At 39.2% G+C, this 57,671-nt stretch carries 49 protein-coding genes (2 of these 49 running past the window's edge); 46 read left to right on the top strand and 3 right to left on the bottom strand.

All coding sequences use genetic code 11. The features are described 5' to 3' along the window. Both cydD and VEIS1202513_RS06800 read left to right on the top strand, forming a co-directional pair. Positions 1 to 3,410, top strand: partial view of a thiol reductant ABC exporter subunit CydD gene (gene cydD / locus VEIS1202513_RS06805; protein WP_213467148.1) — the 3' portion only. The gene continues 178 nt to the left of window position 1, outside the view; only the last 3,410 of its 3,588 coding nucleotides appear in the window; its start codon lies off the left edge, out of view; the stop codon is at positions 3,408 to 3,410. Between the two features lie 209 nt (positions 3,411 to 3,619). Continuing rightward, complete coding sequence (locus tag VEIS1202513_RS06800; RefSeq protein ID WP_024066368.1) at positions 3,620 to 4,786, top strand: hypothetical protein; 1,167 nt, start codon at positions 3,620 to 3,622, stop codon at positions 4,784 to 4,786. Between the two features lie 143 nt (positions 4,787 to 4,929). Here the strand turns inward: VEIS1202513_RS06800 and VEIS1202513_RS06795 are convergent, their stop codons facing one another. Both VEIS1202513_RS06795 and VEIS1202513_RS06790 read right to left on the bottom strand, forming a co-directional pair. Further along, on the bottom strand, positions 4,930 to 5,514 hold the full coding sequence (locus VEIS1202513_RS06795) for a DUF805 domain-containing protein (RefSeq protein ID WP_060924987.1): 585 nt from the start codon (positions 5,512 to 5,514) through the stop codon (positions 4,930 to 4,932). A gap of 21 nt (positions 5,515 to 5,535) precedes the next feature. Next, positions 5,536 to 6,369 (bottom strand): pyridoxamine kinase, encoded by an 834-nt coding sequence (locus tag VEIS1202513_RS06790; protein ID WP_213467147.1) that lies wholly within the window; start codon positions 6,367 to 6,369, stop codon positions 5,536 to 5,538. A 135-nt stretch (positions 6,370 to 6,504) separates the two neighbouring features. On the opposite strand from VEIS1202513_RS06790, the gene VEIS1202513_RS06785 reads away from it, so the two are divergent. The 22 genes from VEIS1202513_RS06785 (at position 6,505) to ftsH (ending at position 26,662) form a co-directional block, all read left to right on the top strand. After that, positions 6,505 to 7,437: an ABC transporter permease gene (locus VEIS1202513_RS06785; RefSeq protein WP_060924985.1), complete on the top strand. Its 933-nt coding sequence runs from the start codon at positions 6,505 to 6,507 to the stop codon at positions 7,435 to 7,437. Beyond that, on the top strand, positions 7,430 to 8,329 hold the full coding sequence (locus tag VEIS1202513_RS06780) for an ABC transporter permease (RefSeq protein WP_024066371.1): 900 nt from the start codon (positions 7,430 to 7,432) through the stop codon (positions 8,327 to 8,329). The genes VEIS1202513_RS06785 and VEIS1202513_RS06780 overlap by 8 nt, the downstream gene beginning before the upstream one ends. Continuing rightward, the gene (locus VEIS1202513_RS06775; RefSeq protein WP_213467146.1) at positions 8,329 to 9,309 is read left to right on the top strand and encodes an ABC transporter ATP-binding protein; all 981 of its coding nucleotides are present in this window, start codon (positions 8,329 to 8,331) and stop codon (positions 9,307 to 9,309) included. Before VEIS1202513_RS06780 ends, VEIS1202513_RS06775 begins: the two co-directional genes overlap by 1 nt. Then, entirely contained in the window at positions 9,309 to 10,256 is a 948-nt protein-coding gene (locus VEIS1202513_RS06770; RefSeq protein WP_213467145.1) for an ABC transporter ATP-binding protein, read from the top strand. Before VEIS1202513_RS06775 ends, VEIS1202513_RS06770 begins: the two co-directional genes overlap by 1 nt. Before the next feature lie 12 nt (positions 10,257 to 10,268). Next, the gene (locus VEIS1202513_RS06765) at positions 10,269 to 11,087 is read left to right on the top strand and encodes a serine hydrolase (RefSeq protein WP_213467144.1); all 819 of its coding nucleotides are present in this window, start codon (positions 10,269 to 10,271) and stop codon (positions 11,085 to 11,087) included. Continuing rightward, a complete protein-coding gene (locus VEIS1202513_RS06760) occupies positions 11,084 to 12,685 on the top strand; it encodes a peptide ABC transporter substrate-binding protein (RefSeq protein WP_213467143.1) in 1,602 nt (533 codons plus the stop codon). The genes VEIS1202513_RS06765 and VEIS1202513_RS06760 overlap by 4 nt, the downstream gene beginning before the upstream one ends. A 56-nt stretch (positions 12,686 to 12,741) precedes the next feature. Further along, a complete protein-coding gene (locus VEIS1202513_RS06755; protein WP_213467142.1) occupies positions 12,742 to 13,680 on the top strand; it encodes a S66 peptidase family protein in 939 nt (312 codons plus the stop codon). A 63-nt stretch (positions 13,681 to 13,743) separates the two neighbouring features. Next, a complete protein-coding gene (locus VEIS1202513_RS06750) occupies positions 13,744 to 14,883 on the top strand; it encodes an amidohydrolase (RefSeq protein ID WP_213467140.1) in 1,140 nt (379 codons plus the stop codon). Between the two features lie 111 nt (positions 14,884 to 14,994). Continuing rightward, positions 14,995 to 16,551: an ABC-F family ATP-binding cassette domain-containing protein gene (locus tag VEIS1202513_RS06745; RefSeq protein ID WP_213467138.1), complete on the top strand. Its 1,557-nt coding sequence runs from the start codon at positions 14,995 to 14,997 to the stop codon at positions 16,549 to 16,551. 8 nt (positions 16,552 to 16,559) lie between these two features. Then, positions 16,560 to 17,129 carry a GTP cyclohydrolase I gene (folE, locus tag VEIS1202513_RS06740; protein WP_213467136.1) on the top strand — a complete coding sequence of 190 codons (570 nt, stop codon included), beginning with the start codon at positions 16,560 to 16,562 and terminating at the stop codon, positions 17,127 to 17,129. After that, positions 17,122 to 17,958, top strand: coding sequence for a dihydropteroate synthase (folP, locus tag VEIS1202513_RS06735; RefSeq protein ID WP_213467133.1), 837 nt, complete (start codon positions 17,122 to 17,124; stop codon positions 17,956 to 17,958). The genes folE and folP overlap by 8 nt, the downstream gene beginning before the upstream one ends. Beyond that, entirely contained in the window at positions 17,958 to 18,320 is a 363-nt protein-coding gene (gene folB, locus VEIS1202513_RS06730) for a dihydroneopterin aldolase (protein ID WP_213467131.1), read from the top strand. The genes folP and folB overlap by 1 nt, the downstream gene beginning before the upstream one ends. Next, positions 18,320 to 18,793, top strand: coding sequence for a 2-amino-4-hydroxy-6-hydroxymethyldihydropteridine diphosphokinase (gene folK, locus VEIS1202513_RS06725; RefSeq protein WP_105086150.1), 474 nt, complete (start codon positions 18,320 to 18,322; stop codon positions 18,791 to 18,793). The genes folB and folK overlap by 1 nt, the downstream gene beginning before the upstream one ends. A 123-nt stretch (positions 18,794 to 18,916) precedes the next feature. Then, positions 18,917 to 19,723 carry a hypothetical protein gene (locus tag VEIS1202513_RS06720; protein WP_005387227.1) on the top strand — a complete coding sequence of 269 codons (807 nt, stop codon included), beginning with the start codon at positions 18,917 to 18,919 and terminating at the stop codon, positions 19,721 to 19,723. Between the two features lie 10 nt (positions 19,724 to 19,733). Beyond that, on the top strand, positions 19,734 to 19,970 hold the full coding sequence (locus VEIS1202513_RS06715; protein ID WP_005387228.1) for a GlsB/YeaQ/YmgE family stress response membrane protein: 237 nt from the start codon (positions 19,734 to 19,736) through the stop codon (positions 19,968 to 19,970). 232 nt (positions 19,971 to 20,202) lie between these two features. Then, the gene (locus tag VEIS1202513_RS06710) at positions 20,203 to 21,150 is read left to right on the top strand and encodes an L-lactate dehydrogenase (protein WP_213467129.1); all 948 of its coding nucleotides are present in this window, start codon (positions 20,203 to 20,205) and stop codon (positions 21,148 to 21,150) included. Positions 21,151 to 21,314: 164 nt separating this feature from the next. Beyond that, on the top strand, positions 21,315 to 21,647 hold the full coding sequence (locus tag VEIS1202513_RS06705) for an FtsB family cell division protein (RefSeq protein WP_105086152.1): 333 nt from the start codon (positions 21,315 to 21,317) through the stop codon (positions 21,645 to 21,647). Positions 21,648 to 21,716: 69 nt separating this feature from the next. Continuing rightward, positions 21,717 to 22,118, top strand: a complete 402-nt coding sequence (locus tag VEIS1202513_RS06700) for a S1 RNA-binding domain-containing protein (protein ID WP_105086153.1) — start codon at positions 21,717 to 21,719, stop codon at positions 22,116 to 22,118. A gap of 94 nt (positions 22,119 to 22,212) precedes the next feature. Next, the gene (locus tag VEIS1202513_RS06695) at positions 22,213 to 23,109 is read left to right on the top strand and encodes a Ppx/GppA phosphatase family protein (RefSeq protein WP_213467127.1); all 897 of its coding nucleotides are present in this window, start codon (positions 22,213 to 22,215) and stop codon (positions 23,107 to 23,109) included. Continuing rightward, entirely contained in the window at positions 23,078 to 24,076 is a 999-nt protein-coding gene (gene tilS, locus VEIS1202513_RS06690) for a tRNA lysidine(34) synthetase TilS (protein WP_105094748.1), read from the top strand. Before VEIS1202513_RS06695 ends, tilS begins: the two co-directional genes overlap by 32 nt. A 23-nt stretch (positions 24,077 to 24,099) precedes the next feature. Further along, positions 24,100 to 24,645 (top strand): hypoxanthine phosphoribosyltransferase, encoded by a 546-nt coding sequence (gene hpt / locus VEIS1202513_RS06685; RefSeq protein ID WP_105086156.1) that lies wholly within the window; start codon positions 24,100 to 24,102, stop codon positions 24,643 to 24,645. An 88-nt stretch (positions 24,646 to 24,733) separates the two neighbouring features. Beyond that, positions 24,734 to 26,662: an ATP-dependent zinc metalloprotease FtsH gene (gene ftsH, locus VEIS1202513_RS06680; protein ID WP_213467125.1), complete on the top strand. Its 1,929-nt coding sequence runs from the start codon at positions 24,734 to 24,736 to the stop codon at positions 26,660 to 26,662. A gap of 145 nt (positions 26,663 to 26,807) precedes the next feature. Here ftsH and VEIS1202513_RS06675 read toward each other — a convergent pair whose 3' ends face one another. Beyond that, on the bottom strand, positions 26,808 to 28,151 hold the full coding sequence (locus VEIS1202513_RS06675) for a threonine/serine exporter family protein (RefSeq protein ID WP_213467123.1): 1,344 nt from the start codon (positions 28,149 to 28,151) through the stop codon (positions 26,808 to 26,810). A 171-nt stretch (positions 28,152 to 28,322) separates the two neighbouring features. Between VEIS1202513_RS06675 and VEIS1202513_RS06670 the strand changes: the two genes are divergently transcribed. The 22 genes from VEIS1202513_RS06670 to VEIS1202513_RS06565 all read left to right on the top strand — a co-directional run. Further along, positions 28,323 to 29,297 carry a biotin--[acetyl-CoA-carboxylase] ligase gene (locus VEIS1202513_RS06670; RefSeq protein ID WP_213467121.1) on the top strand — a complete coding sequence of 325 codons (975 nt, stop codon included), beginning with the start codon at positions 28,323 to 28,325 and terminating at the stop codon, positions 29,295 to 29,297. A 9-nt stretch (positions 29,298 to 29,306) separates the two neighbouring features. Continuing rightward, positions 29,307 to 30,074, top strand: coding sequence for a type III pantothenate kinase (locus tag VEIS1202513_RS06665; RefSeq protein WP_213467119.1), 768 nt, complete (start codon positions 29,307 to 29,309; stop codon positions 30,072 to 30,074). An 88-nt stretch (positions 30,075 to 30,162) separates the two neighbouring features. Then, positions 30,163 to 31,149, top strand: a complete 987-nt coding sequence (gene dusB, locus VEIS1202513_RS06660; RefSeq protein ID WP_213467117.1) for a tRNA dihydrouridine synthase DusB — start codon at positions 30,163 to 30,165, stop codon at positions 31,147 to 31,149. 126 nt (positions 31,150 to 31,275) lie between these two features. Continuing rightward, positions 31,276 to 31,749 carry a transcription elongation factor GreA gene (greA, locus tag VEIS1202513_RS06655; protein WP_105090289.1) on the top strand — a complete coding sequence of 158 codons (474 nt, stop codon included), beginning with the start codon at positions 31,276 to 31,278 and terminating at the stop codon, positions 31,747 to 31,749. 29 nt (positions 31,750 to 31,778) lie between these two features. After that, positions 31,779 to 33,302 carry a lysine--tRNA ligase gene (gene lysS, locus VEIS1202513_RS06650; protein WP_105086163.1) on the top strand — a complete coding sequence of 508 codons (1,524 nt, stop codon included), beginning with the start codon at positions 31,779 to 31,781 and terminating at the stop codon, positions 33,300 to 33,302. A 168-nt stretch (positions 33,303 to 33,470) separates the two neighbouring features. Next, positions 33,471 to 35,639 carry an ornithine decarboxylase gene (speC, locus tag VEIS1202513_RS06645; protein ID WP_213467115.1) on the top strand — a complete coding sequence of 723 codons (2,169 nt, stop codon included), beginning with the start codon at positions 33,471 to 33,473 and terminating at the stop codon, positions 35,637 to 35,639. 62 nt (positions 35,640 to 35,701) lie between these two features. Continuing rightward, a complete protein-coding gene (guaD, locus tag VEIS1202513_RS06640) occupies positions 35,702 to 36,982 on the top strand; it encodes a guanine deaminase (RefSeq protein ID WP_213467113.1) in 1,281 nt (426 codons plus the stop codon). 166 nt (positions 36,983 to 37,148) lie between these two features. After that, positions 37,149 to 38,102, top strand: a complete 954-nt coding sequence (locus tag VEIS1202513_RS06635) for a cation diffusion facilitator family transporter (protein WP_213467111.1) — start codon at positions 37,149 to 37,151, stop codon at positions 38,100 to 38,102. A 124-nt stretch (positions 38,103 to 38,226) separates the two neighbouring features. Then, complete coding sequence (serS, locus tag VEIS1202513_RS06630; RefSeq protein WP_213467109.1) at positions 38,227 to 39,507, top strand: serine--tRNA ligase; 1,281 nt, start codon at positions 38,227 to 38,229, stop codon at positions 39,505 to 39,507. 13 nt (positions 39,508 to 39,520) lie between these two features. Next, positions 39,521 to 40,165 (top strand): fructose-6-phosphate aldolase, encoded by a 645-nt coding sequence (fsa, locus tag VEIS1202513_RS06625; RefSeq protein ID WP_213467107.1) that lies wholly within the window; start codon positions 39,521 to 39,523, stop codon positions 40,163 to 40,165. 66 nt (positions 40,166 to 40,231) lie between these two features. Next, positions 40,232 to 41,194, top strand: a complete 963-nt coding sequence (glpX, locus tag VEIS1202513_RS06620) for a class II fructose-bisphosphatase (protein ID WP_005387249.1) — start codon at positions 40,232 to 40,234, stop codon at positions 41,192 to 41,194. 219 nt (positions 41,195 to 41,413) lie between these two features. Beyond that, positions 41,414 to 42,679 carry a UDP-N-acetylglucosamine 1-carboxyvinyltransferase gene (gene murA / locus VEIS1202513_RS06615; RefSeq protein WP_105086170.1) on the top strand — a complete coding sequence of 422 codons (1,266 nt, stop codon included), beginning with the start codon at positions 41,414 to 41,416 and terminating at the stop codon, positions 42,677 to 42,679. Next, positions 42,660 to 44,045: a rod shape-determining protein gene (locus VEIS1202513_RS06610; RefSeq protein WP_213467105.1), complete on the top strand. Its 1,386-nt coding sequence runs from the start codon at positions 42,660 to 42,662 to the stop codon at positions 44,043 to 44,045. Before murA ends, VEIS1202513_RS06610 begins: the two co-directional genes overlap by 20 nt. Positions 44,046 to 44,260: 215 nt before the next feature. Then, entirely contained in the window at positions 44,261 to 45,604 is a 1,344-nt protein-coding gene (locus VEIS1202513_RS06605; RefSeq protein WP_213467104.1) for a phosphodiester glycosidase family protein, read from the top strand. An 88-nt stretch (positions 45,605 to 45,692) separates the two neighbouring features. Beyond that, positions 45,693 to 45,977 (top strand): biotin/lipoyl-containing protein, encoded by a 285-nt coding sequence (locus VEIS1202513_RS06600; RefSeq protein ID WP_005387253.1) that lies wholly within the window; start codon positions 45,693 to 45,695, stop codon positions 45,975 to 45,977. Positions 45,978 to 45,989: 12 nt separating this feature from the next. Further along, positions 45,990 to 47,972, top strand: coding sequence for a SpoIVB peptidase S55 domain-containing protein (locus VEIS1202513_RS06595; RefSeq protein ID WP_213467103.1), 1,983 nt, complete (start codon positions 45,990 to 45,992; stop codon positions 47,970 to 47,972). Positions 47,973 to 48,003: 31 nt separating this feature from the next. Beyond that, positions 48,004 to 48,765 carry an MlaE family ABC transporter permease gene (locus tag VEIS1202513_RS06590; protein ID WP_119206302.1) on the top strand — a complete coding sequence of 254 codons (762 nt, stop codon included), beginning with the start codon at positions 48,004 to 48,006 and terminating at the stop codon, positions 48,763 to 48,765. A 20-nt stretch (positions 48,766 to 48,785) separates the two neighbouring features. Further along, complete coding sequence (locus VEIS1202513_RS06585) at positions 48,786 to 49,544, top strand: ABC transporter ATP-binding protein (protein ID WP_024066737.1); 759 nt, start codon at positions 48,786 to 48,788, stop codon at positions 49,542 to 49,544. Continuing rightward, on the top strand, positions 49,544 to 50,803 hold the full coding sequence (locus tag VEIS1202513_RS06580) for an MlaD family protein (RefSeq protein WP_213467102.1): 1,260 nt from the start codon (positions 49,544 to 49,546) through the stop codon (positions 50,801 to 50,803). The genes VEIS1202513_RS06585 and VEIS1202513_RS06580 overlap by 1 nt, the downstream gene beginning before the upstream one ends. A gap of 42 nt (positions 50,804 to 50,845) precedes the next feature. Continuing rightward, positions 50,846 to 52,306: a TolC family protein gene (locus tag VEIS1202513_RS06575; protein WP_213467101.1), complete on the top strand. Its 1,461-nt coding sequence runs from the start codon at positions 50,846 to 50,848 to the stop codon at positions 52,304 to 52,306. A 254-nt stretch (positions 52,307 to 52,560) separates the two neighbouring features. Then, on the top strand, positions 52,561 to 56,847 hold the full coding sequence (locus VEIS1202513_RS06570) for a translocation/assembly module TamB domain-containing protein (RefSeq protein WP_213467100.1): 4,287 nt from the start codon (positions 52,561 to 52,563) through the stop codon (positions 56,845 to 56,847). 177 nt (positions 56,848 to 57,024) lie between these two features. Next, positions 57,025 to 57,671: the beginning of a BamA/OMP85 family outer membrane protein gene (locus VEIS1202513_RS06565; RefSeq protein ID WP_156719789.1), read on the top strand. It continues 1,525 nt past the right edge of the window; only the first 647 of its 2,172 coding nucleotides appear in the window; its start codon is at positions 57,025 to 57,027; its stop codon lies off the right edge, out of view.

Below are 57,671 nucleotides of genomic sequence, written 5' to 3'. Positions count from 1 at the left end.
TTTATTTAGGTATTGCTATTGTTGTAAGATTGCTTGCACATTACGTACAAGAATCCGTAGCAAATCGATTAGGTAGTGCGGTAAAAGCAACCTTTAGAGAACGGGCCTTAGAGCATATGTTTAAACTTGGTGTGCAACATAAGGAACGCCATGGCGATGTGATACATATGCTTACTGATGGATTAGAGCAAGTAGATGCTTATGTAGCTCGTTATATTCCTCAAATTCTATATGCTATTATGATTCCTCTTATTATGGGGATTGCTATTGTAGATACATTACCTATTATTGGTATCATTCTAATTATCACCGTACCATTAATTCCATTCTTTATGATCTTAATTGGTAAGCAAGCGGATCGTCTTAATAAAGAACAGTGGGAGCGTATGAGCTTCTTATCTGGTCATTTTCTTGATGTATTGCAAGGTATTACAACATTAAAACTTTTTGGACGTGCAAAGGATCAAATTAAGGTTATTGCTCGTTTATCTGAGGAGTTTAAAGACTCTACATTACGAGTATTGCGTGTGGCGTTTTTATCTGCTCTAGTTCTTGAGCTCGTAAGTACTATTAGTACAGCATTGATTGCGGTATACCTGGGCTTAACATTATTGGATGGTGAAATCTCATTCTTTTCAGCTTTCTTTATTTTGCTATTAGCGCCAGAGTTCTATACGCCATTTAGACAATTGGGGGCTGCCTTTCATACGGGTATGGCAGGTAAGACCTCGATTTTAAAATACGAAGAGTTTATGAATCGCCAGCCATCGTTGCCTATAGGTGGTCAATCTCAACTTAAAGGTAAGGTACAAGCAATTGAAATTAAGGACTTAACTTTTACCTATGAAGATAGTGAAAATGGTGTACAACATATTTCATTAGAGGCTAAACGTAATTCTCCGATCATGCTTGTTGGTGAAAGTGGGGCAGGGAAATCTACAATTGCCCATATTATTGGGGGATTTTTAACTGCTCCTAAAGGCAGTGTTACTATAGATGGTCTTGATCTATGTGACATCGATATTGAGTGGTGGCGCCAACAAATTACCTATGTATCTCAACATCCACATATTATGAAAGGAACTTTGCGTGACGTATTATCCTTTGGGATGAATGTAAGTGATGAAGAGATTATAGAAGCTTGTAAAGAGGTACAGCTACTAGATGTGATCAATAGACAACAAGATGGACTAGATACTGTTATTGGTGAAGGTGGCTTGGGTCTGAGTGGTGGCGAACGTCAACGGGTTGCCTTAGTACGTGCATTTTTACGAAAGGGCCAAGTGTTAATTCTCGATGAGGTGACGGCACATCTTGATGTAAAAACAGAAGCTATTATAAGTAGTGCTATCAAACGTTTGATGGATAATAAAATCGTCATTATCATTGGTCATCGTCTACAAACGATGCATTGGGCATCTACACTATACGTTTTGAAACATGGACGTATTATTCAACAAGGTTCTTATGTGAAGCTTCTCGCAGTAGATGGTTATTTTAAGGACCTTGTTACCTCTGGTTTAGGTGAATTTTCTTCAACTATTGAAGAACAATTAAAAACAGAAAAGTCATTTAGCTTAGAACATAGAGAAGAAATTGATAATTTAATTCGGGTAGATAATCAAGATGCTTACGTATTGGGGAAAGATACAATACAGACTCCTGAGGTTTCAACTTCTAAGCTGGGCATACAAGGATGGAAATTATTATTTACTGTGCTGAGCCCTGCAAAGTGGTCGTTAGTATTAGCTTTGATTTTTACATTCTTAACGGTATTTATGAATGTGGGCTTATTAACTGTATCTGCGTGGTTATTGGCATCAGCTGCATTGCAACCGGGACTTACTTATTTGAGCCTTGCTATTGTGGGCGTCCGCTTCTTTGGTGTTAGTCGTGCTGTATGTCGTTATTTTGAACGGTATACATCTCATCGTATGGCGTTCCAAGGTCTGTATGGTTTGCGTATATGGTTTTATGCTCATTTAGAACCATTGGCGCCGGCTATTCTTAAACGTTTTGGTGCAGGGGATATGCTAGGCCGCATTATGGGAGATATAGAGGTACTACAATTTTTCTACTTGCGTACGTTGATTCCGCCTGCAGCAGCCATTGCTTTAACTATTTTAGTTGCCTATGGTGTATCTACGATTGATAATAGTTTGGTTGCGCCTATAGTTTTAGCAGCCCTTGTATTAGGTCTAGTTTTACCTTTAGGTGTATATGCTCATAACAAACAATCGTTGACGGCGATTGGACCTCAACAAGGGGAATATAAATCCCTATTAAGTGATACCATGGATAGCTTGGAGGATGTCATTAGCTACGGCAATGAACAGTTAGTATACGATCGTATTCAACATATGATGAGTACTATAGATGCTAATAAAGGTATTATTGAGCGAGGCATGAACTTAGGCAATACGCTGTTCCTAGGTGGAGTTCAAATTACAGTTGTCATTGTAGCCATATTGGCAGCCAATGCGTTGACCGGAGCTTGGGCCAGTGTTATGGTAGCAGTTGCTGCTATTGGTACACAAGCTTGGTTTGAGGCCTTACAACCTATGATCGCTGCCGTTCATCATGGTGCTGAAAGTAAAGTGGCTACGAGTCGTCTCACAGCACTTGCAGATGAGCCAATTTCAGTAGTAGAACCAAACGCACCAAAACCATTTAATGCTAATCGAGAGATTACTTTTTCTGATGTATCCTTTGGTTATGATCCGCATCGTCGTATTTATGAACATCTTAGATTAGACATTAAACAAGGTCAATCGATTGCTATTGTTGGCGCTAGTGGATCTGGTAAGACTACATTGTTTAATATGCTTGAGCGATTATATGACTACAGTGGCTCAATCTATGTTGGTGATGTAGAGTTAAAGGATATTTCTATCGATACATGGCGTAATGCTTTAGGCACGATAACGCAAGATACATATATTTTCCATGCGTCCTTTGCAGATAATATTCGACTGGCAAGACCGGATGCCTCAGAAGCTGATTTAGAGTATGCTATTGATCGTGCTTCGTTGCGCTCTGTAGTGGAACGCTTGCCAGATGGTATTCATACGATTGTTGGTAGTGGTGGTCATGGTCTAAGTGGTGGCGAACGACAACGGGTTGCTTTAGCTCGACTATTCTTGCGAAAACCTCAAGTTGTTTTGTTAGATGAACCATTAGAAGGTTTAGACCAAGTAACGAGGAAGGCTCTGCATCGTGATTTGATGGAATATGTACAGGATAAAACATGCTTATATATTACACATCAGTTAGAAGGATTAGAGCATATGGACCGTATCTTATTTATGGATAAAGGTCAAATTATAGAAGATGGAACTTACGAAGAATTAATTGCCCTTCGTGGTCATTTCTATGAATATTGTTATCTATCCATGGCAAGTATTCAATAAAAATAAATATCAGTTAAACTATCTATTATAAATACTAAATTATAATAGCATGAATGTTAAACTACAGTAATAAAGCTCCTTTTACTATGTAAAAGGGGCTTTATGTATACCTATATTTAATAGTATATGTAGTAGTCTTTTATCGATAAATCATGCAATATATGGTATAATTTGTATATCAAAAGCTGTTTTTTACCCTTGGAGGGATTATGACTAAAATCTTCACCAAATTACGAGCATTGGTGGATGAAGCATTATCTGATAGTGATACGACGGTGAAAAAGGTAAGCCCTGTTCAACAAGTACCTTTAGAACAAGATTTATTTGATCATCGTTTGTTATCTATAGAAGAAGACGTGGTTAATCGCATGTTGCGTGCTGCTCTTCGGAATCATAAGTTCTTTTATTCTATAACTTTTGAGTTTGAACCAAATAATCAAATATTCCTATCCATTATTACTAAATGGGGGAATGTGATTACCGCTGAATTTACTTTAGAAGACTTATGGTTTGATGATTACTCATCATCCTTTGCAATTCGGCTCGATACAGAGAATTTAGATACGGGTGGATTTATTTTAAATTCCATCTTACACTTACTAGGTAACTGGTTCCTTAGTCTTTTTGGCATCTTTTTTAATCCTATTGCATTAGGCGAAAAGGGATCTACCGTACGCTTTGAAAAAAAAGGTATTATTCGCTTTGATTTAATACCCAATACGCAACTTAAAAAGTTTATACCTTTGCCAGAACGCTCCATAGGGAGTGTAGGCCCTGTACTTTTAGCTAATCCTCAAACTAGTCAATCGGTATTGCAAATAGATTATTATGCATTTCATGATCCAGTAGATACATTTACGGTGCCAGATGTTCCAATTCGTACTAGTTGGCTTCGATCCATTGATATTGCGGCAGTGCTCTTGATGCCGATCGGTGTATGGCTTACCTTTATCTTTGCGCATCATTACTTACCAACTGAAACACTAGAGTTTTCATTCTCTACATATTTCTTAATATCTTTGGGGATTTTTATTCTTTCTTTACTACTAATGAATACACCACGATATTTATATATGTATTTTGACTCTAGAAAACAGTGGCAAAGTGCGTTTGTTCATAACAATATCAAGATTCAAATGCGCAAGCTCCATCGGCGCATCTTCATGCAGCAAGCTACCTTGACCTCTGATAGCGGCGAGTGTAATGCCGCTGAAGGTCAAGAACGTATTAAACGTTTATTGTTGCAAATCCGGGATAAGCGCTTCCTAGAAAATAGACTTAAGATTTCTGATGATGATAGAGCGCGCAAACAAAAGGTTAAGTTTATCATTGCTTATATCCTTTGCACTATAATAGAGTTGATATTATTGACTTAAGTTTGTAAAGAATCAGGTTGAAACTCTCTTAAATTATTTATGGTATAGTTATTAAGGTAATAAAGAACTATATATAATAAGACATGTGATAAATAAAAAACGTATCTCTTTATGAAGAGATACGTTTTTTATTTATTAATTTGTTATCGTTTTTTACGTCGTTTACGCACCGTTTTGCGGATTTCTTTTTCCCTATGTGATATGGACGGTTGCATTGACTCATAAGTTGGTCGATTTACAGGCATAAATGGTGGGTTACCATATTGATTCGGTTCTGGCTGACCAGGCAATACCCAAAATAGGAAGCCTATGAGCCATACGAAAAGTTCAAGCAAGTAATTGAATGGCGATACAGCAGAATAGGTATTGATGAAAATGATGATTACCGACCATAGAATCCCTGCCCAAGCATTAAAGCCGATATCATGAATACGACGGCCAAATAAGATGCAGGATAATGGGAATAAGGATGCTAATAAAATCCATATAACAACCCTTGTAAACCAATAGGCAGGTAAAGAAACAACAAAGTCCAAGAATACATCATCAATGTAGTGAACGATGTGGAATAAAATCATTAAAACAATGAAGCATATGATAAATTGTAGTCGATTTAACCGTCCCGTTAGATTAAAAATCGATAATCCCATACGTCGGCCTTGGAATGCAATGAGCAAACCGACAGTACATATGAGTAGTGTTCGTAATACAACATAGAGTAAATCCATAAGTTCCCCTTTATTTATAGCTTATAGTTGAGTTAATTCTGGCAAGACTAGCTCAAAGGCTACACCTTGCTTCATTGATTTTACAGTATCCACTGTGGCTTGAATCGCCTTGGTAGTAAAATTCATTGCTAACTCTGCTGCATCATACGGTGAGTATCCCCTCATTACTGCACCAGATAATACAGCAGTAAAGATATCCCCAGTTCCTGTAGCTTTCACAGGGATAAGAGGAATATCATAAGTTTTTAAATAATCAGTTGGTCCATCATAGACCGCGATAACCGCATGTGTTTCAGATGGTACGCTGGTCATGATAACCATGTCAGGACCCATTTGATGTAATCTCTTGCAACGATCGCGTAATTCATCATCGCTAATAGGATCTGTAGAGAATGGAATATCTAATAAGAAACAAGCTTCCGTGTAATTAGGCTTTACAATGTGAGCTTTGGAAACAAGTTTGCGCATAGCTACTACCATATCAGGTGTATAAATCGAGTAGAGGCGACCATCATCGGCCATAGCAGGATCGACGATAATCATTTGGCCCTTATTACCGAAGCGATCGATGGCTTCTTCCACGAGATGAATTTGTTCTGGGGATGCTAAAAAACCACTTACAATGGCGTGAAAGTCGATTTCGTTTTTATCCCAGCAGTCCATAAAATCTCTCATATGTGCCGATAAATCTACAAACTCGTAGTGTGGATATTCTAAATGATTACTCAATACAGCTGTTGCCAATGGAACCGCTTGGCAACGCATAGCGCTGATGATTGGAATCATAACGGTTAGGGCACAACGGCCGATGGAGCTCATGTCTTGAATTGTTAAGACTCTAGGTACTTCTGTCATAGACACCTCCAAAATATTATATATTTTATTGTACGTTATGTAGGGCGTTCTGTAAATGTAATGATGTAATTCATGAAATTAACTTCATAATGTAGTATAATAAAACAGATAGACTTTTTATGGAGGATAGTGACAATGACAAGGTATGTGTTTCGACGTCTAGGTGGCGCAATCATAATCTTATGGGTCATCATTACCGTAACATTTGCATTAATGCATGCAATTCCGGGGGGACCTTTTACAACTGAGAAGAAATTACCACCTCAGGTGAAAGCAAGTATTGAAGCAAAGTATCATCTTGATGATCCTGTGTGGAAGCAGTATGGTGATTATTTAGGTGGTGTTATTACTGGTGATCTAGGACCATCATACAAGTATGAAGGCCGTAGTGTAAACGATATTATCAGCGATGCATTCCCGATTTCTGCTCAACTCGGCTTATTATCATTAATGGTGGCTGTAGTAGGTGGCATTGCAGCCGGTGCTATTAGTGCTATGCGCCCTAATGGTATCGTTGATTATGCGGTAACCATATTATCTACAATTGGTATTTCTGTGCCTACCTTTATTATTGGTGCCGTTCTTGTATATGTGGTGGGCTTTGAGCTGGGCTGGTTCCCAGTGGCCTTATGGCGTGGTCCATCTTATATGGTGCTACCAGTATTAACGTTAGCTGCACAACCGATGGCATTCATTGCACGTTTAACACGCAGTGGGTTGCTTGATGTGTACCAACAAGAATACATCCGTACAGCTCGCGCCAAAGGCTTGAGTTCTTGGACTATTTTGACACGTCATGCGTTAGGGAATGCTATTTTGCCAGTTATTACCTATTTGGGCCCATTGGCTGCCAGCCTTTTGACAGGTAGCTTTATCGTAGAAACGATTTTTGCTATTCCAGGCCTTGGACAGTATTTCGTAACATCTATTTATAACCGCGACTATACGGTTATCCTTGGCATTACGATTTTCTATAGTGCTCTTGTAGTATTTCTTAATATCTTGGTGGATATGATTTATCCATTAATTGATCCACGTGTTACGACAGAGGAGGGGACAGATGAATAAGGAAGATTTTTTACCTATTGAGCGAACCCCTCAAGAAGAAATTACAAGCTTTATAAAACGTCCTAGTAAATGGGCGAGATTTAAGGTAAATCGCTTGGCCGTAGTAGGGGCAACCATCATTTTGGTGATGATTGTGTTGGCTATTTTAGGACCCCTAATTTCGCCGTATACCTATGCGGACCAATCCTTGATTGATGCGAACCAAAGCCCAAGCTTTAGTCATTGGTTTGGTACCGATACATTAGGTCGCGACATTTACACTCGCGTTATGTACGGTGCTCGTATTTCCTTAACCATCGGTTTTGTAGCGGCATTTATCAATCTTGTTATCGGCGTTACCTATGGCGGTATTGCAGGTTACCTTGGTGGTAAGGTTGACCGCATCATGATGGGGCTGGTAGATGTATTGTACGGTATTCCACTTTTACTGTATGTAATTTTGTTGATGGTTGTACTTGGCCCTGGCTTAACATCTATTTTCGTAGCATTGGGCATTGCGTACTGGCTGAATATGGCCCGTATCGTACGTAGCCAAATTTTAAAAGTTAAAAACGAAGAATATATCATTGCTGCTGAAGCGATGGGCATTCCGAAATATCGCATTTTATTGCGTCATATTTTGCCAAACTGTGTGGGACCAATCATCATTACTTTGACATTGGCCATCCCAGAGGCTATTTTTACAGAAGCATTCCTTAGTTTTATCGGCTTAGGTGTAAATGCACCTATGGCGAGCTGGGGTGTACTCGCTTCTGAAGGGATTAGTAGCATGCGCTCTTATCCGTTCCAATTGATTTTTCCTGCTGTTGCTATTAGTGTTACCATGCTTGGTTTCGCATTCCTTGGCGATGGCTTACGTAATGTGTTAGACCCTAAGGAAGGAGATAGATAATGAATAACGCAATTGTTGATGTGCGCAATGTGTCCATTACCATCGATACCTTCCAAGGCCCTTTACGGGTTATTCGCAATCAAGATATCTCCTTACAACCAGGTGAGATTTTAGGTATTGTTGGTGAATCCGGCTGTGGTAAATCTGTGCTAGTTAATTCCTTAATGGGATTACTACCATATGGTAAAACAAAAATCAAAGCCGATACATTTATGATTGATGGCAATGATTGCCTTGAATTTACTGAAGATGACTGGAATGAACTCCGTGGTACTACTGTTGCTATGGTATTCCAAGATCCTATGACATCTTTGAATCCAATCATGACGATTGGGGAGCAAATGTATGAGGTTATCCATCGTACCAATGCATATGGTGAGGATTATGACGAACGAGCTATCGCCATCGACTTGTTAAAGAAGATGGGCCTTTCTACACCGGAAAGACGATTGTCTCAATATCCTCATGAGTTAAGTGGTGGTATGCGTCAACGCGTTTGTATCGCCATGGCTGTGGCGGGGCGTCCAAAGATTTTAATTTGCGATGAACCGACAACGGCTCTTGATATTACAACAGAGGCTCAAATCTTACGCCTTATGCAAACATTAGCTGTAGAGGCTGGTATTGGCATTATCTTTATTTCTCATAACTTACGCGTTATCGCTCAAATTTGCGACCGTGTTATGGTTATGTATGCTGGTAAATGTGTTGAATCTGCTACAGTGGAGGGCATCTTTAATGAACCTCGTCATCCGTACACATTAGGATTATTGCTCGCTCTGCCACAAGGTAAATGGCATGGTGAGTTAAAAGCCGTTGAAGGTCAACCGCCAGATTTGTTTGATTTGCCGCGAGGTTGTGCATTTAATCCACGGTGCAAGTGGGCTATGCGTATCTGTGGTAATCGGATTCCTATGATTACAAATGTTGGTGAGAATCATCAATTTACATGTTGGTTAGCTAAGTTGGAGGGACTTTAATGAGTTACGTATGGGAAACTGACAATCTCGTTAAAGAGTTCACTCTGTCAGGAGGCTTATTTAAGCCAAAACACACGGTACATGCTGTACAAGGCGTGAGCCTATATCAATCACCAGGGGAAACCCTTGGTATCGTAGGTGAGTCTGGATGTGGTAAATCCACATTTGGCTACACTTTGATGGGCTTACATCAGGCTACATCAGGTTCTATTTATATGAACGGTCGTCAGATTGATCCGTATGTGGAACGAAAAGCTGTTCATCCGGTGATGCAAATGGTATTCCAAAACCCTTATGCATCTCTTAATCCACGTCTTACAGTTAATGCGATTCTAGAGGAACCATTGGAGCTAGATCCAAAATATACACCTCGCGATCGTGTTATTCGTGTAAAAGAAGTACTTGATCAAGTTGGTTTGAACATGTCCTTTGGTGAGCGTTATGCTCATGAATTGTCAGGTGGCCAACGTCAACGTATCGGTATTGCACGGGCTCTCATTATGCAGCCACAGTGTATCATCTGTGATGAACCGATTTCAGCACTAGATGTATCCATTCAAGTACAAATTATGACCTTGCTTGAGAGATTACAAGAACAACATGGTATTTCGTACCTCTTTATTTCTCATGATTTAAATATGGTGCGCTACATCAGTCATCGCATGGTAGTTATGTATTTAGGGGCTGTTATGGAAGAAGGTCCAGCATTGGATTTATATGAATTCCCACAACATCCGTATACTCGTGCTTTGACGGCCTTAAACGGTCCTGTTATACCGCATGCTCCAATTGGAGCACCGCTTAAAGGGGACCCACCAAATCCACTAAATCCACCAAAAGGTTGTTTGTTTAGTGGTCGATGCCCAGAGGCAGAAGGTCGTTGCTTTACTGAACGTCCGCCTCTTCGTGATTGGGCAGATCGCCGCATCGCATGCTGGCACATATAATGGGAGAATAGTATGGAAAAGTTACTTGTTGGCAAGTCCTTAGAACATCAACTCGATACAGTCATAAAAGAATTAGCACCAAAGGGGAATATATCCTATGTAGTACTTCAATTTGACGATGAAGAGGAGCCGACTATTATTGCTTCTAAAGGGGAAGATACGGTACACTCTAGTGCAAGTTTGATTAAGGTACTCATTATGGAGTATGTATTCCATTTAGCTCGTACAGAGCAGTTGGATCTTAATGATACTGTTCCTCTATCTAGAACACCGCGTGTTGAAGGCGGTGGTGCATTACAAGAACTAGTAGCAAAGCATAGCTTTACGTATCTTGAGTTATGTCGTCTTATGATGGTTCTTAGCGATAATATGGCGACAAATTTACTCATTACTGTTCTAGGCATGGAGAATATCAATGCTCGTGCAGAACAGATTGGTGTAGATGAAATAGAACTCAATCGTATGATGATGGACTTTGACGCTCTAGCAGAAGGCCGGGATAACCATTTGACTGCATTGTCTTTAGCTCGCCTTTATAAACACATTTTTGAATGTCGCGATAGAGATGCTTATGGCCGAGAAATGTGGAATATTTTAGGTCGCCAACAATTCCGTGATATCTTGCCATTTTATTGGGGTGAAGATACCCGCTTTCACCATAAAACAGGATCCCTTGATCGTGTAGAGCACGATGGGGGCGTATTAGAAACATTTAGAGGTCATTTCTGCTTTATCCTCTTGATGAGCGATATCGATAATGACCGAGGTAAAGAGTTAGGCGCTCGAGTAGGGCGTATCATGAAAGAATTTGTAGAGGAAGCATTGCCATGATGGATAAACGAAATTTGTTAAAACTCATGGTCCTTGCTCTTGGGGTGAGTGTGCTCTTATTTGTATTTGGTTATCCTCGCGGGGAACAACCAATTGATGAGCATACCATTCGATATGTTATTGAGCAGGAACCATCCACATTGGATCCAGCAAAGTCTACTACCTCTCCGGAGCATACAGTTCAACTTCAATTATTTGACGGTTTAGTTCGTTTAAATGATGAAAGTGAACCAGAGGCAGCACTTGCTAAAAGCTGGGATATTTCTGATGATGGTCGCGAGTATACCTTCCATTTACGACCTGATTTGAAATGGTCTAATGGAGAGCCTTTGACGGCTCATGACTTTGAATACGCGTGGAAACGCGTATTAGACCCTGAAGTCCATGCGGACAATGCATATATGTTATATGTATTAAAAAATGGCGAAGCCTTTAATAATGGTGATGCTACAGCTGATGATGTTGGCGTTAAGGCCACTGATGATAATACATTAGTAGTTACTTTAGAGAATCCAACAGCATATTTCTTAAAATTACTAGCTTCTCATAGCTATTATCCAGTGAGCCAAAAAGCTGTAGAGGCTCATGAAAACTGGGCTGCTAATGCAGATACATTTGTATCTAATGGTCCATACCGCTTACTATCCTGGAAGCATAATGGAGAAATGGATTTCATTAAGAATCCTGACTATTGGGATGCAGATTCTGTGAAAACAGAGAAAATGAATTGGCCTATTAGTGAATCTCAAAGTACACGCCTTACATTGGTTGAAGGTGGCGAAGCAGATATGACGGTTGAGCCTCCTGTAGCGGACCAAAAACGCTTAGAAGAGGCAGGTCTATTACATATTGGACCTATGCTTGGTAACTATTATTACGTATTCAATGTGAAAGCAGAACCTTTCACAGATCCTGAGGTGCGTAAAGCTTTCTCCATGGTTATCAATCGTGCTAACATCGTTAACAATATTGTTCGCGGTGGTAAAGAGGCGGCCTATGCCTTTGTTCCTTACGGCATGCTTGAAAGTAATGGACGTGAAGATTTCCGTGAAGCGGGTAGCTATCTTGTTTATGAAGATGTAGAACAAGCTAAAGAAATCTTGAAAAACGCTGGCTATGATAAAAATCATCCATTGCCTCCAATTACGATTTTGTATAATACAAGTGAATTACATAAAGCGATTGCCGAAGCTGTACAAGATGCTTGGGTCAATGCATTTGGTGCAGATGTGCGCTTACAAAATCAAGAGACAAAGGTATTCTTAGCCGACCGCGAAGCTGGTAAATATCAAGTTGCTCGTGCTTCTTGGGTTGCGGATTACAGTGATCCACAAAACTTCTTAGAAGTATTTTCTGCTGAAGACAATGATAGTCAGTACCATAGTGATGATTATAACGAGTTAATCGCTCGTATTCGTACAACACCAAATGGGGCTGAACGGGATGCGTTGATGCATAAAGCAGAACAGATAATTTTTGATGAATCCCTAGTAATGCCATTGTATTTCACAACACAACCATATGTAACAAATGGAAGTATTCAAAATTATTTCTGGACTACATTGGGCCTTGTTGACTTTAAAAAAGCATACAAATAAGATACACTTAAGACGTACACTATGTGTACGTCTTTTGTTGTATTTTATGAGGACATATGAACTGGATTGAACCAAAGCGCTTAGCACCGGGCATGATTATAGGTATTATGGCACCTGCCAGTGCAAGCGATGAAGATTTACATAGAATAGAAGAAATTTGTAACCTAAGGGGCTATAAAGTACTCTTTGGTGAAAGTGCACATCGCAAAGGCTTGTATGGCGGTACACCAGAGGAGCAAGCCCGAGAGTTTCAATATATGATGACCACCGCACCTTGTGAGGCTGTACTGGCTTTGCGCGGTGGTTACGGAACAATGCGTTATCTAGATTTATTAGATTATACAGCAATCCGTAAGCATCGAAAGGCTTTTATTGGGTATAGTGATTGTACAGCACTTCACATGGCGATCAATCGATATAGCCGACTCATTACCTATCACGGGCCGATGGGCGTAGATTTTAAGCCTGAACGCAAAGCAGATATTGATGCTTTATTTAATACTTTAGAAGGTAAATTACAAGTCATAGAACCCTTACCTGAACCGCCTCGTGGTGCTATTGGTACTGAGCTAGGCGAAGGTATTTTACGGGGCGGCAATATGACGATGTTATCTATGTTGTCGGGAACACCGTATTTTTTAGAGGATGCATCTTGGGAGGATACATTACTATTCATTGAAGATGTAGGAGAGGCACCTTATAAGCTAGATCGCATGTTGCAACAATTTCGCCTCAGTGGTTTATTGAGTCGTATTAAAGGTTTAGTGATTGGTACTTTTACAGATTGTGAAGGCGATGATGATGAGCGTGATTACGATTTAGGCTATGAAGCGTTACGCTACATGGAGGAAAATAGAGACCCTAAATTGTTGGAGCCTTTTGTATGTTATGTCCCAACAGGTCATGGAACTCCGCATCAAACATTACCACTAGGAGCGATGATTAACTTTAGGTATATATCAAATACCATAATTGTTCATCCCTATACGAAATAGACACATTCTTCTTAGTTAGAATAAATAATCAATAGTATAAATTAGAAATTAAAAAGGGAAGTTATGACATTACAAGAACGAGAGGCTCGTGCCTGTGCCATCATAGATAGTATGACAGAGGAATTGCGCGATATCTCCTCATATTTACACGATAACCCAGAATTGGGCTTAAACGAGCATAAAGCAGTTAAGGTAATTAACCAATTCTTAGAAAATCATAATTTTATATCTCAAGTGGGATTAACAGATTATCCTGAGTTACAAACGGCGTTACGGGGTGACTATAACGATACTGCACAGCATAAAATAGCCTTTTTAGGTGAATATGATGCACTACCAGAACTCGGTCATGGTTGCGGCCATAATCTCATTGCTATGATGAGTTTAGGTGCTGCTGTTGCCTTCAGTCAAAGTGCACCGGAAACGTGGGGAACGACCTTCTTTGGTTGTCCTGCGGAGGAAACTATTGGTGGTAAAGTATACATGGCTGAGGCTGGTTTATTTAAGGGCTATGAGGCGGCGCTCATCATTCACCCAGGCGGTGAAAATGAGGTGGGGGGCACATCATTAGCGACGCATCCCCTAGAGATTACCTTCCATGGACGGTCTTGTCATATAGCATCATTAACTGACTCTGGTATTAATGCCTTAGACTGTGCTGTAGATTTATATCAAAAAATAAAAGAGTTAAAGAAAACATTCCCTAAAGGGGCTATTGTAGGGACCATTTTTACCGAAGCTGGTACAGCACCAAATGTAGTAACTCCTAAGGCTACGATTCGTATGACTGTTCGCGGTAGTACGGTGGACGATTTAGAAGGTATTATTTTGCCGGCTATCAAAGAGGCTGCTAAAGAGATCGGAGTATCTTATGGCGCCCGTGTTGAGATGCATCATTATGAGCCTCTCTTTAAGGATATGCGTCAAGATAAACAGCTATTAGATCTCTTTAACGATGTGATGACTGAATTTGGTGAAACGCCCCGTATATTGCCTGATGATGAGGCTGATGGTAGTACAGATGTAGGAAATGTATCTTATGAAGTACCAACAGCACAGCCTACTTTGCAAATTGGGTTAGGTTTAGAGGCTCATACACCAGAGTTCACTTGTGCAGCAGGTTCTGACTATGGATTGGAGCAAGCGATTAAGGGCGCTAAGATTATGGCTGTGGTAGCCTTGCGTTATGCAGTAGGTAAGTGATGTTCAATTTTTGACATATAGAGGTCAAAAAGGTACAATAGATATAATATTTAAGTAAGTATGAAACAAGCCGTCTTCAACAAGACGGCTTTTATTCCGGTGGAGATAGATATGAGTGTTTTAACCGTTTCAAATGTAACCCATGGTTTTGGAGCGCGACAAATTTTAGATGATGCATCATTCCGCTTGTTGAAAGGTGAACATGTAGGGTTAATTGGTGCTAATGGTGAAGGCAAGTCTACATTCCTAAATATCATTACAGGTAAAATACCTCCTGATGAAGGTAAAATTGAATGGTCCAACCAAGTAACTGTAGGTTATTTGGATCAACATGCGGTCCTTGAAAAGGGCATGACCATTCGCGACGTATTGCAACGAGCTTTTGATGATTTGTTTGTAATGGAGCAAAACATTAACGATGCGTACAATCGCATGGGTGATGTGTCTGAAGATGAAATGAATAAGCTTCTCGAGCAAGTAGGGGAGTGGCAAGAAATTCTAGAGCAGCGTGGCTTCTATGAAATTGATGCGGTTATTGAGCGTACAGCTGCAGGTTTGGGCCTTATGGATATTGGGCTTGACCGAGATGTTACGGAGCTCAGCGGTGGCCAGCGTACAAAGGTTTTACTTACAAAACTTTTACTAGAAAAACCAACGATTTTGCTCTTGGACGAACCGACAAATTATCTTGATGTAGAGCATATCCAATGGTTGCAAAATTATTTACAAAACTACGAAAATGCGTTCATCTTGATTTCTCATGATATGGAGTTTTTAAATTCCGTAGTCAACGTTATTTATCATATTGAGCAAGCAGTTTTAACGCGTTATACTGGCGACTATCATCAGTTCCAAGCGGCTTATGAAGTGAAAAAAGCGCAAGCGGCTAAGGCTTATGAGCGTCAACAACAAGAGATTGAGCGTATGGAGGACTTTATTCAACGTAATAAAGCTCGTGTAGCGACGCGTGGTATGGCAAACTCTAGGGCAAAACGCTTAGAGAAGATGGAAATTTTGGAAAAACCAAAAGAGTATATCAAGCCTACCTTTGGCTTTAAAGAAGGTCGTACGCCAAGCCGCTTCATTGTAGAGGCTTTTGGCTTACAATTAGGTTATGATGAACCGTTAACTAGACCAGTAGACTTTCAAATTGAAAGAAATAAAAAAATCGCCATTCGCGGCGTCAATGGTTTAGGTAAAACAACGTTGTTAAAAACTATTCTAGGTTTATTAAAACCTGTAAGTGGTGAGTTGGTAAAAGGTGAGTTTTTACAAGTTGGCTATTTTGCTCAAGAAGATTCACCATCCAACTCTGAAACAGCGCTAGATTATATTTGGAATGAATATCCGGCTATGACCAATGCAGAGGTGCGTGCAGCCCTTGCTCGTTGTGGCCTTACGAATGAACATATTACATCTCAAATGCGTGTATTATCTGGTGGTGAGAATGCTAAGGTTCGCCTATGCAAACTCATGCAGAATAAGTACAATGTGTTGGTTTTAGACGAACCGACTAACCATTTAGACGTATATGCGAAGGAAGAATTGAGCCGTGCATTACGTGATTTCAAAGGTACTATTGTACTAGTAAGTCACGAACCTGAATTCTATCAAGGGTGGGTTACGGATATTTGGAATATTGAGGATTGGACGACAAAAATCGTTTAGGAGGACCGATGAATCAACGTGCAAAGGACGGGATAAAGCAATTCTTAGAGGCTTTATCTGTTGATACAGAGGCACCAGAGTTAGAGAAGACACCAAGTCGTGTAACAGAATTATATAGTGAATTATTCAGTGGCGTAGGATTAGATACAAAATCTGCATGGGGAGAAACCTTTAGCACAGACTATAAAGGCCTTGTGGCAGTTACAGGAATTCCATTTTATTCCATGTGCGAGCACCATTTATTACCTTTCTTTGGTACTGTAGATATTGTGTACCAACCTAAGGATGGGTGTGTTGCAGGGCTTAGCAAGTTCCAAGATATCGTTAATATTCTTAGCCGTAGACCGCAATTACAAGAGCGGTTGGCATCTGAATTAGCAGATGCTATTATGAATGATTTATCCGCTCATGGCGTATTTGTACGCATTACATCGACTCAGTTGTGTATGCTCATCAAAGGTACCATGCAGCAAGATTCAAAGGTTATTACATTAGAAAGCCGAGGCGTGTTAGCCGAAAAAGGCACATTAAGAGACGAAGCGTTAGCAATGTTAGGTGGAGGACAGGTAAATGTTTAAACGTAGAAATTATACATGGAATGATGGCAAAAGTTTATCTTTGTGCGATCGTACCCTTATTATGGGCATACTCAATGGTACACCTGACTCCTTCTCTGATGGCGGTTTATTTAACACGCCAGAGACGGCAGCAGCACATGTAACGCAAATGATTGAAGATGGTGCTGATATCATTGATTTAGGCGTAGAATCTACGCGCCCTGGTTGCACACCATTGACAGCAGATGAAGAAATTGAACGCTTAGCCCAATTGATAGACCCTGTACTACATGCATCTACAGTACCTGTATCTATCGATACCTATCATGCTAAAACTGCTGATTATGCACTTTCAAAGGGCGCTCATATTTTAAATGATATTTGGGGCTTACACTATGATCCTGATATGGCAGCAATAGCCGCAAAATACAAGGTACCTGTAATCATCATGCACAATAGTAATGATACAAACTATGGTGACATCATTGAAGATATGAAGGCATACTTCTTCTTTGCTGTAGATAAAGCCTTAAAGGTTGGTGTAACACCACAACAAATTTGGCTTGATCCAGGTATCGGATTTTTTGGTAAAACAGAAGAACAAAATATTGAAGTTATGCAACGTTTAGGCGAATTAACGGCTTATGAATACCCTATTTTACTTGCGCCTAGCCGTAAGGGTTTTATCGGTTCTATGTTGGGCGGTTTACCTCCAGAAGAACGCGATGAAGGCACGGTAGCGGCTTGTATTACGGGTGTATTCCAAGGTGTTGATATGGTGCGTGTTCATAATGTGAAAATGCACAAACGCGCCTTGGCCGTAGCAGATGGCCTATTACGAGGTGAATAATGGATAAAATCGTTTTAAAAAACATGGCATTTTATGGATACCATGGCAATTTGACATCTGAACAAGAGCAAGGACAGCGCTTTTTTGTAGATGTTGAAATTACTACGGATCTTACAAAGGCCGTTCAAAGTGACCAGTTAGAGGATTCTATCAATTATGTAGAAGTATATGAGCTTGTAGAATCTGTTATGACTGGAGAAAAACATAATTTATTAGAGCGTTTAGGTGCACTTATTGCCGACTCTTTATACCAACATTATCAAGGTATCGTTGGCTTATCTGTAACGGTGCGCAAACCATCTGTACCTATTGCTGGTATCCTAGATTATGTTGAGGTTGTCACTACAAGAGGTCAAATTTGATGTATACCTATTACATCAGTGTAGGTTCAAATATAGGTGATAAAAGAGGCTATATTAATTCCGCTTTTCACCTATTACAAGGGCATGAGGCCGTTTCAGAGGTTATTAGTTCTTCTTTGATAGAAACGGAACCTTGGGGATATACAGATCAGGCGTCATTTATTAATGGCATGTGGTCTTGTAAAAGTACTTTGAATCCTCATGAAATGTTAAGTGTCCTTCAGTCCTTAGAACAAGAGGCTGGTCGTGAACGACTCATTCACTGGGGACCACGTACATTAGATTTAGATATTATTTTGGCTTTTGATGAAGCCGGTTCTATGATTTCCATTTGTGCTGAAACTCTAACTATACCGCATCCTTATTTTTGGGATAGAACCTTTGTCTTAGAACCTTTACATGAGTTGTTACCAACTTTTACCTATAAGGGTATCTCAATTAGCGAGCGACTAGCTACATTAAGTTTGGCATAGAAGTCCACAAAGATATTAAAAAAATTTACAGTTATACCTAGAATTGGGATTATATTAATAGGGACTTACTGTAATGGCAATATATTATTACGTTTTATGCCTGGGGATTCATAGGGAGTATAAATGAATATAAAACGTATCGGTTTATGCATACTAGCATTAATTGTAGTGGGGCTCTCCTATTGGCTTGCAGTAGGTGGCAATTACGACAGTAAAACAGTACGCATAGACCCAGAAGAGCATACATTAGTAAATTCTAGTGATGCCATCATTTCAAAACGAATATTAGCGATGAAGTCTATCGACTCACAAGTGTACTTTCTAGGTTATGAAGGGTATGGTATTTATAATTTAGCTGATAATACACTTCGGTTGATGCCTATTACCTTTCGTGGCCAACATATTGAGCCACCGAAGACCGAGAATTACCAACGTGGTTTACGAGAGATTACTATGGTAAAAACTTTCTCTGATTTTAGTGGGCCAGAACAATCCGTACTCAAGGATTTGTTGGAATCTACAGATAGAGGAGCTCATTATTATGGGGACTTTTACCATTCAGGTTATGAGTCATCCCTCATTGACATGAAGGATCAATATTTTATAACGAATACGGTACGAGCTTTAAAGCGTATAAATCATACATTGTATGTATATGATGCGTCAGGGTTTATTATCATTGATTTAGATAGTCGTCGTATTCAAGGGTTCTTTAATAATCGTCTAGGTGGAGAAGGACCCAAAGGAGTACCTGATAGCTTGCGTGGCCATTATGGTTCAGATTTCACGATGATATATGCATTGTCCAAGTTAGATCCAAAGGATTTAGAGATTTTATGGTCAATGCGAAAACAATATTTAGAAAAGTCACCACAAGTGATGGAGAATAAGGATTTATTCCCGCTTAATCTTGATGAGATGACTTTATAGGAGGTATATTATGCTTTGGTCAATTATTGTAGGCGGATTCATTGGTTTTGTAGCTGGTCGTATTACTAAAAAGGCGCAAAGCATGGGGATTATTCTTCGTGTTATTGCTGGTTTGGTAGGGGCTTCTGTAGGTCAAGCTTTGCTTGGTACTTGGGGCCCAAGTCTTGCAGGCATGGCATTAATTCCGTCCATCGTTGGTGCAGTTATAGTGATTGCTGTAGTAAGCTTCTTTACTGGACGAGACTAACTATATAATAGAAGGACTATTATAGGATTTCCTATAATAGTCTTTTTTTATCACTATAAATCTATTTTCTTATATACCTATGAGAAAATAGGTATATAATAGTTTATGTATTTTACAAGCAATATGCTTTAATATAACTTAAAATTGTCGATTCATATACTGGTAATCGCTGGTTTAAGTGGAATTGAATTAGAAGATGTATATCTTTTAGTACGAATCGTAGGAGGCCCTTATGAAGTTACGTAAAGTAGGTATTATTGGCACTGGACATGTAGGTTCTCATGTAGCATTTTCTCTTGCTCTACAAGGTGAAGTAGATGAACTATATATGATGGATATTGACGAGAAAAAAGCTAAAGCACAGGCAATGGATATAAATGATGCTGTTAGCTATATTCCTCATAAAGTAACAGCTACTGCAGGTCCTATTGAAGATTGTGGGGATTGTGATATTCTCGTATTTAGCGCTGGTCCTTTACCAAATTTATATCAAGATCGTTTAGAAAGTCTTGGTGATACAGTAGAGGTTTTAAAGGATGTTATTCCGCGAATTAAAAAGTCCGGCTTTGATGGTTTTATTATCTCTATTTCTAATCCTGCTGATGTTGTTGCTACTTATTTATGTAAACATTTAAATTGGAACCCAAAACGTATTATTTCCAGTGGGACAGCTTTAGATTCAGCGCGATTACAAAAAGAATTGGCGCGCATTTTTAATATTAGTAACCGTACAATTACAGTGTATTGTTTAGGTGAACATGGCGGTAGTGCTATGGTGCCATGGTCTCATGTTTATGTACAAGGAAAACCGTTAGTACAATTACAACAAGAATTGCCTCATAGATTCCCTACACTTGATCATACTCAAGTGCTAGATGATGTAAAAATTGGTGGTTACCATGTATTGGCTGGTAAAGGCTCCACAGAGTTTGGCATTGCTAGTGCAACAACAGAATTAATTCGTGCTGTATTTCATGACGAAAAGAAAGTGTTGCCATGTTCTTGTTATCTAGATGGCCAATATGGTGAAGAAGGAATCTTTGCATCGACTCCAGCAGTTATTGGCAAAGATGGTATCGAAGATGTATTTGAATTGAAGCTTGCTGAAGATGAATTAGCTTTATTTAAAAAGTCTTGTGCAGTAATTCGTGAATATGCTCATAAAGCAGAGTCTTTATAAGGCCATAGTGGCTGTTACTAATAAATCTATCTCTGATAAGACCTTTTTAACTATATGATAGATATAAGATAAACTATAGATAAATTTATTTAGTCCCTAACGAGGTTCTGTGATATAATTAAAAAATGACAGTATACAGATGATGAATATTTTTGGGGGATATTATGACTCAAGACACTATGGAAGTACAACGTCCAAAAAAGCCTCGCAGACGGGTTAGACCTAATCGCAAAGCGCAGGATCAACGTATTATCCTCATGTGGATCAAGCGAATTGGTATAGGGATTATGGTGCTGCTATTATTAGGGCAAGCCTATCGCTTGGTGGCTGTATATCAAGAAAAACAACATATTGAGCAACAATTGCAAGAATTAAAACAGCGAAATGAAGAATTAGAACAGGAAAAGGCTAAGTTGCAAGATCCAAAGACCATTGAGGGGGTGGCTCGTGAGGAGCTCGGCCTTGTAAAACCTGGTGAAGTGCCTTATGTAAAATAGGTTTGACTGTAGTAATTTAGATTCGCATTAGTTTGTAGTTTGAGGTTTCCGCATTAATTAGGAGGTTGCATGGCAATCGAAGTTGGTAACATTATTGATGGTACCGTATCTGGTATTACAAAATTCGGCGTTTTTGTTGATTTAGGAGAGAAGAAAACAGGTCTAGTTCATATTTCTGAAGTAGCTCATGGGTATGTCGAAGATATTAATACCGTATTAAAGGTTGAAGATCCAGTAAAGGTTAAGGTTTTATCTATTGAAGGTAATAAAATCGGCCTTTCTATTCGTCAAACACAACCTAAAGAGACAGCAAGTGAAGAGCGACGTCCTCGTCGTGTTCAATCTAAACAAAGCACAGAGGCTTTTGAAGCAAAGATGAAATCATTCTTGCGCGATAGCAATGAACGCTTACACGATTTAAAACGCAATACAGAAGGTAAACGCGGAGGCCGAGGCGGTCGTCGAGATTAATAGTGAGAGATGGCATTGAGCCATCTCTTTACTTATGTATAGGTCTTAACAGTATAATAGTGTTAGAGGCATACTAATTATGTAAGGAGCAATTATGAAGTTAGCTATTATTGATATTGGATCAAATTCAGTACGCTTATTATTGGCTACTTATGAAAATAATATATGGCACTATGAGCCAAAACAGTTGTGGACTACTCGTTTAGGCCAACGTAATTCAGATGGTACATTGCGCACTGAATCGATGGAAGCATCCTATCAAGCTTTCACGGATATAAAAAAACTTGCAGATCAATATGGTGCGGACTACTGCTTTGGCTTCGCGACAAGTGCCGTTCGAGAAGCACCAAATGGCATTGAATTTATGGGATGTATCAATACATATTGTCCTATGGAATGGCGCATTTTATCAGGTGATGAAGAGGCAATTTATGGATTTAATGGTGCATTAGGAGATCAGTTGAATGATGGTCGTCACTATACAACTATCGATATCGGTGGCGGTAGTACAGAGCTAGCATTAGGCAATAAGGACGGCGTTTACTGGAGTCGATCTTATCCTGTAGGGGCTGTACGCCTTCAATCTATGTCTGATGAAGGTCCTCAACGAGTATGGGAAGAAACTCGATTCCTTTGGGATCCCATGATGATTCAAGGTGAATTTGGTGAATTCATTGGTATCGGTGGTACGCTAACGACGCTAGCGGCCATTGATTTAGGCCTTGAAAACTATGATGGTTCAAAGGTACAAGGTCATAAATTAAGTCGTGAAACAGTAGAGGGCATCATTCTAAACTTACGTTACATGAGTCGCGATGAGCGATTACACGTAAAAGGTTTACCTGCAGGACGTGCCGATATCATCGTAGCTGGTGCAGAAATTTTAACGTCCTTTATGGATGCTTATGAGGTTCCTCATGTATTTGTGAGCGACCAAGATGGTATGGAGGCGATGGCTCGTGAATGTGAAAGAACTTATTCGAACCATTAATCACACCTTAAAATCACATAATCTATTTCCTGAAAATAGTCGAATTCTAGTAGCTTGCTCTGGTGGCCCCGATTCAATGGCTCTATTGTATTTGTTACAAGATATTGCTACGCATCGTCATACAACGTACAAAATAGGTGTAGCCATTGTGGATCACTGTATTCGCCCTGAAAGTAAGGAGGAGGTCTTGTGGCTCCAACATCAAGTGGAAGAATTAGGTCTGCCATTTTATTCCGCTACCTTTGATGTACCGCGCCTAAGTAAGGAACATAAAAAGTCTGAAGAAACTATAGGCCGCCAAGTACGTTATCAATGGTTAAATGAAATTGCCCAGTCTGAAGGGTATGATTATATTTCAGTAGCTCACCACAAAGACGATCAAGCAGAATCGATTTTGGCACATATCATTAGGGGTTCTGGTCTAAATGGTTTAACTGGCATGTCTGTAGTACAATCTGAATATGCTATTCCTGTAGTTAGACCGCTGTTAGACGTAACAAAAGAAGACTTACTAGCCTATATAGGGACAAAACATATTTCGTATTGTGTAGATTCTACGAATGAGGATGTACGATACCAACGAAATAGGATTCGTCATCGCATTATACCTGAATTGGAAGCCGTTAACCCTGCTGTGGTAGATGCCATAGTTCGACTAGGAAGTTCTGTAAATGAAGATGTAATGGTTATCTCTGATTTAACGTCTAGAACCTTTGATAAATTAGTGTCGATTGGTGATGACGAGGTGAGAATCTCTCGCCGTGCCTTGAGACAGGAGCCACTGGCAATACAGCGGAGATTATGGCAGCGTTTAGTAAGTACCATTGACTCTGATCTAACGCTTACATCAGCTCATCAAGAGCAATTACTGGACATTGTTAACACAGGGGAAAAGAAAACTTTCACTATAAAAAGTATAAAAGTAATCGCTCAATGTGATACAATAAAGGTATATTGCAAACATTAATATGAATCGTGGAGGTCATATAGATGCATCAAGACGCAAAAGAGATTTTATATACAGCAGAACAATTACAGGCTCGTGTAGCCGAGTTAGGTAAAGCAATTAGCGAAGACTATAAAAATGAATCTGTAGTGCTCGTAGGGGTGTTAAAGGGAGCCATCGTTTTCTTTACAGACTTAGCTCGCGCTATTGATGATAGCGTAGATGTAAGTTTTGATTTTATTTCTTGCTCTAGCTATGGTAGTGGCACAACTAGTACAGGGGTAGTTCGAATTCTAAAAGATTTGGATCGCTCTGTAGAGGGGAAGCATGTGCTCGTTGTGGAAGATATCGTAGATACAGGCACAACATTGCATTACTTATTAGAAAATTTACATGCTCGTGGTGCTAAAAGCGTACGCCTTGCAGCATTGTTGAATAAACCAGATCGCCGTAAGATGGACGTAGACGTTGACTATGTGGGCTTTATTATTCCTGATTATTTTGTTATCGGTTATGGTTTAGACTACGCAGAAAAATATCGTCACTTACCATATATCGGTATTTTAAAGGAAGAAATGTATCAAAATTAAAAATATGATATAATATATGAGTGCATCTCTTAATGAGATGTACTCAATTCGTTTATACAAGTAAATTATTATTGAAAGGGGTAATCTTTTGGGTCGATTTACAAAAAATATCGTCCTTTACTTACTTATCATTGCCGCTTTCGTTATCGCCATTGACGCTTTCTCTGGTCAAAGTGCGAATAAATCTGAACTAAGTTACACAGGATTTATTCAACAAGTACAACAGAAAAAGGTTGAGTCCGTAACGATTACCAATGATCATGGTATTAAAGGTAAACTAAAAAATGGAACAGAGTTCAATTCTTATGCGCCAAGTGATGAAACATTAATTAAAACATTACAAGATAATGGCGTAGAAATTACAGCAGCTCCACCTGAGCAACCAGCTTGGTGGATGAGCCTGTTAGGTTCTGCTATTCCTATCATCATCTTGGTGGTGTTGTTCTTCTTTATTATGCAACAAACTCAAGGTGGCGGTGGCCGAGTGATGAACTTTGGTAAAAGCCGTGCTAAATTGATGGGTGAAGGTAACGTAAAGGTTAGCTTTAAAGATGTAGCAGGTGCTGAAGAAGCAAAACAAGAATTAGAAGAAGTAGTAGAATTCTTGAAGGATCCAGGTAAATTTACAACAATCGGTGCTAAAATTCCGAAAGGTGTATTGCTCGCAGGACCTCCAGGTACAGGTAAAACTTTGCTTGCTAAAGCCGTTGCTGGTGAAGCAGGGGTACCATTCTTTACGATTTCTGGTTCTGACTTCGTAGAAATGTTCGTAGGTGTTGGTGCTTCTCGTGTGCGTGATCTTTTCACACAAGCGAAAAAGAATGCGCCATGTATCATCTTTATCGACGAAATTGATGCGGTAGGTCGCCAACGTGGCGCAGGTCTTGGTGGTGGTCACGATGAACGTGAACAAACATTGAACCAATTACTCGTTGAAATGGATGGTTTCGGTGCCAACGAAGGTATTATTACTATCGCTGCCACAAACCGTCCAGATATTCTTGACCCAGCGCTGTTGCGTCCAGGTCGTTTTGACCGTCAAGTTATCGTAGGTCGTCCAGACTTACGCGGTCGTGAAGCAATCTTAAAAGTTCACGCTCGTAACAAGCCATTAGCTGACGATGTAGACTTGAAAACAATTGCTAAGAAAACTCCAGGCTTTACTGGTGCTGACTTGAACAACTTGTTAAATGAAGCGGCTTTATTGGCAGCTCGCCTTAACAAAAAAGTTATCACTATGGCTGAAGTTGAAGAAGCTAGTGAAAAGGTTAGCATGGGTCCTGAACGTCGCAGTCATATTGTGAGCGAGAAAGACCGCAAGTTAACAGCGTACCATGAATCTGGTCATGCCATCGTGGCACATTTGTTGCCTCATGCAGATCCTGTTCATAAGGTAACAATCATTCCTCGTGGCGCAGCAGGTGGTTACACCATGATGCTTCCTACAGAGGAACAAAACTACAAAACAAAATCTCAATTATTAGCGGATATTCGCGTAGCCCTTGGTGGTCGAATTGCAGAGGCTTTGATTTTAGATGAAATCAGCACAGGTGCTTCTGGGGACCTTCAAAGTGTAACGAATACAGCACGCGCTATGGTAACGCGTTGGGGCATGAGTGATGAGCTTGGTCCTATCGTATTTGGTGAACAACAAGAACAAGTATTCTTGGGTAAAAACCTTGGCCATGAACGCAACTACAGTGAAGAAATTGCTGCAAAAATCGACTCTGAAATTCATCGTATTGTAGAAGAAGCGTACAAAGATGTAACAAAACTTCTCAGTGAAAATGAAAAATTCTTACATGATATGGCAAATGCTTTATTAGAGGAAGAAACCATCGATGCAAAAGCGGTAGATAATCTTTACAAATATGGTACAACGAAAGCCCCTGAAGTTGAGGAGCCTAAAGAAGCTCTAGAAGCGGCAGGTATTGTAGTACCAGAGGTGGTTGAAGCTAAAGAAAACACTGCTACAGTGGATGTTCCTAGTGAAACACCTTCTAATGAAATCAAATAATGAGATATCTAAATAAAAGAGCTGGCCTCGTTGAGGGCCAGCTCTTTTTATATATGCTCTTTTGATTATAATTACCTATTACTAGCTATAGTACTTAGTATTCTATCTATATTGTGAAGCTCGTAATGTAGTTGGTGAGGATTAGCTATTGGCCATCGTTAATGTGACGTGTTGCCAAGTACTGTTGAATTCTACGCTCTTTTCGGGCTTTTAAATATTTTTGAGCCAGTACATTTGGAATTGCTACACCAACCGCAATACTAATAATAGTGAGGATGCCTGTTACACCGTTTTGGACCATATGAAGTAAGCCAGACTCTGATAGTGCGTTGATATGAAGTATATCAAAGAGGAATCTGTAATATAAAATACCAGGCATTAAGGCTATGGCAGATGGGACGATGATAATTGTGCTAGATGTTCTCAGCCAAGTAGAAACTTTTACATAGATCACGCTCATTACAGCAGCGCCTACAAAGGTAGCACCTGGTATGGAGAAGCCAAATTCAACAGCTAATAAATTGCGGATAAATACGCATAATACACCACCAATACCAATGGATACTAGTAACCGTACAGGAGCGTTAAATAGTACTGCAAAGGATGCGGCTGCTGTAAAAGCCCCTATAATTTGCTCAATGGATAATACATGAGGCTTAATATCTACAAAGCTAAAGGCCGGCATAGGGCTAAAGTATAATGCCATGGCCATGCCTAAGGTCATGCTACCAACGATAAGGATTGTTCTAATAGCTCTTGTAATTCCCGATAAAATATGGTTGTTGATGGTATCGATAACGGAGTTTATAAGCGGTACACCAGGTATCATAAATAAGGTACAACAAACAAGAACGTAAACTAACGAATCTTGTTCAATATGTGAATAGAAACCATAGGCAGAAACCATGGCGGCAAAGCCGCCAATTGCAATGCCTACATATTCATTGCAACCAAAGCGTACCGATAAGGTACGACCAAAATAACCGATTAGAGAACAAATAACAGTTACAATAAAAGCTATCATATCGCCACTATACAAAAAGGCAAGGCCTGCTGATCCGAGGGCACAAGCAATACCCTTTATCCAATCAGGATATACTGGAATAGTGGAATCTAATTTTGAAATTAACTGTTCATAAGTTGTAAGTGAATAATGTCGTTCAAAGGCTCGCCAAGTTAGTTTAGATACGGCATTGATCATGGCCATATTGGGTACATGGACAGGTGTTTTTCTAAATACGGTAATAGATCGTTCTTTATGCAGTAAATTGACCATAATCGTAGTATAGGAAATATGTATATTTAAATAATCATGAGGAATACCCATAAATGTGGCGGCTTTAAGCATTTCTTCAATAATTCGATTTGTATCGGCACCACATTCCATGAGTAGTTTGCCTATGTTTAATAGGACGTCGAGCTTTCTATGAATATGAATAAACGGGTTCTCAAGAACCTCATTTTTTTCTTCTAATGTAAATTGTTGCATATATCTCCCTAGATAATGATAGACCATACTATTGTTATCTTTTGCATAAGGTATAACTTAATACTACATGTATTATACCATTAATTCTTTTAAATAACCCTTGCATTTTACAGGGTACACTTGTACAATCGAATTGTAAACCTAGGTTGACAAAGAAAGGGGCTCTAAACTATGCGTGATGAAGTATTAGAATTCTTGAGACAAAACCAAGGTGGTTTCGTATCGGGACAGGATATGTCGGAAGCGTGTCATGTTTCGCGTACAGCTATTTGGAAGCATATCAAGGCATTACGTCAAAAAGGCTACAAAATAGAATCTTATACCAAGAGGGGGTATCGATTATTGGAGGAACCTGATTTGTTGAGTTCATTAGCAATGAAGCAAATCTTAAAAACAGATGTATTTGGAAAACGGTATGTCTATATGGACACTACCGAATCTACTAACCTAGAAGCTCGTCGCTTAGCACAACAAGGTGCAGAAGAAGGTACTGTTGTTGTAACAGAGGAACAGGCTGCTGGCCGAGGTCGTTTATCGCGGGGCTGGTATTCTCCATTTGGGAAAGGTTTATGGTTTAGTCTCATTTTGCGCCCTGACTTTGCACCTGTAGAAGCACCGAAATGTACATTGATGGCAGCCGTAGCCTTAACAAAAGCGTTCCATAAAATGGGACTCACCGATGCAGGCATTAAATGGCCCAATGATATTCTTGTGAATGGTCGTAAATTAGTTGGCATCTTGACCGAAATGTCTGGCTCTATGGAGGAAATTTCCTATATTGTTATGGGCATAGGTGTCAATGTAAAGACTAAACAAGAAGAGCTCCCGGAAGAATTGAAGTTGATCGCTACATCCTTAACTATGGAAGGCATTGATATTGAACGGACGGAAGCTTTTAAAATTATATTAGAATCCTTAGAACATCAATATTATGAAGTCCTCGATAGTGGTTTTGAGGAAACTCTCAATGAATGGCGTCAATTATCGGTAACGCTTGGTGAGGAAATTGAAGTAAGAGCACCAGGAAATACCTATGAAGGGGTAGCTACAGATATTGATGAAGATGGTAACTTATTAGTAAGAATCCCTGATGGGACAGTTAAACGTATTGTGGCAGGGGACGTATCAATTCGTCCGCGCAAATAGGAGGCATTCATGTTATTAGTAATTGATGTGGGGAACACCAATATTGTTCTCGGTGTATACGACAAGACGGAGCTTGTAGGTCACTGGCGTATTTCCACGGATCGTGTGCGGACCACCGATGAATATGGCATGTTGATGATGAACCTATTCTTCCATGACCGTAAGGTTGATGTGAAGGATATTAAAGATATCATCATTTCCTCAGTTGTGCCACCATTGATGCCTACATTAGAGCGCGTATGTTTACGTTATTTCAATGTAAATCCTCTTATTGTTGGGCCTGGCACTAAGACTGGTATCGCCATTAAGTATGATAATCCTCGTGAAGTAGGTGCTGACCGTATCGTAAATGCTGTAGCAGCACATGAGCGTTATAAAGGTGATTTAATCATTATCGACTTTGGTACGGCTACTACCTATTGTGCTGTTAAAGGTAATGGCGATTATATGGGTGGTGTTATCTCACCAGGTGTTACCATTTCTGCAGAGGCTCTATTCCAACGGGCTGCTAAATTACCACGTATTGATGTAAGAGATCCAGGTCAAGTCATTTGCCGGAATACCGTATCCTCTATGCAGGCTGGTATGTTCTATGGTTATGTAGGTCAAGTGGAAGGCCTTGTATCTCGTATGAAAGCTGAAATGGGTGATCCTGTAACTGTCGTAGCTACAGGCGGTTTAGCACAACTCATTAGCAGTGCTACGGACTGCATTGACCATGTAGAACCTATGCTTACATTAGAAGGTTTACGCCTTATTTACGAAAGAAATAAATAATGCTACTATAATATAGTTACGAATATGTAACAAAGTAGTGTACATTCGGGTACAGCTTATGCTGTACCCTTTTTATTAGGGGATATATATGAATAATAAACAATGGCAAATTGGAGCTGTCAAAATTGACGGACAAGCCATATTAGCGCCAATGGCAGGGGTAAGCGATATTGCTTATCGCTTACTTGCTAAAGAGCATGGGGCCGCCTTGGTTTGTACCGAAATGGTCAGCGCCATGGGCATTAAATATAAAAATGAACGCACCCATGAATTGTTGCGTATTGAAGAGGTAGAACGCCCTGTATCTATGCAAATCTTTGGTTCCAATCCAGAAGCAATTGCATTAGGCGCAAAGGTAGTAGCTGATGCAGGTGCCGATATTGTAGACATCAATATGGGCTGTCCTGTTAAAAAAGTTGTTTCCTCCGGTGATGGCTCTGCACTTATGAAGAATCCTGACTTAGCCGCACGCGTAGCAGAGGCTGCGGTTAAGGCTGTGGATGTGCCTGTAACCGTGAAAATGCGTATAGGTTGGGATAGTGATTCCATCAATGTTGTGGACTTTGCTAAGCGCATCGAATCTACAGGTGTGGCGGCTATTGCAGTACATGGCCGTACTAAGGAGCAAATGTACAGTGGACATGCTGATTGGTCTTATATTAAGGCTGTAAAAGAGGCCGTGTCTGTACCAGTTATGGGTAATGGGGATATAGTGGAACCAGAGGATGCAAAGTGCATGCTCGATGAAACAGGATGTGATGCGGTGATGGTAGGCCGTGGTGCACAGGGAAATCCATGGATCTTTAATCGTATTCATCACTATTTAGCGACTGGTGAAGTATTGGCGGCGCCGAGCGATATTGAACGTCTCGACATGTTATTAAAGCATTTTGATCTCTTATGTCAATATAAGGGTGAAAGTATGGCCGTTAAGGAAATACGAACTCATGCAGGCTGGTATATGAAGGGCCTCCCTGAATCAGCATACTGGCGCAATCGTGTGAATACAATTCATACTGTAACAAGCTTTCACAATGAGCTAGAATCATACCGTAAAATATTGTCTGAAATGTAGTCAGATTGACAAATGTACAGTATTTTTATATAATGGTTGAGATAATTTAGAAATAAAAGATAAGGTGTCATCTTATTATGGCACTTTTTTCTTATTTAATTTATATGTAGAAAGAGTGGGGTACCCATGGCAGACGTAAAAGAAACATTACTTACCGCCGACGGTTTAAAGAAATTAGAAGAAGAATTAACGTATTATAAATCTGTACGTCGTATTGAAGTGTCTGAACGTATTAAGACTGCTATTGAATATGGCGATATTAGTGAAAACTCTGAATATGATGATGCAAAAAATGAACAAGCTTTCATCGAAGGTCATATTGTAGAGCTTGAAAATAAAATTAACACTGCGAAAATCATCGACGAATCCGTAAAAGGTGATGTTGTATCCGTAGGTAGTAAAGTAACGGTACTAGATACAATGTACAATGATGAATTAGAATATGTTATCGTTGGTTCCTCTGAAGCGGATCCATTCAACAATCGTATCTCTAACGAATCTCCTGTAGGTAAAGCTATTTTGGGCAAACGTAAAGGTGATGAAGTAGAAGTTTCCACACCAGATGGTCCTGTTACATTCAAAGTGTTAGCAATCCAATAATTTACATTTACTGACGAAGAGGCGATAACATGAGTGAAGAAATTAAAAATGTACAAGAAGAGCTGAATGAGCAAATGCAAATTCGCCGCGACAAATTGGCTGAATACGAAGCGGATGGCATCTATCCATTTGGTCAACGTTTTGTTGTAAAAGATAATGCAAAAGAAATTAAAGATGACTTCTTCTTGAAATATGATGGTCAACCTGTAGTTATTGCAGGGCGCTTGATGACAATCCGTTCCCATGGTAAAACAGCATTTGCCAATATTCGTGATAAATCTGGGGATATTCAAGTATATTTCCGTAAAGATGTATTGGGCGAAGATGCTTATAAATACGTAAAAATGCTTGATATCGGTGATATCATTGGTGTAGAAGGTCATGTATTTAAAACTCATACAGGTGAAGTTACAATTAAAGTTAACAAATTAACTTTGTTATCTAAATCTTTACGTCCATTGCCAGAAAAATGGCATGGTTTAAAGGATACAGAACTTCGTTACCGTCAACGTTATGTTGATTTGATTGTAAATCCTGAAGTGCGTGATACATTTGTAAAACGTTCCCAAATCGTTGCTAAAATTCGCGAATACATGATGCGTGATGGTTTCATGGAAGTAGAAACACCAATGATGCATGCTATTCCTGGTGGTGCTGCAGCTCGTCCATTCATCACTCACCACAATGCGCTTGATATCGATATTTACATGCGTATTGCACCAGAATTATACCTTAAACGCTTGATCGTTGGTGGTATGGACCGCGTATTCGAAATGAACCGTTGCTTCCGTAACGAAGGTATCGACAACCGTCATAATCCAGAATTCACTACTATCGAATCTTACCAAGCTTATGGCGATGTTGAGGATGCTATTCGCTTAACAGAAAATCTTGTGTCCTACTGTGCTCAAGAGGTTCTAGGTACACAAGAAATCACATACCAAGGTACAGAAATCAATTTGACTCCACCTTGGAATCGTATCACAATGGCTGAAGGTGTAAAAAAATACACTGGTGAAGACTTTGATGCAGTTACTACTGTAGAAGAAGCTCGTGCTATTGCAGATCGTTTAAATGTAGAATATACAGAAAATGATGGTATTGGTAAAATCTTAAATCTTTGCTTCGAAGATTATGTAGAAGAAAACTTGATTCAACCAACTATCGTATATGGTCATCCAAAAGAAATTTCTCCACTTGCGAAAGCAAGTCGTGAAAATCCATTGGCTACAGAACGTTTTGAAGCGTTCATTTATGGTCGTGAATTGGCAAATGGCTTCTCCGAGTTAAATGACCCAATCGACCAAAAACAACGTTTCTTGGATCAATTGAAAGAACGCGAAGCTGGCGATGATGAAGCTCACCGTATGGATGAAGACTTCGTTACAGCTCTTGAATACGGTTTACCTCCAACAGCAGGTTTAGGTGTTGGTATTGACCGTCTCGTTATGTTCTTAACAGACTCTGCATCCATCCGCGATGTATTGTTGTTCCCATTGATGAAACCAGAAGCTCCTAAGCATATTGAAGCTGAAGAAGAAGCAGCTGAATAATCTAAAACCAAAAGGTTCCCTATTCTTTGAGTAGGGAGCTTTTTTATTCGTCATATGATACGAATATTATGTTTTATGATTATTGTATTCTATGAATATTATATTTATTCTACATGTGCTGTTGAAGTATATGTTGACTATGATATTTAGTTACGAAAGGAGAAGACTGTGAAACATTTAAAGGTTGCTTTATCTGATTCCGTGCAATCCAAAATTAAATCCATAGCAGGACGCACATGTGTTGGCGTTTTTGAAACAGATTTTACAGATGTAGGTGCCGTTGTTATCGATGATGGTGAGCTAGATCTTGTGAATAATAATCAAATTAGCTCCTTTGGTATACCTGTTATTGTCTTAAGACTTGATGCATCTAAAGATATATCTCTTTATAGAAATCGTATCACGTCCATTATAGAGCTCTTATCTATGAGTATCGACGACTGTACATCAGAGATAGAGAAAGTTGTAGCAAACTATGAAGCATCTATTTTACCACCATTTTTCAGGGCTTTATCTGATTATGTAGGGGATGAAAATTCACAGTTTGACTGTCCGGGCCATCAAGGAGGCGAATTCTTCTATAAACATCCTACTGGTCGTGCCTTTTACAATTTCTTTGGAGAAAATATATTTAGAGCAGACCTTTGCAATGCAGATGTAAAATTAGGGGACCTCTTAATTCATGAAGGCTATGCGCATGATGCTCAAGCACATGCAGCTAAGGTCTACAATGCAGATAAAACCTATTTTGTTTTGAATGGTACATCTTCTGCAAATAAGGTAGTGCTGAATGCTCTTTTAACACCAGGGGATATTATTTTATATGATCGTAATAATCATAAATCTATCTGCCATGGTGGCCTAGTTATGTCTGGTGCTACGCCTATATATCTTGAAACAGCACGCAATCCCTTTGGCTCCATTGGCGGTATTTTAGATCATTGCTTTGATGAAAGTTATATACGTCAATTAGTGGCTGAAAAATCACCTGAAAAAGCAAATGCAAAACGTCCTATTCGATTAGCAGTTATTCAACTAGGAACCTATGATGGTACGATTTATAATGCTCGGCAAGTAGTAGATAAAATAGGCCATCTTTGCGACTACATTTTCTTTGATTCTGCTTGGGTTGGGTATGAACAGTTTATTCCTATGATGAAAGACTGTAGTCCATTGTTGTTAGAATTGGATCCAAATGACCCTGGCATTTTAGTTACTCAATCAGTACATAAGCAACAAGCTGGCTTTTCACAAACATCCCAAATTCATAAAAAAGACAGCCATATAAAGGGACAAGAACGCTATGTGGATCATAAACGTTTTAATAACTCTTTTATGATGCATGCATCTACATCTCCGTTTTATCCATTATTTGCATCGCTTGATGTAAATGCGAAAATTCATGAAGGCGAGTTGGGACAAACATTATGGCGTGAATGTGTTGAGGTAGCTATTGATGCACGTAAAGCCGTATTGAAACAATGTAAATATTTACGCCCCTTAGTACCTCCAATTGTTCATGGTAAACTATGGGAAGAGGGAAATACCCAGGAGATGGCTTGTGATGTAAAATATTTTGCTTTTGAGCCAGAAGGCAAGTGGCATTCTTTTAACGGCTATGGTGAAGGACAGTATTTCATTGATCCATGTAAATTTCAACTGATTACACCTGGAATCGATGTAGAAACTGGAGAATATGAAGAGTTTGGCATCCCTGCGAATATTCTCGCTAATTATTTACGAGAAAATCGAATTATTCCTGAAAAATGTGATTTAAATACAATCTTATTCCTCATGACACCAGCAGAATCTAAGCATAAGATGGATGCGCTAGTGGCGGAGCTCGTTCGGTTTGAAGAACTCATAGATCGCGATGTACCGATGGAAGAGGTATTGCCATCGATTTACTATAGTCATATAGACAAATATAAAGGCTACCACATTCGTCAGTTATGCCAAGAAATGCATGACTTTTATAAGTCTAGAAATATAAGTCTTTTGCAACAGCGATTATTCTTGGGTGAATACTTCCCTGACTTTGTAATGAATCCACAAGAAGCTAACTTTGAGTTCCAACGTAACAAAGGAGAATTAGTACCGCTAAGCGAAGCAGAAGGACGTATTGCCCTTGAAGGGGCTCTTCCGTACCCACCAGGTGTATTGTGTGTGCAACCAGGAGAACGTTGGTCGAAGACAGCTTGCGACTATTTCTTGGCTTTAGAGGAAGGTATTAATCTGTTGCCGGGCTTTGCGCCAGAAATACAAGGTGTATACATTACTGAACAATCAAATGGCTATAAACAAGCCTATGGCTATGTATTGAAAAAAGAATATTAAAGAAAATCTAGCGTGTTATTCGAGCATAGTGCTTTAGGGCTCTCATCACGCGAGGAGGTTATATGAATTCGACACTTATTTTAAAAGGAAATATCTTATATACATCGCGGCCTTCAGAATTTATATCTATTCCACATGGATATATCATTGCCGTTGATGACGTGGTCGTATATTGTGGGGAAAGTATTCCACCAGCTTATGCAGCGTGTGAGGTCACTGATTATGGTGATAATCTCATCATTCCAGGCTTTGTAGACACACATGCTCACGCTCCGCAGTATTGTAATCGTGGTCTTGGCATGGACAAAGAATTGCTGCCTTGGTTAGAAACCTATACATTTCCTGAAGAGGCAAAGTTTAGTGATCCAGATTATGCACGGTTAGTATATGGCGCCTTTGTACAGGATTTATGGCGCAATGGGACTACTAGAAGTATACTATTTGGTACCATCCATAAAGAAAGCACATTAGTATTGATGGAGCTTTTACAAAAAGCTGGATTATCAGCCTATGTAGGTAAGGTAAATATGGACCGTAATAGTCCAGAATTCTTGATTGAGAAAACACAACAGTCCTTGATTGATACAAAAGAATGGCTGGATGCTTCATTGCAGTTTGGTCCATTGGTTAAACCAATTATTACACCTCGTTTTGTACCATCCTGTACAAGTGAATTAATGAGTGGACTAGGGAAATTAGCAGAAGAATATAATGTACCAATTCAATCTCACTTGTCCGAAAATCACGGTGAAATTGATTGGGTTGCATCATTACATCCAGAGTCACCAAATTATACAGATGTGTACTATGAACACCGCTTAATGGGACAGGTACCTACAGTGATGGCTCACTGCATTCATTTAAGCGATGTAGAAATAGATCGTATGGCAGAAACTCAAACTATGGTATCTCACTGTCCATATTCTAATGTAAACCTATCAAGTGGTATTGCACCGATTCGTAAGCTAATGAAACGGAATATACCGATTGGTTTGGGCTCCGATATCTCTGGTGGTCATATTGTATCGATGGCGAAGGTTCTTACGGAAGCTATTGGATTGTCAAAAATGAAATGGGTAGAAGTTGATCAAACATATGCGCCTCTCACATTAAGTGAAGCTTTCTATATGGCTACAAAGGGCGGCGGCAAGTTCTTTGGTAAGGTTGGTAGCTTTGAAAAAGGTTGTGACTTAGATGCCCTTATCATTGACGATACATCAATATTTGACCCTAATGAACGCACCTTAGAGGAACGGCTTGAACGTTGGTTATATGTTGGTGATGATCGACATATTGTTGAGCGCTATGTAGCTGGCCATATAGTACCTAATCCTCAAGGTTAATATGTGATATGTAATAGCATGGGAATATAAAATAAAATTAAATACTATTTATAACAGGTAGTTTGTATATAAGGCAAACTACCTGTTTTGATTTGGCCTCATATTGCGCATCAATACCCTTGGTGTATAATAAAAAGACATACAAATTAAGAAAGTGGGGGACTTAATGGATATATTAGGGGCAAGACGCTCTATAGAACAGAAGTTACTTATGCAATCCGTTGGCCTGATGGCTCTTGTGGCGGTAAGCGGTACTATAATGGGGATTGTCACGGGTTCTAGTGCGGTCTTATTAGATGGTGTATTTTCCTTTGTCGATGTTGTTATTAAAATCATGATGTTAATGACAGCCAAATTAATAGCCCGTGAAACGAGTAAGCGCTTTCAGTTTGGATATTGGCAGTTTGAACCTTTAGTATTGGCCGTAGAAGGATTTTTTATATTACTAATTGTAATCTATGCCTTATCTAGTGGTATTACAGATCTTATATCGGGTGGTCGTCATGTAGATTTTGGACCCGCTATTTACTATGCTATCTTCTTTACAGTGGCGGACACAATATATTACTTATATGTGCGTCGCATTAATAAGAGTCTGCAGTCAAACTTAATTAAATTTGATAATGTAAGTTGGTATGTTGATGCTTTGTTAGAAGCAGCTATCTTAATCAGTTTCGTCGTGGCCATCATGTTAGAAGGAACTGAATATGCTGATTGGGCAGCTTATATTGACCCGATTGTTCTCATTGTATTAGCGGTGCAAATGATACCGTCTGCGTTCCGCATTATCATCCCATCTGTAAAACAAGTGTTGGGGTGGGCACCAACTTCATTACATAATGAAGTGCAGGAGATTATGGACCGCTTTATGGAAAAGTACAATTTCAAAGATTATGTTTCTAGTGTGCAAGTATATGGCAACACTCGAATTATTGAAATTGATATTTTAGTTCCTAAGAACTTCCCATATCAGACAATTGCTGAAATCGATGCAATTCGCAATGAAATTGACCAAGAAATCGGAGGGAACCCAACGGAGAAATGGGTAACCATTTCTTTCACAGGAACCCGAAAATGGATGGCAAAAGATTATTTACTAGAAGACGATGATGATGAATAGTATAAAAATTAATTAGAAATCTAGTAGGTAGCTTATAATTTAATGATAAATACACCAATATATGGTATACTTAAACGTATTGAATATATTGTTCGTAGCATAGTTGGAAGATGAGGTTCATAGTATGTTAGACTTAAAATTTGTCCGTGAAAATATTGATTTAGTGCAACAAAACTTAGATAATCGTCACACGAAAGGCGATATAGAAACCTTTGTATCCGCTTATGATGAACGCCGTCAGTTGATTGGTAAAGTTGAGGAGTTAAAAGCTCTTCGTAACTCTGTAACTGAAGAAATTAGCCAATTAAAACGCAATAAAGAAAATGCGGATGATAAAATCGCAGAAATGAAAAAAGTAGGCGATGATATTGCTGAGCTTGATAATCGTATTCGCGATGTAGAAGCAAAATTACGTGATGCGGCATTGATGTTGCCAAACATGTGTGATGCATCTGTTCCTGTTGGTGCTGATGAAGATGAAAATGTAGAACAACGCAAATGGGGCGAGCCACGTCAATTCGACTTTGATATACAAGCTCATTGGGATTTAGGTGAAAATCTCGACATTCTTGATTTCAATCGCGCTGGTAAAATGAGCGGTGCTCGTTTCACTGTATATAAAGGTTTGGGTGCTCGTTTAGAACGTGCTCTCATTAACTTCATGGTTGATCTTCATGTAGATAAACAAGGCTACACTGAAATGATGACTCCATACATGGTAACGCGTGAAACTTTGACAGGTACTGGTCAATTACCTAAATTTGCTGAAGATATGTACCATGTAGAAGATACTGAATATTTCTTGATTCCTACCGCAGAGGTTACATTGACTAACTATCACAGTGGCGAAATTTTGAGCGAAGAGGAATTGCCAAAATATTATACTGCATTTACTGCATGCTTCCGTGCTGAAGCAGGTTCTGCAGGTCGTGATACTCGTGGTCTTATCCGTCAACATCAATTCAACAAAGTTGAAATGGTTAAATTAGCTAAACCTGAAGATTCTTACAAAGAATTAGAAACATTGACTGATAATGCAGAAGAAGTATTGCGCTTATTGGAGTTGCCATTCCGTGTAATTACACTTTGTACAGGTGATATTGGCTTTGGTTCTGCTAAAACATATGATGTAGAGGTATGGATGCCAGCTCAAGGCAAGTATAGAGAGATTTCTTCTTGCTCTAATATGACTGATTTCCAAGCTCGTCGTGCAAACATTAAATTCCGTCGTGGTCCTAAAGGTAAACCAGAATTCGTTCATACATTAAATGGCTCTGGTCTTGCTGTAGGTCGTACAGTAGCAGCTATCTTGGAAAACTATCAACAAGCTGATGGCTCTGTTGTGATTCCTAAAGTACTTGTACCTTACATGGGCGGCGTAGAAGTAATTAAGGCTGGAAAATAAGAGGGGGCATTCTATGAAGTTCTTTATTGATACAGCAGAATTTGATGAGATTAAAGAGGCGTATGCTTTTGGTTTTATCGATGGTGTTACTACTAATCCATCCCTTATCGTGAAAGCTAAACGCGATTTAAAACAAGTTATTTCTGAAATTGCTAATTTGGTAGAGGGCCCTGTGAGTGCAGAGGTTATTGCTTCTGATGCAGAAGGTATGATCAGGGAAGCTCATGAGCTTGTAAAATTAGGCTCTAATGTAGTTATTAAAGTGCCTATGACTCCAGAAGGTCTTAAAGCTGTTGCAGTTCTAAGCAAAGAAGGCATTAAAACTAATGTAACCTTAATCTTCTCTGCCAACCAAGCCTTATTAGCAGCTCGTGCAGGTGCTACCTATGTGAGCCCATTTGTTGGCCGTATTGATGATATCAGTATGGATGGTCTTACATTGATTCAAGATATTGCAGATATATTTGCTATTCATGGCATTGAAACTGAAATTATTGCGGCTAGTGTGAGAACACCATTGCATATCATTCAATGTGCAAAAGCTGGTGCTCATATTGCAACTGTGCCATTTAAAGTGCTTATGCAAGCTATGAAACATCCACTAACAGATGCAGGGCTTGAAAAATTTATGGCAGATTGGAAACAAGCTAATCAATAAGTTAAGTATTCGGCTCGATGTAAGGGTCATATTACAATACACACAGGACTTATAAGGAGGCCTATTATGGATCGTACATTATCTTTGGAATTTGCTCGTGTCGTTGAAGCGGCTGCTTTGCGCAGTGGTCGTTTACTTGGTCGCGGTCAAAAGGATGCAGCGGATGGTCTTGCTGTAGACGCAATGCGTCAAGCATTTGACTCTGTTCGTATTTCTGGTACAGTAGTTATTGGCGAAGGCGAAATCGATGAAGCACCTATGCTTTACATTGGTGAACATGTAGGTGCGGGTGGCCCAGAAGTAGACATCGCAGTTGACCCTATTGAAGGCACAAACTTGATTGCAAAAGGCCAAAATGGTGCGATTGCAGTTATGGCTATTGCTGAAAAAGGTGGCTTGTTACATGCGCCAGATATGTACATGGAAAAACTTTGTGTTGGTCCTCGTGGTGCAGGTGCTATCGATATTACAAAATCTTTAACAGAAAATATTAAAAATGTAGCTGCAAAAATGAATCGCAATGTTGATGAAATTACACTTGTAATGCTTGATCGTGAGCGTCATCATGGTTTGATGAAAGAAGCGCGTGATCTTGGCGCACGTATTATGTTAATTTCTGATGGCGATGTTAACCCAGCTATGGAATGTTGTATCGAAGGTTCTGGTGTGCACATGGTTGTTGGTACTGGTGGTGCACCAGAAGGCGTATTGGCTGCAGCAGCTTTAAAATGCGTAGGTGGCGATATGCAAGCGCGCTTGAAACCAGAAACAGAAGAAGAAATTCGTCGTTGTCATGAAATGGGTATTACCGATGTAAATCAAGTACTTACATTGGATGATTTAGTTCGTACAGATGATGTTATCTTTGCGGCTACTGCTATTACTCGCGGTAACTTATTGAATGCTATTCAATACTTCCCTGGTGGTGCGCGTACACATACTATCGTAATGCGTTCTAAAACAGGTACTGTTCGTTTCTTAGATACAGTGCATATGGATGAGAAACTAAAATCCTTAAAAGCAAAATAAAAATAATTAAGCCCCTCATTTGATATGTACCCCCTTTACCGGTTGTCCAGCAAAGGGGTACATATCAAAAATGAGGGGCTTTTTTTCTCAGTATTTTCTCACAGTCTCTTGATGAGATATATCGAAAAATAGTATAATAACATTTAGTATATGACGTTATAAATACAACGTCTTGTAGTTCATACAAGATGATCGATATAAAGTGTAGGAGGAATTCTGTTGGAAAAGCTAATCATTCAAGGTGGCAACCGGTTGGAAGGCCGTGTACGTGTTAGTAGTGCTAAAAATGCGGTACTCCCTATTATTGCCGGTACTTTACTAGCATCAACACCTAGTAAATTACTTGAAATTCCAAATTTGGAAGATGTAGGTACAATTTGCCAAGTTATCGAGTCTTTGGGGGTTAAAATTACTCGTAATAAAGCAGATGATGAAATTATTTTCGATGCGTCTACATTGACTGCTACGGAAGCTCCTTATGAGCTTGTACGCAAAATGCGTGCATCTTTCCTCGTAATGGGGCCACTTTTAGCGCGCAAAGGGGAGGCTAAAATCTCCATGCCAGGTGGTTGTGCGATTGGTGCACGTCCTATCGATCTTCACCTAAAAGCGTTCGAAGCACTAGGTGCTAAAATTGAAATTACTGAAGATTATGTATATGCTCATGCTCCAGAAGGCCTTAAAGGCACTCAAATTTACTTGGATTTCCCAAGTGTAGGGGCTACAGAAAACGTAATTATGGCCGCTTCTATGGCGGAAGGTAAAACTGTTATCGAAAATGCTGCGGAAGAACCTGAAATCGTTGATTTAGCGACATTCTTAAATGCAATGGGCGCTAATATCCGCGGTGCTGGTACTAATGTAATTCGCATTGAAGGTGTGCCTCAATTACATGGTGCAATTCATACGGTTATTCCTGACCGTATCGAAGCTGGTACATACTTGATTGCAGCTGCTATGGCTGGTGGTGACGTATTTGTAGAAAATGCATTGCCTGAACATTTGAAACCAGTAGTAGCTAAATTAAAAGAAGCTGGCGTTACTGTAGAGGAAGAAATTGATGGCATTCGCGTTATCAGCACTGGTAAAGGTATCAAAGCTGTTGATATCAAAACGTTACCATACCCAGGCTTCCCAACAGATATGCAAGCTCAATTTATGGCGCTTACTACAATCGCTGAAGGCACAAGTACAGTAACAGAAACTGTATTTGAAAACCGCTTTATGCATGTTGCTGAACTTCGCAAAATGGGTGCTCATATCGATATCGACAATCGTCAAGCGATTGTAGAAGGTATGCCACGCTTACATGGTGCTGTAGTTAATGCTACAGACTTGCGTGCAGGTGCGGCTCTTGTTTGTGCTGCATTGACTGCAGAAGGTAGAACAGAAGTTGGTCGTTTACATCATATCGATCGTGGTTATGATGATTTCGTAGGTAAATTGCAAAGGTTAGGTGCTGATATTGTTCGGGTTGACGAATAAAAGTACAGAGCCAAAACAGAATAAAAAGAAACGAAGCCGGCGCTCAAAAGGGCCGGCTTTATACAACGAGCAACAAAACTTAGGTGCTGCAAAGGTTGAAAATGCTAAAACTAGTTCTAATCGTAAACCATTACGAAGGACGAAACGCAAGTCTACGAAGCTTTCAGAGGGCGTAGCTAAGCAAGCTAGCCATTTGGCTTCCAATATGCGCGAAGCGATGGTTAAAGTCACCAAAATGCGCCGTGTTGAGCGTCGTAATCGTGAAACTGTTGCCATAGCAAAAACTACACCTGCTATGACATTAAAGCGTTTAGTTCGTCCTGAACAAGTAGGCGATTTAATGGGACGATTGAATCGTTCATTGAATTTTGACTTAGGTATAGATTTGGGAACTGCCAATATTCTTATCTTTGCTAAAGGAAAAGGGCTAGTCTTAGATGAGCCTGCCTATATTGCGCGTGATGATAAAACCGGCGATATTCTCGCGTTAGGTGAAGCTGCACGTTCTATGGTTGGGCGTACACCTAAAGGCATATCTGTTATTCGTCCTGTTCAAGCGGGTGTTATCGCAGATTACGATATGACCGAATTTATGTTAAAATACTTTATTCGTTCCGTTGTGCCTGCTTCTAGATTGATGAAAACGCGTATTATTGTATGTGTGCCATCTGGAATTACGCCTGTTGAAAAACGTGCTATTTTAGAGGCTTTACTTAGAACAGGCGCTAAAAAGACTGTTCTTATAGAGGAACCATTAGCAGCTGCTATGGGTACAGGTCTCAATGATGCTGACCAAGTTGGAGCTATGGTTGTCGATGTAGGTGGCGGTACTACTGATATTGCCGTTCTTTGTGATACTGGCGTTGTTGTGAGTGAATCCCTTCGCATTGGAGGAGATTCCTTCAATGAATCTGTTATTCGCTATATACGTCGTAAAAAGCGACTTGTTATTGGACCTTTAACAGCAGAAAAGATAAAGATTTCTGTTGGTACCGTAGATCGACGTGCTAAAGAACGAACTATAGAGGTTAGAGGGCGTGATGCCAGCTCTGGACTACCTAAGATGGTTGCTGTTAATTCCTTAGAAATTCAACGTGCCTTAGAGGCGCAAGTGATGAATATTCTAGAAGGCATTAAATCGATTTTAGAAAAAACACCTCCAGAACTTGTAGCAGCCATTAATGATCATGGTATCATTTTGACAGGTGGCGGTGCTCTCATCGATGGTTTAGATCGTGTTATTACACGTTCTGTTGGTATTGCATCTTATTTGGTAGAGTCTCCGCGATATGCTGTTATTAAAGGGGTTGCAAAAGCTCTTGATGAAATGTCACAATTGCGTGATACATTGGATGAATTACAATAAAATATTTCATTGAAATAATGTAAAATTTGAGGAAGTTACTATTTATAGATAGACCATTGAAAAATGGAACGACGGTAGATAGTAACTTCTTTTTTTGTGCATCCTTTTTGTAATTTTCATCTATATGATGTATACTATAGTAAAAGTATATTGTATAAAGTTGATGTATGAATATAAATCTATTAATATGGGTTGTCGCTATAGAGGAATTGTAAATGAAACGATATTTATATATGACTTTTGCTGTGTTAGGCTTTCTAGGCAGTACAATACCTTATGCGGAAGCTGGAAATTTAACCGGCGTACGTGTATCTAATCACGAAGGTACAAGTCGAATTGTATTAGATGTGTCTGAAATGCCTGTATCTTGGACTAAATCTTATAATGAGTCTACACATGCTCTTACCCTTAACCTAGGTGGTACGACAAATGGATTGACTGGACCTGTAGCTCAAAATAACACGAAAACAGGTGTTTTAAAAGGTATTGGCTTGCAACCTGTTAATGGTGCTTTACAAGTAACATTGACGGCTAATAAGGATGTACAACACCATGAGTTTACATTGGAAAAACCATCGCGTATTGTAGTGGATTTATTTTCTGGCTATGCTCAACAAACAACAAAAGATGTAAATAAATCCGTTACGTATAGCAAGATTAATAACACTGTAGCAGAAGGTAAGATTCAAGCCTTTGCATTATCTGTTGATAATGATTCACCTATGGTAGTAGCCCATGTTCCAGAAGGAAAAGCCTTATCATCTGTGATTCAATCTCATACTGCCATCATTGGAGCAAAGGTAAAGGGCGGAAGTTTTGATCGTCCTTATTCAGTAGCTAGTGATGGAACGATTGATTTAGAGCGTATTTCTAATCGTGGCACCTTGCGATATACACCAAATCGGGGATATTTTATTGAGGAAAAGAGACCCTTATTACTAGCTAAAACACAAAAAGATACCTTCTTAATTACATCTGTTAATACAGGACGTAAAGAAAATGCCTTGACCCTATATACATCAGCTTATGGGCCTTCTACAAAAACTAATGACTTCGGCTATGAAGTGACTGTAGCCAATGGTAAGGTTGTTAGTGGTCAAAAAGGAAATTCTAAAATTGGAGAAAACCAATATGTATTATCTGGGCATGGAGAATCAAGAGATGCACTGCGTAAATTAAAAGTGGGCACACCGATTACGATTCAAAATAGACCGGAGTTAGCACAAGTTAGCACCACTGGTGGTGCAGCGCTACAAGCGGGTACTATGGTATTGAAGAATGGCAATTATGTAGGTGCTGATGGGACCCATAATAAAGCTCGTAGTTTCATAGGAACTACAAAAGATCATAATTTAGTGGTCCTCACTGTTGATAAAGCAGGCCTTCAATCCGTAGGGGTCACACAACAAGAAGGAGCCAAACTATTATCTAAGCTAGGCGTCGTAGATGGTGCTGAATTATCAAATCAAGGTAGCGTTGATTTAGTGGTTAATGATACGTACGTACATAAAGCTTCTCCAAATCCTACGACCTATGAGGATATTGTAATTATAAAATGAATTCGTTGCATACAATTTTGTTTGAAATATTAGTAATAATTTAGTATACTATAAATACATAACTAATTTTGTAAAAGGAGGGATCGTTATGAAAAGAGTAGTGTTGGCCTTAGCTGCTTTAGGCATTTTAAGTGTTAGCTCTGTAATGGCGGCCCCTGTATCATACCAAAGTGTATTAACAGGTAAAGTTGCTTCTACAGTTTCTGTTGGATCTGCTGTAACAGAAGGTCAAACATTGGTAACTGTAGAGACATTGGCTGGCCCTATGGCTGCTGCTAAATCTACTGTAACTGGTACTGTAACGGCGGTTAATGTTACAGTGGGTTCAGACGTTTCTCGTGATCAAATCGTTGTCACAGTAGAAAGTAAATAAAGGAGAGAAGGAATGAAGTTTTCTCATTCTTGGCGTCGGTATAGAAAAGCGATACTGGCGCTTTTCTTCTGTACTTCACTTACAGCTGCACAGGCTGTTGATTTCATGCCTGTCAATGATGTAACTACAGGTATGGAAGGTATTGCAAAAACTGTAATTGTAGGAGATACCATTTCAACCTTTGATGTAAAGGTACTGGGTGTCATGAAGGATAAGGGGCCATCTGGTCATCTTATTTTGGCAAAGTTCTCTGGCCCTGTTATGGAAAAAACTGGAGGCATTGCTCATGGCATGAGTGGTAGTCCTGTATATATAAATGGTAAGCTCGTTGGTGCTGTTGCCTATGGTTGGGGGTTTGCAGACGGTACGATTGGGATGATTACCCCTATTGAAGATATGGTGAAATTATGGAATATTCCATATGAGAAGAACCTATCTAGACCATGGGATGATAAACAATTGATTCCTCTTGGCACGCCACTTATGGCATATGGCTTTGATGCAGCGTCCATGGATTACTTTAAATCCAAGCTGCCACAATATAAATATGAAACATATGATACAGCTAGTGCTAGTGGTGATGAAACAGCAAAACCTTTGGAGGCTGGTGGCTCTGTAGCCGCATTATTAGTTGATGGTGACTTAAAACTTGGTGCTATTGGTACTGTTACCTATGTAGATGGTGAAAAGATTGTTGCCTTTGGTCATCCATTCTTGAAACATGGCTCTTCAAACTACTTTATGCACAATGCAAGTATCTTTACGGTAGTTAAAAGTTATGATGCTGCTTTCAAATTAGGCTCTATGGGCAAGGAAGTAGGCTCAGTAACTGAAGATAGAGGTGCTGGTATTGCTGGCGTATCTGGAGTAATCTCTCCAGGTATTCCAATGCGCTTCCATTTGAAAGACCTTGATATGGGACGTGATAAAACTAGCTCTGTTAAGGTCATTGAAGATAGTGAAATGACACCGACCTTAGCGGCTACATCTCTATATAATATGTTGAATAAAACATTAGATCGTAGTGGCGCTGGTACAGCTACAATTTCTTATACTATTACTCCAAGAGGTAAAGAACATAAACCGTTGACACGAACTAATATGTTCTATAGTTCTGACTCTATTTCAGAGAAGGCTGTTGATGAGTTCTACAATGTTATCGATGTTCTTATGAATAACCGATTCATTAATTATGAAATCTCTGATATCTCTGTAGAAACTGAAGTAACACAAGATAAGAAAACTGCAAAGCTTATTGATGCGTCTGCATCTTCTACCATTGTTTCTCCTGGGGATACAATCGTTGTAGATGTAACGTTGGAGCCATTCCGCGGGGAGAAGGTTGTTAAACAAATCTTCTTTAAAGTTCCTGAAGATCAAGCTGTTGGTCAGTATACCTTAGAGGTGCGTGGGGGCGGTGAAATCCCATTACCTTATGTATTAGAAAAACAAAAATACAATTTAACTGATGAAATCTTACGTCGATTAAAAGTTCATAAAGATTTTGATGAGCTTTATGATGAAATTCAAAAGACTGATACGAATAATCAAATCGTTGTAGAGTTTTTAGAAGATGGCATTAGCCTTGTTGATGAAGATGGTTCCAAATCTGTTAAAAAAGCGAAACTTAAAGATGTAGAATCAAAACCTATGCCAGGGGATGTAAAGAAAAAAATTGGTCAAGAAGATTTGGGTTCCAATAAGGATGATGACAATCAAATCGAAAAGACTGCTATTGATACAGAGTACATCGTTCAAGGTGATGGTCAATTTACAATTCATGTTATGAAGCCAGCTGATCGTGATAAAGCATTAGCTAAACGCGTAAAAGAAGTTAAAAATCAAATCAAGATGGAACATAAATTAGAGTTGGAAGACCAATCAAAAAAGGATAAAACCAGTAAAAAAGATGTGAAAAAGTCTGATAAACAAGACACAAAAACACCTGATAAAAAGGATGAATCTAAAGTAAATGATACTAATGCAGCTGAATAAGCTGAAAATGTAAGGGGAAAGGGCTAGACTGTTGAATTGGCTTGAATCGATAGGTCGTGTTGTAATACATGGCCTATCACAGATGGGTAGTGCTACATTATTAGTGTGGCAAACAATAAAACAACTGAAAATGATTAATCTGTGGCATGTATTCCAGCAGATGGCTCACCTAGGCGTAGATTCATTGCCGATTATTAGCTTAACGCTACTATTTGCAGGGGCGGTTATGACCTTACAGATTACAGATGTATTAATTACATATGGAGCTCAAAGCACTGTGGGTGGTCTTATGGCTGTTGCTATGGGTCGTGAGTTAGGACCTATTTTAGTAGGGGTTGTACTGGCCGGCCGTGTTGGTGCCGCTATCACGGCTGAAATTGGTACAATGAAGGTAACTGAACAAATTGATGCGCTACGTGTTATGGCTGTCGATCCTGTTGGTTATCTCGTGGTACCTCGTGTAGTAGCATGTATGATTATGGTGCCTATTTTGGCATTTTATGGTGTAGTCATTGGTATTGCAGGTGGTTACTTTGTAGCTACTGCTATCAAAGGTCTGGCGCCAAGTACTTATTTAGATTCTATTCAAATGTTTTCTACCATTTCAGACTTTACACTAGGTCTTTTGAAATCTAGCGTATTTGGTGCTGTCATCGCATTGGTAGGTGCTTACAAGGGGATGGAAACTAAAATGGGCGCTGAAGCAGTTGGCTTCTCCACAACTAGTTCTGTAGTAACTAGTATCATTTTAGTATTTGTATTAAATTACTTTTTATCTACCTTGTTATATTAGTAGATACATTAGAGGGATTTATGATAGAACTACGCAATGTTGTAGTTGCCTATGAGTCACGTGTGATTTTAGACTCTATTAATCTCACCATCGATGATGGGGAGACGTTAGTCATATTAGGTGGTAGTGGTAGTGGTAAAAGTACACTACTTCGCTTATTGATTGGCTTGCAGCGTCCTACATCGGGACAGATTATAGTAGATGGCACAGATATTACAACATTATCTGAAGATGAATTTAATACAGTACGAAGAAAAATGGGGATGGTATTCCAATACTCTGCATTATTTGACTCTATGTCGGTAGGTGAAAATGTAGCCTTTGGCTTACGTCAGCATACGGACTTAGGAGATGATGAAATAAAACGCATTGTAGCAGAGCGACTCGATTGGGTCGGTTTAAAAGGGTATGAATCCTATATGCCTAACGAATTATCTGGAGGCATGAAGAAGCGTGTTAGCTTAGCTCGTGCCATAGCGTTAGATCCGAGTTTAATTCTCTATGATGAACCTTCATCCGGGTTAGATCCTATTACATCAGGTACGATTAGTATGTTGATTAAGGGAATGCAGCAACGGCTCGGTTGTACTTCTATCGTTGTAACGCATGATATGCAATCTGCATTTTATGTAGCAGACCGCATAGCTTTACTTGATAAGGGGAAATTTGTGGAAATTTCTGATACAATAGACTTTAAGAATTCTACAAATAAAAAGGTACAACAGTTTATTCATGGTGAAGCAGAACCAATTAACGTATCTGTGATGGGAGAGGTATAATGAAGTGGACGACGGAGGCCAAGGTAGGGGCTTTCACGATAATAGGTATAGCATTATTTATTGCGGGCATACTGTTTGTAGGCCGTATTGATATATGGGCTAAGCCGCAAATGACAATTACTGGTGATTTTGCTCAAGTTAATGGCCTAAAAAATGGCAATCAAGTTAAATACTCTGGTGTAGCTATCGGTAATGTCTCTGATATTGAGATTACACCGCATGGTGTGGTAGTAAAAATGAAGCTTGATGAAAAAACACAAATCCCAAGTGATTCTATATTTACTTTAGGGTCAGATGGTTTCTTAGGCGATAAATTTATCCAAATTTCACCTGGTCATTCTACAGTATATTTACAAGATGGTGATTCCGTTAAGGGCGAAGGTGCAGATGCTATGGATAAAGCTATGCAAAGTGCTCAAAAACTAATGGATGGCACCGAAAAAATGTTGCAGTCCATCAATAATATTATTGGTGATCCAGCAACGCAAAATGCACTTAAGCATTCCCTGCAATCTACGGCTGTAATGGCTGATAATGCAGTAGCGATTACACAAAATATGGCTGATGTAACTGCACAGCTAAATCAAGCTGCTCAACAATTTAATGCAGATGGTAATGCAGGCAATGATATGCGCGCTATTTTGACTAATTTAAAACAAACTACGGATCGTGTAGATAATATGGCTCGTTCTATGGAATCTACAGTAACAGATCCTAAAGCACAAGAAAATATTAAGGAAACATTACATAATACGGCACAAATTTCTGCTCGTATCAATAAATTGATGGGTGGTAAAGCGTACCAAACTGATGTAAATGGTAATGTTGCAGACGGGAATAATGTTGAAAAAAAGTCATCAACTAAAGTTGAGCCATCTGTAGATTTACTATATAACACAACAGATGATGAATTCCGTATCAATGGTCGTGTTCGTGCTTATAATGATAAAGGTATGGCAGAAATTGGACTATCCAATATTGGGGATGATACAAAATTCGATTTAAATGCAGGAAAATTTGTTAGTCCGAAATGGTTAGTACGTGGTGGTATTTTTGAAAGTGAATTGGGTGTGGGCGTAGATTATAATTTACGTGGTCCTGTATCCTTGTCTGCTGCTATGTATGATCTTAATCATCGTAAATATCGTATTCGTAGTGATATACGTTTACATAAAGATACTTATGGGGTTATTCAAATGACCAGACCGTTCGGTTCCACGAATGGCGGTACCTACTTTGGTATCAAACAAGTATTTTAAAGACTAATACATTCACTTTAGGTGAGTATGGAGGTACATATTATGAATAAAAAGGTTTTATCCTTGGGTGTAATGCTCTCCTTGGCTACTACAGGTGCAATGGCTGCTGATGTAGTTACAACTTCCGTTAATAATGGAGACCAATTAAGCAAATATCAAAAAGAAGCTATTCAATTAACACAAAAGCAATTAGCTGAAAAATCTGTTCAAGATAGCAAAACATATGAGAGCAAATTGGACCTCGATGAGTCTCGTACTATAGATTTGGCATTAGCTAATAACCGTACTGCAAAACAAACTAAATGGGGTTATGAAGCTGCTAAATCTGCAGTTAGCCAAGTAGCAGCAGCTAAGAACCCTAGTGTTAGCTATGGGTGGTCTGCTCAAAAAACAGGCGGTGATACTGGACGTGGTAAATCCGGTAGCCATAACTTCTCCATTAGTGCTCCTGTATTTAATCCTCAACTTGATGCAAGTATTGATTCTGCACGTTATACCCGTGAAGGTACTGGCGCTAGCTATGAAGAAGCATTGCAACAAGCAAAATACGATGCTATTAGTGGCTATTATACATTGATCATGAACCGTAATCTTGTTGATGTAGCTCAACAAGCTGTTAAAGATTACCAAGGTCATGTAACAAATGTGCAAGCTCAATATAATGTTGGCTTGGTAGCTAGTTCTGATGTATTGGCTGCTAAAACAAATCTTGCTGACTCTGAAACGAACCTTGTTAAAGCTCAAAATGTTGCAAATTTAGCAGAAGCAAGTTTAAATCAAGTTATTGCATACCCTGTACAAACGGCTATTAACACAGCAGAACATGACTTACAATATAAACCTTACAATGTTACATTAGAACAAGCTAAGGCATATGCTTTACTTCACCGTTCAGCCCTTGTTAAATCTGCACTTGATGTAAAATCTGCAGAAGAAGCTGTAAAATCTGCTAAATCTGGTTATTTACCAACTGTAGCTGTAAAAGCAGGTCGTGGCTATGCAGATCTAGATGGGTACTTTGGAACAAGTACTAAATCTTGGAGCGTAGGTGCTACTGCATCTTGGAGCTTATGGGATGGCGGTGCTACGCAAAATGCCATTAAAAAAGCTAATGCTCAACTTGAACAAGCGAAAGAAGCTAATTTAGCTACTGTTGATGCTGTATTATTAGCAGTACAAAAAGCATACTTGAACTTGCGGTCTGCAGAGCAAACAATCCAAAGCACTCAAACTGCAGTTGCTCAAGGTCAAGAAAGCTTCCGCATTGCTACACTTCGTTATCGTGCAGGTGTTGGTACAAACCTTGATGTACTCGATGCGGAAACTAAATTAACAGATGCTCGTAATAACTATGTACAAGCTCTTTATAATTACAATATTAGCATTGCAGCTCTTGAACAATTGACAGGTGTTCCATTGAATACTCCAGTTGGACAAGGCGCAGGAATTATTGCAAACAGTGGTGCAGCTGAACAACTAGCACAACTTGGTGGTAATCAATAATTGGATACTAAAAAAGACGACTTCGGTCGTCTTTTTTTTTTATAGATTTATAGAGCGTAGATTCATTGTATATTTTCATTTTTATGTTATGGTAATGTTTAAATAATTTTATCTGTAGTTATTGTAGAAAATGATTAGTAAAAAAATATATTAGTTTTATAAAATTTACCCTTAAAATACTATAGTTATTACTGTGTGTGTGGTAAGATTAGTATATATATTTATTTTATTCATAATGTGTATGGGAGATCATTATGACCCGTAAAAAGTGGTGTCTCATAGGGGCTGCAATTTTAGGATTATCTGCAGTTGGTGCTAGTATAAACCCTATAGCTAAGACCTATGTAGAACCTATGGTTAAAGAACAAGTAAATAATACCATAAACGGATCTGTGGACTATGATTCTCTTCGTATCAATTGGAATGGTGATGTAGTTTTATCAGATGTGGTGATTAAAGATCGGGATGGTCACTTAGTAGGGACGGCACAAGATGTAGCTGTTGGGGTTAAACTATCTGCATTACCAAGTATAATTGGGGGTAACACATCAGGGGCGACAGCTATATCCAATGTTACCGTGGATGCACCTGATCTTCACATATGGCAATTGAACGATGGATCTTGGAGTATAGAAAAGTTAGTTAAACCATCTGATCCGAATAAATCGGGTAGTTTTGATGGTGATATTACCATTAATAATGGTCATGTAGCGCTGCGCACTAAAGATGGCGTTAAACGCGATATTGAAAAACTTGATGGCACCGTTGCTCTTAATATGAGTGGTATGTCCAAAGGGGCATTTACTGCCGATGTAGATGGTTCATCTGTTCTTGTAAATGGCAAAATAGATATGGACGATGTGTCTAATTTTGATGTCTTTGTACAAGCCGATGAAATTGATACTGCTGGTATTATGAGCTTTGTTCCACTGCGCGAAGATCTTGTTGTAACGAAGGGGAAATTACAAGATTTACATCTCAATGTTAAGAGTGAAGATGGACAATATATTATGAGTGGCAATGTTGGCTTTAAAGGTTTAACAGGCACTTATAAGCGGGGCAATACGATGTATACCATCACTGATGGTGAAGGTCGTATTATGCTCAATCATGACCAAATTGTTATTAGCCATAGCTCTTGGCGTATCAATGATCAAGCAGCGAAGCTCAATGGTCTTATTACATTGGGGAAAGCCGAAGAATATCTCAACCTTAATGTTGTAGCGGATAAGGTGAATCTAGAAGCCATTACCGATGTGGGGGTTACTGGTATTGTCGGTGGTCGTGCTCATATTGGAGGCACTACTGTAGCGCCGCGGGTAGATGCAACTATAGGCAGTGATGGTATTTCTTATAAAGGGTACCGTGTGGACCGCGTACAAGGAAATGTAGTATACGATAATGGATTGGTTCGCATCGATGATGCTCAATTATCTATTGGCGCTGGTAATGCTAAAGTTAAAGGTCAATACGTCGTAGATACAGGTGATTTTGACGCCATTGCTAATGTTCATGCTTTATCGTTAGATACTTTCACACAAGATTTGACGATGCCTATTACAGGGACAGTTGATGGAGAAGTCCATGTTTTGGGAAAGAATAATCAACTTACGGATCTTGTAGGCGCTATTCAAGGCCATCAGATTGGGGTCCGTGGTGTAGTGTTGGATTCTGTAAAAGCGGATCTAACCCATAGTGACAATCTTACCAATATAACTATGGTTGGAAATATGGGAACTGGATCCTTTAGTGGATATGGTTCTATTCAAAATGGTCAAGTGGATGCCACAATTTCTGGTAATGCGTTACCGTTAACATCACTTAGTTCAATCATAGGTGAAGATGTTGCTGGTACTGTTAGCACATCTATTAATGTAAAAGGCGCCTTAGATAATCCTAATGTGACTGGTACTGTATGGGGACAAGAGGTTCTCTATAAGGGTGCTCATTTTAATGATATTCATAGTGATATTACTTTAGACAATCATGTTCTAACAATTACCAATGGTCATATTGGTGACGGTAGTGGTGGCTATGATATTACCGGTTGGTATAATATCAATACTGACGCCCTAGATTTAAATGCTAAAGCTCGTGCTGTACGTATTGAAAATCTAATTCGTCCTGTAACCGATATTCCTATTACAGGATGGTTTGAAACTGATAACCATATAACTGGGACTGTAGCCAATCCTATTGTAGAAGGCCGAGCTCATTTATGGGATGGGTCTGCATATGGAAAGCTTATAACTAATGCTTTTGCAAAGTATAACTATAAAAATGAAAGATTAGAATTATATCGTTTTGATATCGAAGGTTATGGTGCGACTATTACTGGTGGCGGCACTGTGTCGAAAGATGCTATTAATATTGATTTTGAAGGTAAGAAAATCGATATGGGTAGATTGCTCATCAATACCGATTATAAGGTAGATGGTTTATTAGCAGGCCGCGGTACTATAACAGGCTCTATGGATAACCCTCAGTTCAATGGCTATATTTTATCTGATGCTTTATCCATTAATGGACAGTTATTGACGGATATTCATGGTCATGTTTATGCAGATAAATCCGTTGTAAATGTACAAGATTTCTCTTTTGCTGAATCAAATGGTGGGCGTTATGTTGCTAAAGGTGGCATGAAGCTTGACGATAGCAAACAATTATTTGGTGTTTTAGATGTTACCAATGGTAGTGTAAAGAATTTATTGGCATTACTAGATCGAGCTAATGAACATCTTGATGGACAGTTAAATGGCTCTGTTGAGCTTGGAGGATCAAAGGATAATCCAAGTGTTACTGTGAATGGTAAAATTAGCGACGTTACTATTGATGATAAGGTTGTTGGTGATGCAACGATTGATGCTAGTCTAGCTAATCGAAAGTTTAAAATTACCACTTTAAAACTACCTGTTGATGAAGGACTTATTGCAATGGGTGGTACTTTGGATCTGGATGGGCAAACTGATTTACAAGTAGCCTTGAAGGATGTCGATATAGTGCCGTTCTTGCCACTCATAGGTAAGGATATTCAGGCAACAGGCTGGGTAACTGGTGTTGTGAATGTTACTGGCGAAACGAAAAATCCTAAGGTTGAATTGTCCGGAGCAGTAGAGTCCGGTTCGTTCAATGGAATTGGCATTGATGAAGGCTTTGCGTTAGCTACAATGCAAGATCATGTCATTCAAATTCAGCGTATTCAAGGTGCTAAGGGTGGCTATAAACTTAGTATTTATGGCAAGATTCCATTGGCTGCACTTTATACCTCTGGTTACATAGAAGCTAGTAATGCTAAATCTATGGACGTAACTATCGATTTTAACGAAGCTGATATGGCTGTTATTCCTCTTGTTACTACGAGTGTTAAGGATGCAACCGGTCCGTTAAAAGGGGTAATCAGACTTACTGGTACTATAGATCAACCAGAAGCATATGGTACGGTTTCTGTACGTAATGGCACTATGAAGCTGGCTAATGTAGATAGTGAAATTACAGGGATTGATGGAGACTTAATCTTCTCAGGACAGCAAGGTGATTTCCAATCCCGTATTACCATGGGTAAAGGTAGTGCAGGTTTAGCTGCTAAGGTAAATTGGTCTGGCCATGAGCTTACTAACTATAAGGCTGCCGTTCAACTAGATGGTTTAGATGTAGGTAGCGAATATATTAAGGGACCGTTAAATGGGGAACTTTACATTGCAGAACGTGATGGATTACCTACCTTGATAGGTAATTTGGACCTAGAAAACATCCAATTCAAGATTCCTCTTTCTTTACAGTCTAGTGAAAGTAGTACTAATATGGGTGTAGATGTTAATATTCATGCTGGCAAAGGAGTACGCTTATATGATCGAACTCTATATAACATGTTTATCGGTGGTGATGTTCATTTCGGTGGCACATTACAAAACCCAACTGCTAGTGGCCAGTTTGATGTTAAATCTGGTACATTCAAATACTTAAGTCATGTATTTAATATTACGAAGGGGAATGCACACTTTGTAAGTGGCTCTTATTTACCAAACTTACAATTAGAGGCTGAAACGAATGTAAGTAACTACAATATTATGCTTGGTGTAAAAGGGACTGTAGACCATATGGATCTTACTTTGTCGTCTAATCCTAGCTTGTCTAGAAAGCAAATTATTTCCATGCTAACCTTTGGTCGTGGGGCAGATTCAAATAGCAGTACATTGACAAATGATGATGTAAATGCTGTTGCTACAGCAGGGTTACAAATGTTTGCCTTTGGCTATGTGCAAGATGCATTGCAAAATACATTAGGTTTAGATCGGATTAATATTACGACAGGTTCCATTGATCCTGATGAACCAACTAATAGGGCAACGGCAGGTAATTACAATATTGAAATTGGCAAGTATATTGTGCCAAAGGTAATGCTTACTTATTCTCAAGGTATCAATAATAAACAAAATAAATATGGTGTAGAGTATTCTGTAAAACGAAACCTCAAGTTTACTGCATGGCATACATCGCAAGGAAACAATTATTTAGGGGGTCGTTGGACAAGAAGCTTTTAAGTTTATGACTAGAGTGTGCAAATCCCATGGGTATGCACATTCTAGTCATATTAATTTCATAAAATTTGTTTAATATAGTACTCATTCCCAGTATTTTATGCTATAATAATAAAGATTTATTAGTCTTTATAAAACAAGATGTAAACTTTTTATGGGGATGAGTTCTAGGAGGAATTTATGTTTAAACCAAAAGCCTATAAAAGTATGCTTGCAGCATCTGTGTTGACTGCTGTCATGGGGACAGGCAGTGTATTTGCTGCAGAGGTACAAGCTGGCTATACTCCAGATTTAAATAACACAACAACAACTAGTGCAGCAACTACTAATGATGCTACTACTACACAAGCTGTTTACAATGCTGATGCAGCGACACCTGCAACAACACAAGATGAAACTGATGCAGCTATCTTAGCAGCTCGTGGTGATACAACTGTATCTAGCGATGGTACTGTAGTTAAAGGTTCTGACGGAACTGTTACAGTCAATAATGCTGCTTTGAAAACAGATGACAAACAAGTAAAAATGGTGTCTAAAACTACTGGTGGTACTGACCTTGATAAGGCTGCTGAAAATGGCCAAACTCAAGCTGTTACAACTGTAGAAGCTCAATATGTTACATCTGCTAATGCTGAGACTATTAATCCATATGTAGGTAAATTGATTACTGGTTTATCTATTTCTGGTGTAACAGCTGAACAACAAGCACAATTATTGCCTATCTTGACAGAAAAAATCGGCGATGCTGTATCTGTTGATGGTGTATTCAAAGACGTAACTAACCTTGGTAATACTGGTTACTTCTCTGAAGTAAACCCTGTATTTAC

Source organism: Veillonella orientalis, assembly GCF_018406505.1.
Taxonomy (GTDB): Bacteria; Bacillota; Negativicutes; order Veillonellales; family Veillonellaceae; genus Veillonella; species Veillonella nakazawae.
Note: the sequence above shows the minus strand (reverse complement) of the source record. Positions and strands in the feature narration are given on the sequence as shown.

Excerpts from the sequence above, each read along its gene's own strand:
- VEIS1202513_RS06670 (WP_213467121.1), top strand. The coding sequence starts at position 28,323 with ATGCGTGATGAAGTATTAGAATTCTTGAGACAAAACCAAGGTGGTTTC.
- VEIS1202513_RS06700 (WP_105086153.1), top strand. The coding sequence starts at position 21,717 with ATGGCAATCGAAGTTGGTAACATTATTGATGGTACCGTATCTGGTATT.
- VEIS1202513_RS06775 (WP_213467146.1), top strand. The coding sequence starts at position 8,329 with ATGAATAACGCAATTGTTGATGTGCGCAATGTGTCCATTACCATCGAT.
- VEIS1202513_RS06715 (WP_005387228.1), top strand. The coding sequence starts at position 19,734 with ATGCTTTGGTCAATTATTGTAGGCGGATTCATTGGTTTTGTAGCTGGT.
- VEIS1202513_RS06635 (WP_213467111.1), top strand. The coding sequence starts at position 37,149 with ATGGATATATTAGGGGCAAGACGCTCTATAGAACAGAAGTTACTTATG.
- greA (WP_105090289.1), top strand. The coding sequence starts at position 31,276 with ATGGCAGACGTAAAAGAAACATTACTTACCGCCGACGGTTTAAAGAAA.
- VEIS1202513_RS06595 (WP_213467103.1), top strand. The coding sequence starts at position 45,990 with ATGAAGTTTTCTCATTCTTGGCGTCGGTATAGAAAAGCGATACTGGCG.
- folP (WP_213467133.1), top strand. The coding sequence starts at position 17,122 with ATGTTTAAACGTAGAAATTATACATGGAATGATGGCAAAAGTTTATCT.
- folK (WP_105086150.1), top strand. The coding sequence starts at position 18,320 with ATGTATACCTATTACATCAGTGTAGGTTCAAATATAGGTGATAAAAGA.
- VEIS1202513_RS06790 (WP_213467147.1), bottom strand. The coding sequence starts at position 6,369 with ATGACAGAAGTACCTAGAGTCTTAACAATTCAAGACATGAGCTCCATC.
- VEIS1202513_RS06705 (WP_105086152.1), top strand. The coding sequence starts at position 21,315 with ATGACTCAAGACACTATGGAAGTACAACGTCCAAAAAAGCCTCGCAGA.
- folE (WP_213467136.1), top strand. The coding sequence starts at position 16,560 with ATGAATCAACGTGCAAAGGACGGGATAAAGCAATTCTTAGAGGCTTTA.
- VEIS1202513_RS06795 (WP_060924987.1), bottom strand. The coding sequence starts at position 5,514 with ATGGATTTACTCTATGTTGTATTACGAACACTACTCATATGTACTGTC.
- VEIS1202513_RS06585 (WP_024066737.1), top strand. The coding sequence starts at position 48,786 with ATGATAGAACTACGCAATGTTGTAGTTGCCTATGAGTCACGTGTGATT.
- VEIS1202513_RS06605 (WP_213467104.1), top strand. The coding sequence starts at position 44,261 with ATGAAACGATATTTATATATGACTTTTGCTGTGTTAGGCTTTCTAGGC.
- folB (WP_213467131.1), top strand. The coding sequence starts at position 17,958 with ATGGATAAAATCGTTTTAAAAAACATGGCATTTTATGGATACCATGGC.
- VEIS1202513_RS06575 (WP_213467101.1), top strand. The coding sequence starts at position 50,846 with ATGAATAAAAAGGTTTTATCCTTGGGTGTAATGCTCTCCTTGGCTACT.
- VEIS1202513_RS06720 (WP_005387227.1), top strand. The coding sequence starts at position 18,917 with ATGAATATAAAACGTATCGGTTTATGCATACTAGCATTAATTGTAGTG.
- VEIS1202513_RS06765 (WP_213467144.1), top strand. The coding sequence starts at position 10,269 with ATGGAAAAGTTACTTGTTGGCAAGTCCTTAGAACATCAACTCGATACA.
- glpX (WP_005387249.1), top strand. The coding sequence starts at position 40,232 with ATGGATCGTACATTATCTTTGGAATTTGCTCGTGTCGTTGAAGCGGCT.
- VEIS1202513_RS06665 (WP_213467119.1), top strand. The coding sequence starts at position 29,307 with ATGTTATTAGTAATTGATGTGGGGAACACCAATATTGTTCTCGGTGTA.
- VEIS1202513_RS06580 (WP_213467102.1), top strand. The coding sequence starts at position 49,544 with ATGAAGTGGACGACGGAGGCCAAGGTAGGGGCTTTCACGATAATAGGT.
- VEIS1202513_RS06675 (WP_213467123.1), bottom strand. The coding sequence starts at position 28,151 with ATGCAACAATTTACATTAGAAGAAAAAAATGAGGTTCTTGAGAACCCG.
- guaD (WP_213467113.1), top strand. The coding sequence starts at position 35,702 with ATGAATTCGACACTTATTTTAAAAGGAAATATCTTATATACATCGCGG.
- hpt (WP_105086156.1), top strand. The coding sequence starts at position 24,100 with ATGCATCAAGACGCAAAAGAGATTTTATATACAGCAGAACAATTACAG.
- VEIS1202513_RS06770 (WP_213467145.1), top strand. The coding sequence starts at position 9,309 with ATGAGTTACGTATGGGAAACTGACAATCTCGTTAAAGAGTTCACTCTG.
- VEIS1202513_RS06695 (WP_213467127.1), top strand. The coding sequence starts at position 22,213 with ATGAAGTTAGCTATTATTGATATTGGATCAAATTCAGTACGCTTATTA.
- VEIS1202513_RS06600 (WP_005387253.1), top strand. The coding sequence starts at position 45,693 with ATGAAAAGAGTAGTGTTGGCCTTAGCTGCTTTAGGCATTTTAAGTGTT.
- VEIS1202513_RS06710 (WP_213467129.1), top strand. The coding sequence starts at position 20,203 with ATGAAGTTACGTAAAGTAGGTATTATTGGCACTGGACATGTAGGTTCT.
- VEIS1202513_RS06570 (WP_213467100.1), top strand. The coding sequence starts at position 52,561 with ATGACCCGTAAAAAGTGGTGTCTCATAGGGGCTGCAATTTTAGGATTA.
- VEIS1202513_RS06750 (WP_213467140.1), top strand. The coding sequence starts at position 13,744 with ATGACATTACAAGAACGAGAGGCTCGTGCCTGTGCCATCATAGATAGT.
- lysS (WP_105086163.1), top strand. The coding sequence starts at position 31,779 with ATGAGTGAAGAAATTAAAAATGTACAAGAAGAGCTGAATGAGCAAATG.
- VEIS1202513_RS06755 (WP_213467142.1), top strand. The coding sequence starts at position 12,742 with ATGAACTGGATTGAACCAAAGCGCTTAGCACCGGGCATGATTATAGGT.
- VEIS1202513_RS06745 (WP_213467138.1), top strand. The coding sequence starts at position 14,995 with ATGAGTGTTTTAACCGTTTCAAATGTAACCCATGGTTTTGGAGCGCGA.
- VEIS1202513_RS06780 (WP_024066371.1), top strand. The coding sequence starts at position 7,430 with ATGAATAAGGAAGATTTTTTACCTATTGAGCGAACCCCTCAAGAAGAA.
- VEIS1202513_RS06785 (WP_060924985.1), top strand. The coding sequence starts at position 6,505 with ATGACAAGGTATGTGTTTCGACGTCTAGGTGGCGCAATCATAATCTTA.
- VEIS1202513_RS06800 (WP_024066368.1), top strand. The coding sequence starts at position 3,620 with ATGACTAAAATCTTCACCAAATTACGAGCATTGGTGGATGAAGCATTA.
- fsa (WP_213467107.1), top strand. The coding sequence starts at position 39,521 with ATGAAGTTCTTTATTGATACAGCAGAATTTGATGAGATTAAAGAGGCG.
- VEIS1202513_RS06760 (WP_213467143.1), top strand. The coding sequence starts at position 11,084 with ATGATGGATAAACGAAATTTGTTAAAACTCATGGTCCTTGCTCTTGGG.
- serS (WP_213467109.1), top strand. The coding sequence starts at position 38,227 with ATGTTAGACTTAAAATTTGTCCGTGAAAATATTGATTTAGTGCAACAA.
- dusB (WP_213467117.1), top strand. The coding sequence starts at position 30,163 with ATGAATAATAAACAATGGCAAATTGGAGCTGTCAAAATTGACGGACAA.